Genomic DNA, 57,671 nt, shown 5'->3' on the forward strand with positions numbered 1-57,671 from the left:
GGCAGGTCGATGATCTGCCAGGGCAGGCAAAGAGAAGTGGTTTTATTGAACACGATAATTTCCTTGGCTTGCTTGATGATGAATTTATAACGCCGACACTTTAGCGCAAACGCGCTTAAAACGTTTGTCATAAAAACATAAAAAACGCAGAGGCCGAAGCACTCTGCGTTGTTTGCAAGCTCACACAACTGAAAATTAACCAGCCGGAGCTTGTGCCACCATATTTTTGAGATCTTTATCCACAAAGAACAAACCGTTGCCGGTATTGCTTACCAGCGCCAGTTTATCCAGAACAGATTTGAACAACGTTTCTTCTTCATGCTGCTCTGCAACGTACCATTGCAGGAAGTTGAAGGAAGAATAATCTTTCAGCGTCATGGACAAATCTGCCAGTTCATTGATTTTCTGAGTGATCAGTTGTTCGTGTTCGTAAGTCTGCTTGAACAAATCGGTCAGCGATTCGAAAGACACCGGCGGAGCAGCAATGGCGCCCAGCAGTGGCAGAGCACCTGTATCGCTGACGTATTTGAACAGACGATGCATGTGATCCATTTCTTCCATTGAATGCTGTTTCAGGAATGCGGCAGCACCTTCGTAGCCTTTATCGCTGCACCATGCACTCATCTGCAAATATAAATTGGCAGAATAAAACTCGAGGTTCAGCTGTTCATTAAGCTGATCAATCATTTCTTTTTTAAGCATGGTACGGCTCCGGATTTAAATTACGGCAGGTGGGCTGAATTATTTACCCGCATTATGCCCGCATCAACACAAAATAAAAACACCCGATTCACATTAATATTCACCGAAATAACAAATATATTTAAGGCAATGATTTATAAAGGTATTTTATCTCCATAAATATACAACAATGATAATCATTAACATATAGATGGATATTAAAAAGAATCATTCTTATTCAGGATATTAATTAGCGGATTCTTATTGAAGTTAATTATCACTTCAGATTTGTGAATGGTTCTTATTTACTATTAATATTAACCTGCCAATTCTCTTCTTAGGGATAGTGTAAAAGTAAAATCACAACATTCACGATGGCGTCTGCCTCGGGTACAATGAGGCAAAACGGATCACCAGGAAGCAGCAATGAGTATCAATCTGGCTGAAATCAGCAAAGACGAAATGGATCGCATCAACGTCGATCTTGCCGCCTCAGCGGTGGCTTTCAAAGAACGCTACAACATGCCGGTTGTCGCGGAGATAGCAGAACGCGAGCAGCCTGCGCATTTGCGCACTTATTTTCGTGAACGGGTGATGTTTTATCGCGGGGAATCACATAAGTTCTCCCGCTTACCTTACGAGCCTAAGCAAAAGTAAGCGGGAAAGCTGGAAACGTTAGCGCCGGGCGGCGAAACGCTGGTTGGTGCGGATTAACTGATCGAGAATGCCCGGCTCATCAAAAGAATGCCCTGCACCTTCGATAATGTGCAATTCTGCTTCCGGCCAGGCCTGCGCCAGATCCCAGGCGTTTTGCACCTGACAGGCCATATCGTAGCGGCCGTGAACAATGACTGCCGGAATATGGCGGATGCGTTCCACATTTTTCAGCAACTGGTCATCAGTTTCTAAAAAGCCCATATACGTGAAGTAGTGATTCTCAATGCGGGCAAAAGCCAGCGCGAAATTATCTTCGCCAAATGATGCCGCTCCTTCCGCAGGCATCAACGTCACGGTCTCCCCTTCCCACAAACTCCAGATCTTAGCCGCTTCAAGCTGAACAGCGCGGTCATCGGAGGTCAGACGGGCGCGATAGGAAGCAATTACGTCTTTGCGTTCTTCCTCAGACAGGATCGACAAAATACGCTGCCATTTCTCAGGGAAGAAACGGGAGGCGCCGTCCTGGTAATACCAGGTCAGTTCCTGTTTGCGCAGAGTGAAAATACCCCGCAGTACCATCTCGCTGACGTGCTCAGGGTGAGTCTGGGCGTATGCCAGCGCCAGCGTCGAGCCCCACGAACCACCAAATACCAGCCATTTATCGACACCGGCCATTTTGCGCAAACGTTCAATATCATCGACCAGATGCCAGGTTGTATTATTGTCGAGACTGGCATGAGGTTTAGAGCGTCCGCAGCCACGCTGGTCAAACAGCATGACGTCATAATCTTTAGGATCGAACAACTGACGGTGAACCGATGAACAGCCGCCGCCAGGCCCGCCATGAAGAAATACTGCCGGTTTGCCCGCCGGGTTTCCGCTGCGCTCCCAGTAAATCTGGTGACCATCGCCCGTATCAAGCATGCCACTGGCATAGGCTTCCAGCGGTGGATACAACCCTTTTAATTTTGGCATGACATTTCCTGTTCTATTCGGCCAGTGTATTGATAAATGTGCTTACATCTTAATAACAGCGCATTGGCCCACTTACAACAAGTGGTTATCTCCAAAAACCGTTGTTTTGTATGCCGTTCGCATACTTATCGCGCAATTTGATTGCATCACATGCCAGCTGATGAAATATCACTCCTCTGTAAAGTATTGTGGGAAACGCGAAGGTGCTTGCAACTGACCTGAATTAAGCAGTAAATAGGTGAGCAACCCAATCCACCCGCTTTAAGAGAGGCAATTATGAGTAAAGGAATGGATAGCAAAAAGAATGCGAAGAAAAAGCCATTGAAAACACCGGCCGAAAAAAAGGCTGATAAAAAAGCCAAGAAAGCTTCTGCTTAACAATGTACTTCGTAGATCAAACCCGCCGAGAGCGGGTTTTTTTATGTCCCTGTCATACTTCAAATTGCAGGTGCGTTGGCTGCGTTTACTCACCCGAATCGCTGACCCATGTCAGCTCATCGGGATTGGCTCAGTTGTCGCCTGCCTGCCATTCGAATTATTTAGGGGAAAAGCCTGATACTCAGTTTTTCGTCGCCAGCGCCAGTACAAAAGCGTATTCCAGCGCGATATCTTCATAGGCTTTAAAGCGGCCGGATTTACCACCATGCCCGGAATCCATATCGGTGTGCATCAGCAACTGGTTATCATCGGTTTTAAGCTCGCGTAATTTCGCGACCCATTTTGCCGGCTCCCAGTATTGCACCTGCGAATCATGTAAACCGGTGGTGACCAGCATATGCGGATAGGCCTGTGCGCGAACCTGATCGTACGGGCTGTATTGCAGCATATAGTCATAACTGGCTTTGTCGTTCGGATTGCCCCACTCGTCGTATTCACCGGTTGTCAGCGGAATCGACTCATCGAGCATAGTTGTCACGACATCAACGAACGGAACTTGCGCCACGATGCCGTGATACAACTCCGGCGCCTGATTAATGATTGCGCCCATCAGTAAGCCGCCCGCACTCCCCCCCATAGCATACACCTGTCCGGCATCGCCGTAGCCTTCAGCCACCAGCTCTTTGGTCACATCGATGAAATCATGGAAAGTGTTGAGTTTATTGAACAGCTTACCGTCGTCGTACCATTGCTGCCCCAGCTCTGCCCCGCCGCGAATATGCGCCAGTGCAAAAACAAAACCGCGATCCAGCAAGCTCAGACGACTGCCGCTGAACGCCGGATCCATGCTGCTGCCATAAGAACCGTAGCCGTACACCAGCAGCGGATTTTCATTCGGCTTGAACAACTCACGACGATAAACCAGCGACACCGGCACTTTCACACCATCGCGCGCCGTAACCCAGACACGTTCGCTGCGATAATTGTCTGCATCGAAATCTTTTACTTCCTGCTGTTTAAGCAAGGTACGTTCATGCGTATCGAGATCCAGTTCAAACAACGAGCTCGGCATGGTCATCGAGGAATAGCCATAACGAAGCAAGGACGTATCCGGTTCCGGATTGTATGCCAGCCAGGTGGTATATGTCGGATCGTCGAACGCCAGTGATTTTTCCTCACCGGATTTCCAGTGGATCTGACGCAACTGCGTGAGACCCTGATGACGTTCGTCCACCACCAGCCAGTCACGGAACAGACTGAAGCCTTCCAGCATCACTTCGATGCGCGGTGCAATAAGCGTCTGCCAGTTGGCTTCCACACCATCTTCACTCTTATAAAGTCCGAAGTTTTTGCCGTCTTTATTGGAACGGATGTAGAAATGCCCAAGATAATGATCGAGAGCGTATTCATGATCTTTACGACGTGAAAGAAATACCTGCGGTTTGGCCTGCGGATCATCGGCATCCAGCAGCAGGATCTCGGAAGTCGTGGTGCTGTCGAGGTGGATCAGAATGTATTTTTCAGACGTGGTTTTATCCAGTCCGACGTAAAACGTGTCGTCTTTTTCTTCGTACACCAGCTTGTCGGTTTTCGGATCCGTGCCGACCACGTGGCGATAAACCTGATACGGCAGCAACGTTTTCTTGTGTTTGCGCACGTAATACAACGTCTGAGAATCGTTAGCCCATTCGCTGCTGCCGGAGGTGTTTTTTAACAGATCATCCGTCCAGGTTTCGTCATCGAGTTTTTTGATGCGGATATCGTACTGACGGCGGGAAAGAAAGTCTTCCGCCACGGCCATCAGTTTGTTATCCGGGCTGATATCCAGACCGCCCAGCGTGTAAAACTCACTGTCTTTGGCGCGCTCATTGCCGTCAATCAGCGTGCTCCAGTTTTCATGTCCGGCGGCAGGCTGGCGCAGATAGATGGCGTATTCGTTGCCCGGCTCATAACGGGTCTGATAACGATAACCGTGTTTCACGTAAGGAACGGAATGATCCTGCTGCGCAATGCGCGCCACCATTTCGCCGTACAGCGTTTCACGCAATGCCTGCTGTGGCTGCATGGCCTGTTCTGTAAATTCATTTTCAGCCGTGAGATAGGCCAGAACCTGAGGATCGGCGCGGTCATCGTCACGCAGCCAGTAATAATTATCGACACGGTCATCACCGTGAATACTCAGGGTTTGCGGGCGTTTTTCAGCCTTTGGAGGTGTCATCATCTCGGGATCTCTTTGTCCTCTTTGCGGTGTGACAAGAGTGACAGGTTTAGACAGGGAAACCAAGAGACGTCAATGCGAGGAAATAATGCGTCCGCTAAGGAATTAACGGACGCAGTCGGTGCCTATAACGGCGCGCTGTAGCTGATTTCGCCAATCTGACAGTTAAGGGTCACCTGATAAGTTTTATCGGTGTGATCACCACGCACTTTCAGCGGGATATCCCATTTCGCATTACTGCCGCTGATGCTATCGGTCACCACCCACGCGACCGGCGTGGAAGTGCCGAGCACTTTTTTATCCGCATCCCAGCGCGGAATACGATTTTGCAGGAAATCACGTTTTACCAGCGCGGCAACATCATCTTTGGTGGCCGTGGCGCACGGTGTCACCGTTGCCGTTCTCACTTCAGGTTCATCAGCCTGTGCGACCTGGCTCAGGCTGCTCATTCCTGCAACGGCCATCACAGCGCCCAAGATTACCTTTTTCATCGTTCGTCTTCCCAGTCTTTGTCGTTCATCCAGTTGACCTTGCCGGAGCCGTGGACCTTAAAAACAATAGCCCTACCAATTACAAGGTCATCGCTTGCGTTAGATAATATAATCCCCAACAAGGCAATAACACAACATTAACAATATGACGTTCAATTCAAAGATAAGCCGTTAACGTAAAATTATCAGCGCAAAGCCTTTATCGTAAAATGATGGCCTTACAGTTTTTGCCTTTGATTTTCCCTTCCTGCAAACGCTGCAATGCTTTCTTCGCGCTTTTCTGGCGGATCGCCACATAAGCGTGAACCGGGAACATATCGATTTTACCAACTTCAGCAGCGGTCAGCCCAGCATCGCCGGTCAGCGCACCGAGAATATCACCGGGACGGATTTTGGCTTTGCGGCCGCCATCAATACACAATGTCGCCATTTCAGGATCCAACGCCACCGGCGTTGCGGCCAGCGCCTGAGCAGCAGGCTGCCAGGTGAAACGCTGACGGGTATAATCTTCCAGCGCGGTCACACGCGGCATTTCCTGCGGCGTCACCAGGCTGACGGCCAGACCGCTCGTTCCTGCACGGCCGGTACGACCCACGCGGTGAACGTGAACTTCCGGATCGAAAGACAGCTCATAGTTGATCACCAGTCCCAGCTGTTTAATGTCCAGCCCGCGCGCGGCCACGTCTGTCGCTACCAGCACACGGCAACTGCCGTTGGAGAAACGCACCAGCACGCGATCGCGATCACGCTGTTCGAGATCGCCATTCAGCGCCAGCGCGCTGATGCCTTTCGCTTTCAGGTCATCACAAACATCCTGACAGTCACGCTTGGTATTACAGAACACCACGCAGGACGTTGGCTGATACTGATACAGCACCGCAGCCAGCAGGGATAAACGCTGTTGCTTACCGGCTTCAATGAAGATTTGCTGAATATCGGCAATGTCATCTTCACCTTCGATTTCTACTTTCAGCGGCTGACGCTGGAATTTGGAACTGATGCGCTCAATGCCGTCCGGATAGGTCGCGGAGAACAGCAACGTCTGGCGGTCCTGCGGCGTATAGCTGACGACATCTTCGATATCTTCACTAAAGCCCATGTCCAGCATGCGGTCAGCTTCATCCAGCACCAGCACTTTCAGCTCGTCGAGCTTGAGCGTGCCTTTACGCAGATGTTCCTGAATACGGCCCGGCGTGCCGACCACAATGTGCGGCGGATGGACCAGGGATTCGAGCTGTGGCCCGATCGCCTGGCCGCCACACAGGGTCAGAATTTTGATGTTCTGGGTAAATCGCGCCAGACGGCGTAACTCTTTACTGACCTGATCGGCCAGTTCGCGAGTCGGACACAGCACCAGCGCCTGAGCAACAAACTGTGAAACGGTAATGCTGTTCAGCAAACCAATACCAAAGGCGGCCGTTTTACCGCTGCCGGTTTTGGCTTTAGCGCGAACGTCCTGACCTTGCAGAATGGCAGGCAAAGAGGCTTCCTGAATCGGGGTCATATCGGTGTAACCCAGTTCATTCAGGTTGGAAAGTTGCTCAGCGGGCAATGTCAGGGCAGAAAAGGAATGCGTGCTCAAGGCGATAACTCTTTATGTGAGGCAAAAATCGGGGCAGCGGCAGGAAGCCTGACGCCATGGTTTGGCTAAATAATAACAGAGACGCTCACCGGCTGCCTTAAACAGCAGAAAACAGGCTAAAAAAACCTGTAAAACACGTTTTTTTTGCACAGAGAATTTTACCTGGCGTGCCGCGCAATCGTTTTCGTCGCCATTTATTTCAGATATACTGCGCGCCGAAATTCCTGTTTTCACTCACCACAGATCTGGGTACGAAGCTATGTTAACCATTGGTACTGCACTGCGCACCGGCGCCACCCGCGTCATGTTATTAGGCTCTGGCGAGCTGGGTAAAGAAGTGGCCATCGAATGTCAGCGTCTTGGCCTGGAAGTGATCGCCGTTGACCGCTACGCCGATGCACCGGCGATGCAGGTCGCTCATCGCAGTCATGTGATTAATATGCTTGACGGCGACGCGTTGAAAGCAGTTATCGAAAGTGAACGCCCTGATTTTATCGTGCCTGAAATCGAAGCCATCGCAACCAGCATGCTGGTTGAGCTGGAAAAACAGGGCCACAACGTGGTGCCTTGCGCCGAAGCGACCCGCCTGACCATGAACCGCGAAGGCATTCGCCGTCTGGCCGCTGAAATCCTGAAATTACCGACATCGACGTATCAGTTCGCTGATGATGAAGCGACTTTCCGTCAGGCCGTCGACGCCATCGGTTATCCATGCATTATCAAGCCGGTCATGAGCTCATCCGGTAAAGGCCAGAGCCTGATCCGCAGCGCCGATCAGTTACAGACCGCATGGGATTACGCGCAGCAAGGCGGCCGTGCAGGCGGCGGACGCGTGATTGTTGAAGGACTGGTGAAGTTTGATTTTGAAATCACCTTGCTGACCATCAGCGCCGTTGACGGCATTCATTTCTGCGCGCCAATCGGACACCGTCAGGAAGACGGCGATTACCGCGAATCCTGGCAGCCACAGCAGATGACTGAGCTGGCATTGCAGCGTGCAAAAGACATCGCGGAGAAAGTGGTGAAAGCGCTGGGCGGCAAAGGCCTGTTCGGCGTTGAGCTGTTCGTGTGCGGCGACGAAGTGATTTTTAGCGAAGTCTCCCCTCGCCCGCACGACACCGGTATGGTGACGCTGATTTCTCAGGATCTGTCCGAGTTTGCGCTGCATGTGCGCGCGTTCCTCGGCCTTCCTGTAGGTAAAATCCGCCAGTTCGGCCCTTCTGCATCTGCCGTGATTCTGCCGGAACTGACCAGCAATAACGTCACGTTCAGCGGTCTGGAAAATGCGCTGACGGGCTACAATCAGGTTCGTCTGTTCGGCAAGCCGGAAATCAGTGGCAAACGTCGTCTGGGTGTGGCGATGGCGATTGCAGACAATGTTGAAGACGCCGTGGAACAGGCGAAAAAAGCGGCCGCTGCTGTGGTTGTTAAAGGCTAGACGATTCAGAATGCTGAGACGAAAAAAAACCGGACGCCTGAAAAGGGTCCGGTTTTTCTTTGTCATGACGCAAGCAGTGACGCAAACCGTCAGTCAGTTTTATTCGTCTTCGTCATCAAAAATGACGGTGACGCGGTCGCCTTTATGCGTTTCGCGAATTTCTTCTGCAACGGTCGCAATGGCTTCGCCGCTGCTCATGCCGTTTTCCATTAACTGGCGGATACGATCGGCGGCCTGTTCTTGTTCATGATGTGATAATGAAGGCATACCTGTCAGCATGGGAGTGTCCTGTTGTACTGGTGATAAATAAAGCCCGCGCAAGGCGGGGTTGCACAGTATACGCCTAAATAAGGCAAATCGCCTGCGCTGCTTTCAGCCCCTCAGTTCTGTGTTAGGATCGGCCTAAAATACGTCATCGCGCCAGAGAAGCTTATACCTGCCATGCAAGCCACCCAGTCCGTTGTTTTTCACTCCTTACCTTATCAGCCAGATGCACTGACAGAGCGCTTCACACCGCTTTCCGCCCTGCCCTGGGCGATGCTTTTACACTCAGGTGCAGCACAGCATCAGCATAACCGTTTCGATATTCTGGTGGCGGATCCGCTGATAACATTGACCACCCGTGGCGGGCTAACGCAGATTGAAAAAAATGGCGTGGAACAATGCCGGCAGGACGATCCCTTCGCCTTGCTTGAAGAGCAACTGACTGCTTGCGGATTACACGCAGAAAGCTTGCCTGAATTTCCGTTTCTCGGCGGCGCTCTCGGGTTGTTCGGCTATGATTTAGGCCGTCGCGTTGAGGATCTGCCACAAATCGCGATACGCGATATTGAGTTGCCCGATATGGCTGTCGGGATTTATGACTGGGCGCTGATCGCCGATCATCATTTGCAGCGTTTGACATTGATTTGTCATGGCGATATTTCTGCACGTTTGCGCTGGCTTGATGAGCATCGGAAAATCCGCTCTGCGTCAGCGCCTTTCCGGCTGAATGCGCCGTGGCAGGCGAATATGAGCCGCGAAGAATACGGTCAAAAGTTCAGGCAGATTCAGGAATATATCCGCGACGGCGATTGTTATCAGATCAATCTGGCGCAACGTTTTTCCACGCAGTACGGCGGCGATGAATGGCAGGCTTTTCTGCGTCTGAATCAGGCCAACCGTGCGCCCTTCTCAGCATTTCTGCGTCTGCCGCAAAACACCGTTCTCAGTCTGTCGCCGGAACGTTTTATCTGGCTTAAAGAAAACCAGATTCAGACACGACCGATTAAAGGCACCCTCCCACGCTGTGAAGATCCGACAGAAGATGCGCGACAGGCAGAAAGGCTGGCAGGATCGGAGAAAGATCGTGCCGAGAACCTGATGATTGTCGATTTGCTGCGTAATGATATCGGGCGCGTCGCCGTGCCCGGCAGCGTGCGCGTGCCGGAACTGTTTGTGGTTGAGCCGTTTCCGGCGGTGCATCATCTGGTCAGCACCATCACTGCGCAGTTACCGCAAGAGTGCCATCCTGCGGCCTTGTTACGCGCCTGTTTCCCGGGCGGTTCCATTACCGGCGCACCGAAAGTGCGTGCAATGGAAATCATCGAAGAACTCGAGCCACATCGCCGCAACGGCTATTGCGGCAGCATCGCGTATATCAGCTTTTGCGGCACCATGGACAGCAACATCACCATCCGCACGTTACTCACGTCGCAGGGAAAAATTCATTGCTGGGCAGGCGGCGGGATTGTGGCGGACAGTCAGGAACAGGCAGAATATCAGGAAACTTTTGATAAGATTGCCCGAATTCTGCCTCAGTTAGGAGAAACATCATCGTGACTTTGCTGGAACAACATGCGCCAATTCAGACACTTTCCCCCGCTGTTGAAGATTTCATATTGCGCTTTCAGTTGCAGCAACCTCGCCAGCCCGCACCGGCGCTGCGTGGAACCCGTCACGCTGCGGTGCTGATCCCGATCATTTGCCGCCCCGAACCTACGCTGTTACTGACACGCCGATCAGATCAGCTGCGCAAACACGCGGGACAAGTCGCCTTTCCCGGCGGCGCGGCGGATGCTTCTGATGCGTCGATTATCGCCACGGCCTTGCGTGAAGCGCAGGAAGAAGTCGCCATTCCGCCTGAAGAGGTTTATGTATTAGGCACACTTTCGCCGCAGGATAGCAGCAGCGGTTTTCGGGTCACTCCGGTAGTGGGGCTGTTACCCGTCGATGTGCCGCTGCATCCGGCTGAAGACGAAGTCGCCGAGTTATTTGAAATGCCGCTGAGTGAAGCTTTTGATCTGGCCCGTTATCACCCGCTTGATATTCATCGCCGGGGCATTCATCACCGCGTTTATTTGTCCTGGTATCAGCAGCAATTTGTCTGGGGTCTCACCGCCGCTATCATCCGCCAGCTCGCCGGACAGGTCGAAGTCTGAGCGCTCTGATTACATAGCGATCACACTTTTGCATCAAATAAGTTTATTTCATGCGAAAAATGAAACTTTTGCCTCTCAGCCCTTTTAAACTATAAGTCTATCCATAAGAACAAGAGAGCCGTCCATAAAGACGAAATCTCGCTGTCGTTCATTTATGGAAGCCAGGGATCCCGTTCCCTGCCGCAATCTATTACAGGAGTATTCGACGTGATTAGCGTTTTCGACATGTTCAAGGTCGGGATTGGCCCTTCCAGTTCCCATACTTTGGGCCCGATGAAAGCCGGTAAACAGTTCGCTGATGACCTGCTGGAAAAGGGCATGATGCCTGCCGTTACGCGTGTCGCCGTGGACGTTTTTGGTTCTTTGTCTCTGACAGGCAAAGGCCACCACACAGATATCGCCATTATTTTAGGCCTGGCCGGTAATCAGCCAGACACCGTCGACATTGACGGAATTCCCCATTTTATCCGCGACGTTGAGCAACGTGAGCGTCTGCCGCTGGGGAACACTCAGCATGAAGTAGACTTCCCGCGTGATACCGGCATGGTGTTCCGCGGTGAGAATTTGCCACGCCATGAGAACGCCATGCAAATCCATGCGTTTGCTGGCGATAAAATGATTTACAGCAAAACGTATTATTCCGTCGGCGGCGGTTTTATTGTCGATGACGAACACTTCGGTCAGCCGGTTCTCGACGAAGTCACCGTGCCTTACAGCTTTAATTCGGCCAGTGAAATGCTGGCTAAATGTAAGGAAACCGGCCTGTCATTATCCGGGCTGGTGATGAAGAACGAGTTGGCGCAACACAGTAAGCAGGAGATCGACCAGTATTTCGAGAAGATCTGGCACACCATGCAGGCGTGTATCGATCGCGGTCTGAATACTGAAGGCGTGTTGCCGGGGCCGCTGCGGGTACCGCGCCGTGCGTCTGCTCTGCGCCGGATGCTGGTGTCAAACGATAAGCTTTCCAGTGACCCGATGAACGTGATCGACTGGGTGAATATGTTTGCGCTGGCAGTTAACGAAGAAAATGCCGCAGGCGGACGCGTAGTGACTGCGCCAACCAACGGTGCATGCGGCATTGTGCCGGCGGTACTGGCCTATTATGACCAGTTTATTCAGTCGGTCAGCCCTGACATTTACCTGCGCTATTTCCTGACCTCCGGCGCTATCGGCATTTTGTATAAAATGAATGCGTCGATTTCTGGTGCAGAAGTCGGTTGTCAGGGCGAAGTGGGCGTAGCCTGTTCGATGGCGGCAGCAGGTCTGACGGAATTGCTGGGCGGCAGCCCTGAGCAGGTGTGTGTCGCTGCCGAAATTGGTATGGAACACAACCTCGGTCTGACTTGTGATCCGGTAGCCGGACAGGTTCAGGTGCCGTGCATTGAGCGTAATGCCATTGCTTCGGTGAAAGCGATTAACGCTGCCCGGATGGCACTGCGCCGCACCAGCGAGCCAAGAGTGTCTCTGGATAAAGTGATCGAAACCATGTACGAAACCGGTAAAGATATGAATTCAAAATACCGTGAAACGTCGCGTGGTGGTCTGGCGATTAAGGTTCAGTGCGACTGATTTTACTGTCGCGTTGATAATTTCCTGCGGTTCTTCAGCTGAAGCATTTTCAGCGGGTTTACCGCAGGAAATATTATCCGCACGATAGCTGGCAGCAATAAAACCTTCGTTAATGACAACCTGTTGTATTATCGAAACATAATGGATGTGTCACTTGCATTATACCCTGCAGGTACGGCATGCTGTTTTCCGCCTGATTTCCCCGATCGGTGAGCCTCTTGATACAGAAAAATACAGGCCGGGTTCTTCGGGGAAAATATAAGTGACAACGTCACTTAGGCTGACTTTCTTTAATTTTCACTCAGAAACTGAGTGTATTTTCCGCAACTCAGGCTGAGCATCCGACGATTTACAGCTACTATCAATAAAAACACACTGGCTGTTACGCATCGGTAAACCTTTAAAAAAAATAATTTGAGCCTGCAATTAACACGGGATAAAAAGGATTAGAACGATGCTGTTCTCCCAGACCGGACTTGCGAAGTATCGCTACTATCGCATTGCGCTTGCCTGCGCGATGGGGATATGTACTTTGCTTCTGACGCTTGGCATTCGTATTTACGAACAAGCACAGGTCATTGCAGAAGACCAACAACGTGTCGCGCTGCACACCGTTCAGAAGCTGGAAAAACTACTCGAACCGGCGTCACCTGCCGGAAAATCAGCGCCTCTGGATCAGACGCTTGGCTGCAACGTCCTGCAATCGTTACTTCAGCAAAAAGTCGCCCGGCTGCAGACATTACGCTCTATAAGCCTGGTCAGTGACGGTAAAATCACCTGTTCAAGTCTGGTCGGTGCGCTGGATCTCAGCCTCAACGACATTTTGCCGTCATTTTCTCAGGGCTTAACGCAACTTGAACTGCGGGCTTCGAAATGGAGCCGTGTCGATACCCCGACACTGGTTCTCTGGAATCCCTCAACACCGGATAACCGTAACGGCGAACTGTTTGTTTATAATATTGGCATATTGTCGAATTTCCTGCTCGAACCGCAACCGCCCTATGCCAGCCATATCGTTTTGAACGTTGGTAAGCAATATCTCGAGTATGGCAAAAAGGACATCATCAGCAGCGACGATCTTCCGTACCCTCCTCTGCTGAGTGAGAGATCGCAAAAATATGATTTCTCTGTCTCCATCTTCGGAGAAAAAGCCAGCGAACTGGCCTGGAATGAACTCCCCTCACATTTACCGCTTTCGGTGTTAATCAGTTTACTGACGGCCACCGCGGTTTATCTGCTTTCCGGCAGCCGGATCAGTCTGGCCTATCCGATCAGCCACGGCATTTCACACCGCGAATTTAAGGTCTATTGCCAGCCGATTATTAACAGCGATGACGGCCGCTGTATCGGTGTTGAAACGCTGATGCGCTGGAAAAACCGCAGGCAGGAATGGGTGTCGCCTGATGTATTTATTCCGCTGGCAGAACAGCACGGGTTAATCATCTCGCTTACCCGCTATCTGATTAAAACCGTTGCCGATAATCTGGCGGTTTTCCCGGCGACTCCAGGCTTTTATGTCAGCATTAACGTAGCAGCGCAGCATTTTAATAATATGGAAATTGTGGATGATATCCGCAAGCTTTGGCTTCCGGCTCAGCCTTCTGTTTCCCTGATGCTTGAACTGACCGAGCGCACGCGTCTTCAGGAACTGCGTGCCGCGGAAATTTCGCAGCTCAAGGACATGGGGATTTTGCTGGCTATTGATGATTTTGGTACCGGCCACAGTTCGCTGAGTTATCTCAAAACGCTAAATCCGGATGTGCTGAAGATTGACCAGGCGTTTACAGCATCCATCGGAACCGATGCCATCAACGCGACGGTCACGGACACCATTATTACGCTGGCGCAGCGGCTGAATTTAAAGCTGATTGCTGAAGGGGTAGAAACCCGCGAACAGGTTGATTATCTGCGTAAACGCAGAGTGGATTCTTTGCAGGGCTACTACTTTGCACGCCCGATGCCGGTAGAAGTTTTCCCCGTCTGGCTGGAGCGTTATCAGAAATCGACCCAAAATATGGAACCTCAGGACGTTCAGGGTTCCGTCTGATCCCGAAGTATTCGCACTATTTCAGGCATAAAAACGGCGACCGGAGTCGCCGTTTTACCTTCAGGCACGCCAGCTTTAGTGGCTTTCTTCCCACTGATCTTCTGACTTAATCCGGGTGATGCGGACACGCTCGATGCGATAGTCTGTCACCTCAAGGATCTCAAAGTGCAGCGACGCCATTTCAATCACTTCACCGGCAACCGGCATCTGGCCTGATTTCGACAGCAGCAATCCGGCAAGTGAAGCAAAATCATCATCCGCATTCACCAGATTGTTCACGTCGAGAACTTGCTGAAGTAGGTGCAAGTCAGTCCCGCCTTTCGCAATCCATGACTCACCGTCAGCGATCACATCCGGCATCTCATCTTCGTCAGGGAACTCACCAGCAATGGCTTCCAGCACGTCCAGCGGCGTGACCAGCCCCTGAATCACACCAAACTCATTGTTTACCACCACCAGACGCCCCCTGGCTTTACGTAATACCGCCAGCAGATTGATCACATCCATGGTTTCCGGCACCACAATCGGCGGCGTTTTCTCCGCGAAAGCCACGATGTTTTCGCCGTTCTCCAGCGCCACCAGCAGGTCTTTCGCACGTACTACACCGATGACATCATCCAGAGAATGACGGCAGATCGGGAACAAACTGTGCGGCGTATCCAGTAGCTGGCTGCGGATTTCGGCCGGTGACTTTTCGCAGTCCACCCATGAAATCTCAGTGCGCGGCGTCATGATAGTGCGCAATGTACGCGATGCCAGCGTCAGAACGCCCGTTATCATATGGCGCTCTTCTTCTGCAAAAGCTTCTGATGCAGGCAGTACATCACCGACTGGCTCATCTTCATTCTGATGCTGACGTTTCCCGCCCATCAGGCGCTGAATGGCCTCGGCGGTACGCTCACGCATCGGACGGTTAGACTGGCTTTTCAGGAAGTTACGGCGTGCAATCTGGTTGAACAGTTCAATCAGAATCGAGAAGCCGATCGCCGCGTACAGGTAGCCCTTCGGAATATGGAAGCCAAAACCTTCCGCTATCAGGCTCAGACCAATCATCAGCAGGAAGCTGAGACACAGCACCACTACCGTCGGATGATTGTTCACAAAACGCGTCAGCGATTTAGACGCCAGCAGCATCACACCCATGGCGATCACCACGGCGGTCATCATCACAGCCAGATTATTCACCATACCGACTGCTGTAATCACGGCATCCAGCGAGAAGACGGCGTCGAGCACCACAATCTGCGCCACAACCGACCAAAAACTGGCATAGCCGCGGTTCGGTGTTCCCTGTTCGTCATGCCCTTCCAGCCGCTCATGCAGCTCGGTGGTGGCTTTAAATAACAGGAACAGCCCTCCGACCAGCAGGATCAGATCCCGCCCTGAGAAGCTGAATTGCGCAATGCTGAACAGCGGCGTGGTCAGTTTGACCATCCACGAAATCAGCGACAGCAGGCCCAGACGCATTATCAGCGCCAGCGAAAGGCCGATAATACGGGCTTTATCGCGCTGCTTTGGCGGCAGTTTGTCTGCAAGAATGGCAATAAAAACAAGGTTGTCGATACCCAGAACAATTTCCAGGACAACAAGCGTCAGCAAACCGACCCAAATTGAAGGGTCCATCAAAAATTCCATGTCAGACTCCGCAATGAGTTAAAGAAAAATGACGCAAAGAAACGCGTGACGTCCGGCGGTCAGAAGACATGCCAGAGGCGGTCACGATAAAAATCTCAGATGAAAGCGGTTTCAGTGCGGCAGTAATCAGGCCCAGTGGGGCGTATTTGCCGGTAAGAATGAGGTGATAGTGCGAAGAATAGTGACGTCGGTGACAGTCCATAGGGAGGGCTGAGGCCCGGTACTCCTGTTCAATGATTCGGAAAATCACTCTATCAGGAATGATTATTTGAATAAAGTGTGATTTTTTACGATCCGCATCATTTTGAAACATCTATGCTGTTTTAATGTGCAATGTGAAAACGTATTCACACTACGTCGTTCAATAACGGACAACGGTCACAAAAATTATTTTTTCGCACACTAAAATAAATCACGTCGCACAACCTGTTGAGGTTCTGCAGTTTTACTGTTTTGCAGTCTTATCAGAAATTAAGGAACGTTAGTACGCAGGGAATGCCCTGTCCGCCTCAGGAATAAAAACGGGCGGATATCATCAGCACCATTACTTATGTGCATAACTCTTTTCAAGAGTTAACAGAGGAGGTAGCGAGTGAGTATTGCTATTATCATCGGCACGCACGGGTCAGCAGCTGAGCAGTTGCTGAAAACAGCGGAAATGATTTTAGGTGAACAAGATAATGTCGCCTATATCGATTTCGTTCCGGGCGAGAACGCCGAAACCCTGATCGAAAAGTACACGGCAAAGTTGGGTGGTTTAGACACCAGCAGCGGCGTCCTTTTCCTGGTCGACACCTGGGGGGGCAGCCCGTTCAATGCCGCCAGCCGTATTGTTGTCGATAAAGAAAATTACGAAGTTGTCACCGGTGTTAATATCCCAATGCTGGCAGAGACTTTCATGGCTCGCGATGACAACCCTTCTTTCGCAGAACTGGTTGCCATTGCAGTAGAAACAGGTCGTATCGGCGTGAAAGCGCTGAAAGCCCCTGAACCTGCTGCCCAGGCCCCTGCCGCCGCCCCTGCGCCAAAAGCAGCTGCTCCGGCTAAACCTGCCGGTCCGAACGACCATATGAAGATCGGCCTTGCCCGTATCGATGACCGTTTAATTCATGGCCAGGTCGCGACCCGCTGGACCAAAGAAACCAACGTGACCCGCATTATTGTTGTCAGCGACGAAGTGGCTGCCGATACCGTGCGTAAAACGTTGCTGACTCAGGTTGCTCCTCCTGGTGTTACTGCACACGTTGTTGACGTCGCAAAAGCCATCCGTGTCTGGGATAACCCAAAATACGCTGGCGATCGCGTGATGTTGTTATTCACTAACCCGACTGACGTTCTGCGTTTAGTTGAGGGTGGCGTGAAAATCACTACCGTAAACATCGGTGGTATGGCTTTCCGCCAGGGTAAAACTCAGGTGAATAACGCAGTGTCTGTCGACGAAAAAGATATCGAAGCGTTCAAGAAATTGAATGAAAAAGGTATCGAACTTGAAGTGCGCAAAGTCTCTACTGACTCTCGCCTCAAGATGATGGATCTCATTAATAAGATGAATTAATAAGCACATCACGAATGTGCAGATTCACTCAACGTTATCTGCCTGATGTGCCTGTTTATACTCAGCGTCCTTTGGTCATAGGAGAAGTGCAATGGAGATCACCACACTACAAATTGTGCTGATATTTATTGTTGCATGTATTGCCGGGATGGGTTCGATCCTGGATGAATTTCAGTTTCACCGCCCGTTAGTTGCCTGTACTTTGATCGGTTTTGTTCTTGGTGATGTTAAAACCGGGATCATCATCGGCGGTACGTTGGAAATGATTGCACTTGGCTGGATGAACATCGGTGCGGCTGTTGCGCCGGATGCCGCCCTCGCCTCAATCATCTCTACCATTCTGGTTATCGCAGGCGGACAGTCTGTCGGTGCCGGTATCGCACTGGCTATCCCGCTGGCGGCTGCCGGTCAGGTATTAACCATTATCGTTCGTACTATCACTGTTGCCTTCCAGCACGCAGCGGATAAAGCGGCTGAGAAAGGTAACCTGAACGCCATTACCTGGATCCACGTTTCCGCGCTGATCCTGCAGGCAATGCGTATCGCAATTCCTGCGGTGATTGTTGCTGTGTCTGTGGGTACTGCGATTGTTCATGACCTGCTGGCTTCAATCCCTGAAGTGGTCACCAATGGTCTGAACATTGCTGGTGGTATGATCGTTGTGGTTGGTTACGCCATGGTTATCAACATGATGCGTGCTGGCTACCTGATGCCATTCTTCTACCTTGGTTTCGTTACTGCCGCATTCACCAACTTCAACCTGGTTGCACTGGGTGTGATTGGTGTGGTGATGGCTGTTCTTTACATCCAGTTGAGCCCGAAATACAACAAGTCTGCGCAGGCAGCGGCTGCACCGGGTGTTAACGATCTCGACAACGAATTGGATTAAGGGTGAAGGACATGGTTGATCAAACTGCAGTTAAAAAACTCACGGCCAGCGATATTCGCGGTGTGTTTATGCGCTCCAACCTTTTCCAGGGGTCATGGAACTTCGAACGTATGCAGGCTCTGGGCTTCTGCTTCTGTATGGTGCCTGCCATCCGTCGTCTCTACCCTGAAAATAACGACGATCGCAAAGCGGCTATCAAACGCCACCTGGAATTCTTTAACACCCATCCTTACGTTGCGGCCCCTGTACTGGGTGTTACGCTGGCGATGGAAGAACAGCGTGCCAACGGCGCACCTATCGACGACGCAGCCATCAACGGCCTGAAAGTCGGTCTGATGGGGCCTCTGGCCGGTGTGGGTGACCCGATCTTCTGGGGTACTGTTCGTCCGGTGTTTGCTGCACTGGGTGCGGGTATCGCGATGACCGGTAGCCTGCTGGGGCCGTTGCTGTTCTTCATTCTGTTTAACCTTGTACGTCTGCTGACCCGCTACTACGGTGTGTCTTATGGCTACAAAAAAGGTGTCGATATCGTTAACGATATGGGCGGCGGCTTCCTGCAGAAACTGACCGAGGGGGCGTCAATTCTCGGCCTCTTTGTCATGGGGGCTCTGGTTAACAAATGGACGCACGTTAACATTCCGCTGGTGGTATCAAAAATCACCGACCAGACAGGCCATACCACGGTCACGACTGTCCAGACGATTCTGGATCAGCTGATGCCAGGCCTGGTGCCATTACTGCTGACCTTCGGTTGTATGTGGCTGCTGCGTAAGAAAGTTAATGCCTTGTGGATCATCGTTGGCTTCTTCGCCATCGGTATCTTCGGTTACTGGATTGGCCTGTTAGGTCTCTGATAACCGCTAAACCGGGGGATCATTCCCCCGGTTTTTTTATGACCTGATTTTGCTGTTTTTGATTTGCCTTTTGTGGCCGTAAGCTGGAGTTTTCATGTCTGTTACCGATATTGTCCTCGCGCTCTTCATCCTCCTGTTGCTGGCCTACGCCATCTACGATGAGTTCATCATGGGAACTAAAAATGGTGAAACGCGCCTGCGTGTGAATCTAAGACGCCGCAATAAACTGGATTCCATTATTTTCATCGGTCTGCTGGCGATCCTGCTTTATAACAATATCCATGCTAATGGTACTGTCGTAACGAATTATCTGTTAATTGGTCTTGGCCTTATTGCTTTCTATCTCTCGTTCATCCGCTGGCCAAAAATGCTGTTCAAACCGAAGGGTTTTTATTTTGCCAATACCTTCATTACCTATGACAGGATCCGTAGCATGAACCTTTCAGAAGATGGTGTATTGGTATTTGAATTAGAACAGAAAAAGTTATTAATCCGCGTTTATGAACTTGACGATCTGGAAAGGATATACAAGTTAATGGTTGAAAATCAATAACCTGGAAGTAATCTCAAGACTATCATTTATAGCCATAGGTATATTTATGGCTTTAATGCTTAAGCTTAATGCTAATATTCCCACACTAACCTGATTGTTATTTACCCCTACATTCAAAACCCCTTTTATCTGCAATAACATTAATTTATTCCCGGATATAAAAACCCTTATTTATTTGGTGTTGTCCTGCATAAAAATATCATGATAAGGTTGCGCCGTTCTTTGGGGAGTATACTCGTGAACTTATCCGCAACGCTTATTCTGGCATTTGGCATGTCGATGGACGCCTTTGCCGTATCCATTGGTAAAGGTGCTGCCCTTCATCGCCCTTGCCTGCGTGAAGCCCTCCGTACTGGCCTGATTTTCGGTGTAATAGAAGCAATTACACCGCTAATTGGCTGGTGGCTGGGCTTATTTGCCAGTCAATACATCATGCAATGGAGTCATTGGCTCGCCTTTATTCTGCTGTCCATTCTTGGCACACGAATGATTGTTGAAGGGCTGAAAGATAAACCGGATGATGCTCTTACAACCGCAACACACCATAGTTTCTGGATCCTGGCAGCCACAGCGGTTGGCACAAGTCTGGATGCGCTGGCAATTGGCGTAGGATTAGCGTTACTGGAAGTGAACATCATCCAGACCGCACTCTTTATCGGTATGGCAACCCTGCTGATGTCCACGTTAGGAATTATGGTCGGACGCTTTATCGGCCCGCTTTTAGGCAAGTGGGCCGAAGTTTTAGGGGGCGTGGTGCTGATCGGAACTGGACTGAATATCCTGCTCGAGCATCTGGGCTATTTAAGCTAAGACGCGCTGATGTATTCTGATGAGAAAATCTGTTTCACACTCAAAGGCCGTCTGAGCTTTTAAGTCAGCCATCACTTCCTCTGTTGCCCGCCATGCAAAAGGCGTCATCTGCAACAAATCAAATGCCTGTGCGCCCGAAAGGCTCATGTTGTACGCCAGTGCCTCGGTGCTGATCCGCTCAAAGCCGTCCAGTTGTTCATCCAGATCGGCATGCAATTGTACATCCTGATAAATCAGCCCTTTCAGCTGATATAAGTGACGCGGTCCAGGCGCCACAGTCACCACCAAACCCCCGGGTTTAATGGCCCGGTAAAGCTCCTGAGCCTTACACGGCGCATAAATGCGAATGACCGCATCCAGAGAGCTGTCTGCAAAGGGCAAGCGGTGGCTGGACGCCACGCAAAAAGACACATCGTGATAGCGTTTGCCGGCATAACGGATAGCCACTTTAGCCACATCCAGGCCAAAGACTTTCAGCGTACGACGCTGTATTAATCGTTCTGCGATAGCTGCAGTGTAATACCCTTCCCCGCAGCCGATATCCAGTAATGCCTGGGCATCCTCCGGAATGACTTCATCGAGGATATCCGACAAACGGTCCCGTAAAGGCTGATAATGACCGGCATCAAGAAATGCACGACGGGAAATCATCATTTCCGGACTGTCACCTGGTTGCTTTGAGCGTTTGTGCTGTACGGGCATCAGATTCACGTAACCCTCTTTGGCATGATCAAACTGATGATTGGCCGGGCAATGCCATTGCTGACCTGTCAGCGTAAGCGGCTGGAAACAAAGCGGGCACTGATACGTCATGGAGAAAACCTGCAAGGAAAGTCTGAGGAGGCGAAAGTTCGCAATAGAGGTAAGTCTAAAGAAGGCGCACTGAGGTTGCAACTGCTGGAAAATCCGCATAAAAGGCAGCTACACTGAAGCGATATCATTTTTCTGACCGAGAGACGAGATGAGTGACAGCTCAGTTTTACTCAGCCATATCCCCGGCATTTTACATGGCTTCGGCGATAAAGAATCCTTGCTGCCTGCTCATCTGAAAGCCTTTGAAGCCACACGACCGGAAAAGAAACAGGTTCATGGCACCCGGATTGTGGATGTGGCCCAGCCCGGACAAGATTGTGGCGAAGCGGACGGATTTATCACCTCCGTGCCCGGTATTCTTCTGGCCGTCTTTACCGCGGACTGCCTGCCGGTGATTTTTTGCCGCAAAGATGGCAAGGAAGTGGCCGCGGTTCACGCTGGCTGGCGGGGACTTATCGACGGTATTCTGGAGAAAATGGCGCAACGGATTAATCAGTCGGGTGATACTCGTGACTGGGTTGTGGCCATCGGTCCTGCAGCGCAGGCTTGCTGTTACGAAGTCAGTCAGGAACTTGTGGATACATTTATGCAACAACTCGACTTCCCCCCGGCCCTGATTTCGCCGCGTCATCGTCACCTTGATCTGGCTGCGATTGCAGAGGCTAAACTACAGGCTTTGGGATTTGCAGGAATTGACCACGCTGGCAGTTGCACGATTTGTACAACGGCAGGGAGTGCAACGGAGGGGACAGCATTCAAATACACCAGCTTCCGGCGTAACAGTCATCAGCGGGCAAAAGACCCTTCACATCCGGGCATCAGCGGGCGAAATCAGCAATCTGGCATTATGATCTTGCGGTAAAGTGAGCTGGCAATAACAGCTCAACATGCTGAAAACAGACACAAAAAAACCCGCCTTGGCGGGTTTTTTTACAGCTGACGCTGCTTAGATTGCAGTTACGTTAACTGCTGACGGGCCTTTCTGGCCGTCTTGGATTTCGAACTCTACGTTCTGGCCTTCAGCCAGAGTTTTGAAGCCGTTACCCTGGATTGCAGAGAAGTGTACGAACACATCTTTGCTGCCGTCAGCAGGAGTAATGAAACCGAAACCTTTAGACTCGTTGAACCACTTAACTTGACCTTTGATCTTTGCCATCTTGAGTATTTCCTTTGGATTGTTTAAACCGCCCGTAGGCGTTACATAGACAAACTAGAGTCGTTACTGCTTGAGGCACTAAGATTAAAATCGGCAGAGAAGCGGTATTCAACGTGAACGTCTTTACTCAGAACTTCTATACTGAAAATGCCACACATATACAGAACTGTACCTCGTTTTACCCAGATGCGTTATCACATACTCTGAATTCGATGGCAAGCCATTTTTAATCAGTGATGGACATGTCGCACATATTTGAGCCGGTTAAAGGCACTTCGTGTTCAGTTATGCTGAAATATGTTGATAGACATGCTTTTTTCTGCTTTGCAGTTTCACCTGCATATCAAACAAAACAATAACGACCTGTTTTTGATTATTGATCATTTAATGCAGAACCGTAAGCGTAAAACACACCTTTATTTGAATTTTTATTGTCAAGATCGGCCAAAACCTTTTGCTGATGGCCTGATAAGGCGCGGAAAAGCAACACCCCGGGTCAGGTCACGTTCGGGTGACAGCGGGTCTGTCGGGCCAGGTGCACACTTGTGCAACAGAACGGGCAACCGGTTTAAAACATAGCCAGACAATATGACTGGTTATGCAATAATCAATTACGCCAGGGAAGGATAAAATGGTGCAAAACAAAACGCAGACTACAATAAATGCACCTTAACTGTGCGCCTTAGGCATGTACCCGATAATACATAAAATCACTCACCCCCTTCGGAGATTCAATTCTAAACCCCTCCCCCTCCTAATACAGTTTTCTTGTCATCTCATTTTTGACATTATAATGAATTAAAGTTTGCGAGTTGGTTAAATCGGTATAACACTTGCGCAAACTTTTAAAACTCACTTATTCATATAAAAAATATCGTTATGAAAATATAATATTAAATACCGTGATCGGAATCTCAAATCATCATTATCATGCTCTCGGAAAACGGGCGCGCAATCGTCACTGCGACAGCATGACTGGCGAGGACTTTACGGCAACCTAATCAGCACAATGCACTGTATCTTAAGCAATCTCAGGGATTACACGCCACCAACGGCAGTTTTGCGCTTATCGATACGAATAATTATTTCATCCGCAAAATATCTGACAGTGGGAGCATTATCCTTCCATGGATATTAATTAACAAATCAGTAACCCATTCATTTTGTAAGCCATCATAAAAACATCACGATGATTGATAATACTTCTCATTTAATAACTACCAAATTGCACTTTAAAATCCCTCTGCAACGGGCAAATGATATTCAATCTTTAGAAATGCTTGCGCCGATTTTTAAGGGTTTGAATTCCATTTCTGGCGAGTCACTTTGAGATATCGCCTGCGCTAATTCGTTTAAGGGTTGATCGAGAGAATCATCAGCTAATTCAAAAACCCCCCAGTGAATTGGCACGGCTTTCTGACAACGTAGTTGCGAAAAGACAGTCACAGCCTGCTGCGGATCCATATGCTGCGCGCTCATGAACCATCTTGGTGCATAGGCGCCGATGGGAATGGCGGCTAAATCGAATGGCCCTAGACGCTGACCGATCAGTTCAAACTGATTGCTATAACCACTGTCCCCGGAAAAATAGAAGCGCAAATCAGTGTTTCTGACGACCCAGCCACACCACAGGGACTGATTGCGATCCCAAAATGTCCGCATACTCCAGTGGCGCGCTGGCACGGCTGAAAAAGTCAGATCACCAAACTGATGTTCCTGCCACCAGTCAAGTTCTTCGATATACCGCGCTCCGCGCCGCTCAAGCCACGGTTTCATGCCCAAAGGCACCATAAACTGCACGTCAGGGAAACGTCGCAACAGCTTGCGCACGGTCGCGCGATCAAGATGGTCATAGTGATTATGGGAAAATAACACGACGTCAATAGGTGGCAGTTTTTCAACCGGTGCAGCAACGGGCGTTTTACGTTTAGGCCCGTAGAAACTCAGCGGCGAGGCGCGATCCGATAACGCAGGATCCATAAGAACGTAACGTCCGGCCACGCGCAGCAATAAACAGGCGTGACCTAAAAACCATAAACGATCATCCGTTCCGCTAAAATCAGCTGTCTGCCACCACTGGCTGATGAAATGTTCGTAGCCTTTCTCTGGCGGTGCAGGCAGTCGCTGGGCTTTACGTTCCTTTCTCCAGCGTTTGAAATCCCCCTCCTGGCGGTTCTGCGGTTCAACATTGGTGAAACCGTCAGGCGTATGATGAGATTTTGAAGGATCGTAATAGGGATTTTTACCAGGCATAGGGCTCCAAGGGAAAGCTTTCCTGTTTGAACGAAAATGTGAACACATCATTTTAAGTAGCATATTTGTTAATCACACTACAGAGAGAAAGTGAAAAAATATGTGCCAATTCAGCAGCCATCAACGGTTAAGAAAATCTTAATAACTGTGTGTTTTACTGAGGACATTCAAAAAGGAGAAAATTTATGACCAGGAACACCACTCAACGCCGGCGCTCATTCACTGCGCGACTGACGCATATTATGCAGATTCAGACCCAGTATGGCCGCCTGTGGCTAAGCTCACGTTTTCGCCGTATCAAAGTCCCTGCTTCAGTGAAAGTCATCGCCTTCGCCATTCTGACGCTGATGGTTCTGGCGATCACCGGGACAATGTTGCTGGTGCTTGACCTGATTAGCCTGATTTCAGGGCTGCTGAAGCGCCCTTTCCGCCGGGGAAATGTTTACCGGCGCCAGCTGATGAGAAAGCCTGTATAAAACAAAACCGTGTCGGTTTAACGACACGGTTTGAGATTACGGTGATGTATTCCTGATTTTCAGGCAGGCATACCGCAAAGTTTGGTCAGATTTCTGGCGCCGATCATGAGGGTTGCAACATAGGATTGTCTGCGGGTGACAACTTCGACCGCTACACGCGCATCTTTATACTTAATGAGATAGGTTGAAGGCCAGCCCTGCCGGCGTTTGCCGTAGGCTTTTTCATGACTGTCGATAGCTGCATGAGCAACCACCAGATGGGAAAGAGTTTTATCACCTTTAATGATGCGCTTCATAATGGACTCCGCCTTAGACACAACTGTCAAAATGAGGAAACATTAATCACTTGATACGCATCGCTTTATGCGACGCTTATTCGAATCACTTCTTTGCAAAACTTTGTCACAATCTGAGTATCTCTGCGCTTTTGCTTATGCGCAAGTCTTACTAAGCAGGAAACACACCATAGCGGCACGCAGAGGCCGTTTGCTTTGCGCCTGCCACTGGCCATGAGGACTGCTTATCTCAGCCAGCCAGAGGGGATCGCTCTGCAACTCTTTAAAATTGATGCTGATTTTGTTGGCGCAAATAATCGGCCACGCGTCGGAGGGGTTGTTGCAATAATCTTTGCCCTTCATACCGCCGTAGGGATACCACTTCTCAGGTTCCTCTCCCGTCAGTAAAGCAATGTTGTGGTTTACTTCGCTATCATTTTCTTCCGACCATTTGATCATCAGTTCATCCATCCAGCAGGGCACATGCGTGGAGACTACCGGAAGAATAAGACAGATTTATGAAGGAGTAACAAAAGCAAAAACCCGCCGAAGCGGGTTTACGATGTAAAATTATCGTTCAGGAATAAAACCACGCAGACTGAGAGCAGAATCATCCTCTGCTTCAACAGGGGGCGCTTTGCCTCGTGCCTGTGCAGCGAGAACCTTAAGCAACTCGGTTTGCTGGCGTTGTTGCTCAGCTATCTCGTGCAACAACGCGATGTGTTCATTTGCCCTGACACTGGCCCGGCTGACAAAAAACCATACCAACAAAAATAACAAAGCTGAGAGTGCGAACAGCACCAATGAAGCCAGGCTGTTTTGGCCCATTGCGAAATCAAACATTGACTACCCTACCACTGAATGTTCAGAGCCTTCATCTTACCATCACCGGCTGATCAGGGAAGTCATTCACAAATCCATTAACGAAAAAACAGGCTTTTCTTACTGCCGGGCTGGCGGCAGACAGAATTTCTGGCAGAGATCCCCTAAAAAGGGATAAATGAAGTGATCGCACAAACGCCCAGGTCAAAGTTCCCGCCCTGATCGCAATAGCTGTTAAGCGCAAGCAGGTAAAGACCTATGCAGATGAGCAGGAAAAGGACGAACATCACGATCTTCCTGACATTGAAAACAGGCTTTTTCAATTTGAGGGCAGGTTTCTTTTGGTTTAAACAACGTCTATCAGGGCTCAAGGCGACGTCCAACGGATGAATGAACAGACACACATACTACGATGAAAATCTTAAACAACGATATAACAAAACGTCGGCTTTTAACGGGCAAACATCCTGTAATAATCACATACGTAAATCATAAATTAAAATGCATTCACCTTATCAATATATACCAACCAGACAAGAGTTGACCTGCGTCAAATAAAACCAATTATTCATTCTGCCTTTAAAAACAACACCTCCCTTTCGATTTTCTTAAAAATGAATTTTGCAGACCCTGTAATAATACATTACATAAAGAAATAATAGAAAGCGGATGAAGCCATTAACTTCATGAAAGAACATACCTCAACATCATTCCAATATGATAAATACCGGCCTGACCTAAAAGCACGCATCCTGGCTCGCATCAGACCAGGATTAATCAGCCTGTTCGGCTTACCCATAAAACACATTTATTTAGAAACTATAAAACAACCATTAAAATATTAAAAGAAATGCAAAACTAAAAACACGGCAATTATTAAATATAAATTTTCAAATTTGATGAACTTTCACTGGAACTTCCTTGTTGAATTAAACCATGCATTAAAATATCATCCCGCCGTCGAACAGTTCTTCTGTCTCTTCTGTTATATAAATGAAAGCATAATAGCTGAATTATTTTCAGCTCACTCATGCTGACTATTTTTTGTTGAGGGATTAATAAATGCATGCATGGAATAAAAAGTTCTTCGTTTCTAAAATAGCGCTGGCCTGCGCTGTTGCAGTAACAGCACCTGCGGCGATATCAGCTGATATATCTGGCACCGTATATGACACGTTCTATCATGACTCTGCTCTGGCGGGTCATATCGGCTATCGTGGATATGCAGATGATGACGGTGCAGATAACGGTTACGTTGGCGGAGACATCTACTCTTCAATCAACAACGCTATAGTTAATGGCGTTATTTCCACTCACTATCTGGGCTTTGATAACAACACTAGCAACACGCTGAATATTACCAACACCACTGTCAACGGCATGATCACTTCTGAGTGTATGTCGACCGATTGCGGCGATGCGCGTAATGATTATGATCAGTCACCTTTGCAACTGACCATTGATAATTCCACTATTAACGATTCTTACGAACACTTCGATTACGACGTAACTGATGCCAATAAAGTGCGTGATCATGAAACCCTGAATACCTACGATATGGGTGTTGCGGTGACATTGGATCAGGAAAGTGACATCGTTATTAAGAACAACTCTCACGTTGCTGGCATTGCGCTAACCCAGGGCTACGAGTGGGCTGATACTGACGTTAATAACGGTAATACGTTTGATAATACCCTGACAGTTAATGACTCCTCGCTGACTTCTGGTTCTTACACAGAATTGCAAACCACCGGTTTCTACGGCCAGTCTGATAAGCCAAGTGATTACGGCAATATTAGCGCCGCAGGTACCCAGGCTGATGACGTTGCATTATCTGTTGTTGCAAGTGCAACAGCTGATAACGCAATGAAAACTAATGCCGTATTCAATAATTCAACCATTACCGGTGACGTTGCTTTTGTCAGCACTTTCGACGAGAACTATTACGTCGGTGGTTATGACAGCAATGCCGATGGTGTGCTGGATACCAATGGCTGGGATGACACAGACGAACTGAACCTGACACTGGACAATGGCAGCAAATGGGTTGGCGCAGCCACCTCAGATGTTCAGATGGATTCAGCTCTGTATAACCGCAGCACCAACAGCATCTGGCCGGGTTCTGTTTTCAGCAGCACCAATGGCTACCTGGTTGGCGATGATGTTTATCAAAGCGGTCTGTTCAATGTCGCGCTGAATAACGGTTCAGAGTGGGACACGACCAAATCTTCAAACATTGATGATCTGACCGTCAATAACCGTTCTCAGGTGAATGTTGTTGAGTCAGGATTACTGGCAGATCACATTTCTCTGACCAATGCATCAACCCTGAAAATTGCCGCGCACGGCGATGTTAAAACTGATGTGTTGAGCCTGAACTCAGGCAGTCAGGCATCATTGACCGAAGAAACTGCGTCTCTTTATGCCAACACTATCGTTGTGGGCAACGGTTCCGAGCTGAACTTAGGTTTGGGTCAGGTTGATACGCATAATATGGTTCTGACTGATAACGGTACTTTCGATATCGGTAGCCGTGAATATGTTCTTAACTCTGACATGAACAACGCGCGCGACAAAACTGCCGCCGACTATGTTTATGATCAGGGCACCATCGGTATCAACTCTGACGGTCATCTGTCCGTCAATGGCGTGACTAACGGTAATTATCAGGTACGTATTGATAACGCGACAGGCGAAGGCCAGGTTGCTGATTATGAGAATAAAGAGCTGATCCGCATCTACGGCGGCAATGCGACATTTACTCATGCTAACACCGCTGATCTGGGCGCCTATAAATATCAGGCTGAGCAATATGACGATACTGTAGTGCTGGCTAAACAAGGCATTACCTCTACCGCCAATGCAGCCCTGAGCCTGCCTTCTTCCAATGCAGCAACCTGGCATATGGAACAAGACACCTTAGAAAACCGCATGAACAGTTCACGTCACACCCAGGGCAATGACAAAGGTGGTGTGTGGGTTAACTACTTTGGCGGTCAGCAAAATGGTGACAACGGCGTAATTGATTACGATCAGGACGTTAATGGCATTATGGTTGGTCTGGATAAAGTCACCGAAGGGGGTGGCGAACGCCAGTGGCTGGTCGGTATGGCAGCAAGCTTCGCCAAATCAAGCTTGTCTATGGATGATGCGGATGCGGATACTGACAGCCAGTCAGCACGCGTTTACTCCAGCCTAAACTTCAATAATGGCGCATTCTTTGACTCTTCTCTGAGCTACAGCCATTTCAGCAACTCTACTGACAGCACCATGAGCAACGGTCAGCAAGTATCAGGTGACAGCACTACTGATGCATGGGGCTTTGGTCTGAAACTGGGTTACGACTGGAAATTCGCTCCACAGGCGTATCTGACTCCATACGCAAGCATTACTGGCGTGTTTATTGGCGATGACGATTACAGCATGACCAACAACATGCATGTTAGCGATCAGGCTTATGACAGCATGCGTTATGAGTTGGGCGGGAACCTGGGTTATACCTTCGATCTGGGTGCAGATCAGGCACTCAGTCCTTACGCAACTCTGGCGTATGTGTATGAAGATGCTAACAACGATGCAAACATCAACGGTGATCGTATCGATAACGGCGTTGATGGTTCTGCTGTCCGCCTAGGTTTAGGGGGTCAGTTCGACATGAACAAAAACTTCACCGTTTACACAGGCGTTAACTACCTCGGCGGCAGCGATGTTGATCAGCCTTGGGCAGCAAACCTGGGTATGAAATACCGCTGGTAATTTGACTGTCTGATAAGACTCTTCAGTAGTGCATTGGCCCCTTCTACGGGGCCAATTTTTTTGACATCTTCAGGGCTTTTCTGATTAGGAATCTGCTGCAATGACATTTACTGAAAAATAACTTCTACTAGGCTGATCAATATCCTGAATTGTTCAGGAGCAGATATTTAGGGAGTTTCAGAATGGGTATCGTTAAGACGATTATTGTACTGGCTGTGATTTACGCTATTTTTCTTTTTTCAGGATATGGCGTGACGGTCGGAAGCAGCGAGAATGCAGCGGGATTAGGCCTGAAATGCCAGTACTTAACGGCCAGAGGGATTGTCAGCTCTCAGTACATTCATTCTGACAGCGGAGTCATTGGTGTCGCGAACTGTCCGATTTTCAAAAAAGTCGGCGAAGTGGTCGATAATAAATAAGACACTTTTTTGGCTTGTCATGCCCGTTAGCACGGGCATGACAATAATTCTTAGCTGTCGTGCTTAGTGAATTTCAGTTCAATCAATGAAATCGCTTTTTCAATGGCACGTTTAGTTACCGGATCGGCACCTGCCGGATGCTTGCTGAAATCAATGCTTTTCAGCTGATGGGACATCTTTTCGCGTACTTCTGCTGGCGCAATAATTTCAATCACATCCAGAATTTGCTTAATCACCAGCTGGCATGCAACCAGATCAGATTCGATTTCTTGTTCTCTGTTTAAAGATTCGGACATGAGCTGCTCCTTCCATTACGTCATTCATAAAAATTATGGTCGCGAGGATATCATGCCCTTTATGGAAATTCTCTTTTCTGCCATTTCTGCCCTTACCCCCTCTTTTCCACCGGACAAATATGCAGCAAACGCGCGCTATTACATTTTTTTACGGACACATTAGTTCTATGCTTAATCTGATGACAAAGAAGGAGACGCGCTATGTTCGCTCTAGTTTTGACCATTTGTTATCTGGGCGGAGGATGTGAAGACCTGGTGGTAGATGCCTTTAATACTCAGAAACAATGCACCGTTGCAATGCATCAGCAGGGCTTACGGCAGGCCGGCTGCTATCCTATCGAAGATTTTATTGATGGCTATTGGATCCCGGCGCACGAAAACGCTGATTTCTAATCCACTGTGTTGCCTTTCACAGATTAATAACAAAAGTCTCATAAAGATTGCTAAAGTGACCGAACAAAGGTATGAATACCCTGTTACTCATTGATATTTAACCATATTGACAGGGCAGGAAATGGCAATGACGATACGTAAAACTTATGGAAGCTTTAAAAAAATACCTCTCGCGCTTCTTCTCTCCACCACCTTTATGGCCTCTTACACCACTTACGCTGCGAACGTTCCCGCAGGTGTAGAGCTGGCGGCCAAACAGGAAATTACCCGCAACAATGGCAGTGAACCCGCTTCTCTTGATCCGCATAAAGTGGAAAGCGATGTGGAGTTCAACATCCTCAGCGATTTGTTTGCCGGATTAGTCACTACCGACAGCAAGGGGGATGCACAGCCTTCGCTGGCTGGTAGCTGGGAAACCAAAGATAACAAAACCTGGGTGTTCCATTTACGTCCCGGCATTGTCTGGTCTGATGGCTCACCGATTACCGCGCAGGATGTGGTCTTCAGCTGGCAACGCCTGATCGACCCGAAAACAGCCTCACCTTATGAAAGCTATCTCGGCAGCATGCATGTGCTGAACGCCGCAGATATCATTGACGGCAAAAAGCCCGCCGATCAGTTAGGGATCAAAGCGCTGGATAAACAAACGCTGGAAATTACTCTCGACCAACCGCTTTCGTACTTCCTCGGCATGCTGGCACACCCTTCCCTTTCGCCGATCAGCCAGGCAGATGTTGAAAAATACGGGGATAAGTGGACTCAACCTGGAAATCTGGTCAGCAGCGGTCCTTTCAAGCTCGATACCTGGACGGTCAACGAGCGCATCACCGCCGTACGCAACCCGAACTACTGGGACAACTCGCATACCGTCATTAACAAAGTGACGTATTTGCCGATCGCTTCAGGCACGGCGGATGTTAACCGCTATAAAGCCGGTGAAATCGACATCACCTATACCGTACCTTCTCCGCTGTTTGCCTCGCTGAAAAAAGAGCTGGGCTCGCAGGTTCACGTCAGCCCTTATCTCGCCGTCTATTACTATGCGATGAACACGCAAAAGCCGCCGTTTAACGATGTCCGCGTGCGTAAAGCGCTGAATCTGGCCATTGATAAGTCGATCATTGCCGATAAAGTGTTAGGTCAGGGGCAAACTCCGGCATGGCATTTATCGCCAGATAACACGGGGGGTTTTACTTTCGCTAAACCAAAAGAAGCCAGCCTGACGCAGGAACAGCGTAACGCAGAAGCCAAAAAGCTGCTGACCGAAGCCGGTTTTGGTCCGGACCATCCGCTGAAATTCAATCTGCTGTACAACACTTCTGAATCGCATCAGCGCATTGCGATTGCCGCCGCGTCAATGTGGAAAAAGAATCTCGGTGTGGATGCTGTTTTGCAGAATCAGGAATGGAAAACAATGCTCGATACCATGCATCAGGGGACGTATGAAGTCGTGCGTTATGCCTGGATTGCTGACTATAACGAGCCTTCGACTTTCCTGAATACGCTGCGCACAGGCAACAGCGAGAACACGCCGAAGTTCAGTAATGCAGCCTATGATCAGGCACTGAATGATGCCCTGAAAGCCACGGATAAAGCCGACGTTGGCAAAGCCTATCAGCAGGCAGAGCAGGTACTGACTGAACAATCTCCAGTAATTCCGCTGTATCACTATGTCAGCGCACGTCTGGTTAAACCGTATGTGGGTGGTTTCAACGACAGCCTGCTTAATTACATTTACACCAAAGACTTGTACGTAATTAAGCACTAATGCTGCCTGCCTTTCCTTACGGCGTTTGACTGCGTAAGGAAAGGCACTTCAAATCCCTTGCGCCCTCACCTTCTTTCCGCTAACCCACTTGCCACACGCCACTCAGATGATAGATTGTACGTAAATCACACAAACGGGAGCTGTTATGAAATTCTCGGAAAGTGAGATCCAACCGCTTTGGGACGAAGTTGCACGTATTATCGGTGATGGCGTGATTCAGATGCGCCACAGAGGTGAGCCGTTGAGTGCCGATGCGCTGATTGGGTATCTCGATGAACAACTGGTCACGGCGACCGGCGTCCAGCGCCGTATCTTGCTCGGTGCAGCGATTAATCTGCTTAAAGCTGATCGCCGCTCCTGATCTCAAGACAAACAAAAACCCCGCAACCTTTTCGGGTAACGAGTCGTTTATCCATCATCAGCCTGCCGTTATTTAGATTGCGCCGCTCGCCCCTGAGCAAATAAGAAAATGCGCTGCGTAATGTCATCTGCGCCGAGAATGTTTCCCTTCTGCTCCAGACTGGCTTTGGCATAAGCCATATCATGCGCCTGATCAACCATGCTGATAACACGATCACGAGTGGTTTTGTCCACAATCCCCAGCAAGGTCGTCAGAATGGCCTGATAGGCATTGGAGGCATAAGTCAGTTGTCTTTCACGTTGTTCCAGCGCGTCAATGCGAACCATCAGGGCCTGCAATTGCTCTTGATGCGTCATAGCGGCATCCTTCTTCACGGGTGGAAAATAACCGGAGACAGCGAAGAAGTAGAAAGATCTTCGCCGGTTACTGACGTTAAGTTTAGCAGAGTTAAAGAAAGTAGATGTTGCCCGCTGCAGGCAGGCAATATAAACCGTTGTTCAATGAGCCATTAAACGCCTGCGCAGTTGTAACCGCGGCTTAACTCAAACGACCCGCTGTGCCGGGCTTCTCACCACGTGATGCGTAACAGCGGCAGTACCTGCTTACAGATAGCAAAATGACAGCCGGATACCTGATGTGACATTTTCTGCCACAGCATTATTTGTTCGTTTTGGGAGAGATCAGGTGAAAAATACAGTTCTGGGTGTAGCAATGGCGGGCATGCTTTTGGTCAGTTCACTGGCGCAGGCAGAAGGCTGTCTGAAAGGTGCGGTAGTCGGCGGAGTTGCAGGTCATCTGAAGCATCACGCTGTCATCGGGGCAGTGGCTGGATGCGCCATCGGGCATCATCTGGCGGCTCAGGCAAAGAAACAGCAAGCGGCTACCGGTAAATAACTCGGTCAGGGCAGACAATGCCCTGACTGAGCAAAACGTTATTCAGGTACGACAACCACGCGGTTACGCCCTTCCTGCTTGGCTTTGTATAACGCCTCATCGGCCCGTTTCAGTGACGTCTCCGGTTCGCCCATTTGCTGATTCCAGTAAGAAACACCTAATGAAATCGTAATCGGGCGGATCCCCGGCAGCACCAATATTTCCACATTCTGCCGCAGACGTTCAGCAATCATTTCTGCTTCTGCCAGCGTCGTGTCAGGCAGCAACACCAGAAACTCTTCCCCGCCCACGCGGCACAGAATGTCACTTTCACGGGCATTATGCCGGATTTGCTCGGCCAGTGTTCTGATCACTTCATCACCGGTGTCATGCCCGTAAGAATCATTGATCGTCTTGAAGTGGTCGATATCCAACGTAATAGCAGAAAATTGCTGACGCATTTGCACTACCGATTCCAGAGCTATCGCCAGCCCGCGCCGGTTGAACAGACCCGTCATCGGGTCTGTCTGCGTTTCGAATTTAAGTTTGCCGATTTTCTTCTGCAATAAATTAATGCCAATCAGCAAAGCACGTTTGAGCTGGTTCGACTCGAAATACCAAGAAGGGATTTCACGGATGTTACTGGAAATATCAGGTTTATCCATTTCGTTAGCACTGCGCGCCAGTAACCAGAGCGGGCGGGCTATCATTCTGGAGAACAGCCAGACACAAAGCAGCGTCAACAGCGCCAGCGGCGTCAGATGTTTCAGTACTTTGACCATCAGCCCTTCCAGTGGCTTAAGAGTCGAATTAGTCGGCCGCTGAGTAATAATTTCCCAGCCTGACGAAGGAACAACGGCATAACCGGCCAGCATGTTCTGACCCGCCAGATTAGTGACCATCAGGCTGCCATTGGGTTCTTTTCTGACGGCCTCTGTCAGCGGACGGGGCTTCACCACTTCTCCGATGCGATAGACATCAGGGTGATAGAGAATACGGCGCTCTTTATCCAGTACGGCAATATATGAACCGTCGCGATAATAATGCTCGCCAAGCAGCTCATTCAAAATGCTCTTCTGGCGCAGGTAAATAGTACCTGCGATATACCCGAGGTATTTACCTTCAGCGGTAAAAATCGGTGTCGAAATCACGACTACCAGATTCTGCGCGACCGAGGTATAAGGTTTACTGATCAGCGGCCGGCGTTCTTTCAGTGCTTCAAGCGCACCCGGCGTTTTAAGAATATGGCCGACCAGTTGCAGGCTGTCAGGAGACGTCGCCAGGATTTTGCCTTGTGCATTGGTTAGCACGACAGAATTAAAACTGTCGGTCTGGTATTTCAGACGCGCGGTTTCAGATTGCAGAACGGCAGGATCGTCAAAATTTCTCGCCGCGATCACACTGCTATAGGCAAGCTGTTTCTGCATACTTTTTAGAAACTGTTCGGTGCTGGCGGCCAGTTTCGTCGCGTAAACGCGGTTCTCTTCGAGCGTATTGTCGATAAGTAACTGGCGCTGAACACGATAGCTGGCATAAAAGCTGTTGGCGAGCGTCACAAAGGCGCTCATCACGGCTAAAATCAGGATCAGGCGTCGCAGATCAATACGGAACAGAGAGCTTGAGAGGAGTGAGCGCAACAAAAAGTCATTCCTGTGGTAAAAAGTGGCTCATATGTAACACCGCTGCCCCCGATGCACAATAAGGCCGAAAAAATAAACTATTATCCGTCTGAATCCCCAACAAAAAATTGTACTTAGCATCAACAGACTTAACTCAAATTATTGATATTGAAATTTTTTATGTAAGCATTGCCCTTGTTCAGAGACATTTATCAGTTAATCGCGGACATAAAAAAACGGAGGCATTAAGCCTCCGCTGATTCTTCAACAATATCGCAATTACATATTTGCGATCATGTCGTCGGCGAACTCGCTACATTTACGCAGCTTAGCGCCTTCCATCAGACGTTCGAAATCGTAAGTCACGGTTTTGTTAGCGATAGCGCCTTCCATGCCTTTGACGATCAGGTCTGCGGCTTCGAACCATTCCATATGACGCAGCATCATTTCTGCGGACAGGATGATTGAACCCGGGTTCACTTTGTCCTGACCGGCATATTTCGGTGCAGTACCGTGCGTCGCTTCAAACAGCGCGCAATCAGAACCGATGTTTGCGCCCGGTGCGATACCGATGCCGCCAACCTGCGCCGCCAGGGCGTCGGAGATGTAGTCACCGTTCAGGTTCATACAAGCGATAACGTCGTATTCAGCAGGACGCAGCAGGATTTGTTGCAGGAACGCATCCGCGATCACGTCTTTAATGATGATGTCTTTGCCGTTGTTCGGGTTCTTGATTTTCACCCACGGGCCGCCGTCGATCAGCTCACCGCCGAACTCTTCGCGCGCCAGCTGGTAGCCCCAATCTTTGAAGGCACCTTCGGTGAACTTCATGATGTTGCCTTTATGAACCAGAGTCAGTGAATCACGATCGTTGGTGATAGTGTATTCAATCGCAGCGCGAACCAGACGTTTGGTGCCTTCTTCGGAGCAAGGTTTGATACCGATACCACAATCTTGTGGGAAACGGATTTTCTTCACGCCCATTTCGTCTTGCAGGAACTTGATCACTTTATCTGCTTCAGCAGAACCCGCTTTCCACTCGATACCCGCATAAATATCTTCGGAGTTTTCACGGAAAATAACCATGTCGGTATCTTCAGGACGTTTAACCGGGCTTGGAGTGCCGGTGTAATAACGAACCGGACGCAGACAGATATACAGGTCGAGTTGCTGGCGAAGTGCCACGTTCAGGGAGCGAATGCCGCCGCCAACCGGAGTTGTCAGTGGGCCTTTGATAGCAACACGGTAATCACGGATCAGGTCCAGAGTTTCTTCTGGCAGCCACACGTCCTTGCCGTACAGTTCTACGGATTTCTCGCCGGTGTAGATTTCCATCCAGGAGATTTTACGCTCGCCTTTATAGGCTTTCTGAACAGCCGCATCAACGACTTTGATCATGGCAGGCGTTACGTCAACACCGATGCCATCACCTTCGATAAATGGGATAACAGGATTATTAGGAATGACCAGTTTACCCTGAGCGTCTACTGTAATCTTTTTACCTTCAGCCGGAACAACTACTTTGCTTTCCATTAACCTCTCCTTCGAGCGCATTTTTGTTAAAAATTTGTAAGATGCCGAACGATATTACTCGAATATTTCTCGCTAGCCAATCCGAAACATTTTTCAAGTATAATGCGCTAATTCTCTCCAACTTCAATGCCTATGAACCCGCTATCTTTTAAAAATCACAACGTTAAACGTTTCAGCAAAAGGCCTGCCAAAGAACAATCTTCCCCAAAAGGGCCGGGAAAGGTGATTCTTTTCAATAAACCGTTTGATGTACTGCCACAATTCACTGATGAGGCCGGTCGGGCAACGCTTAAAGATTACATTTCTTTAACAGACGTTTATGCCGCAGGTCGTCTGGATCGCGACAGCGAAGGTTTACTGGTGCTGACTAACGATGGCAAACTGCAGGCTGCGCTGACTCAGCCGGGCAAACGCACCGGCAAAGTTTATTATGTTCAGGTCGAGGGCGAACCGGATGACGCCGCAGTAAAATCACTGCGCGAGGGCATCACACTGAAAGACGGGCCGACATTGCCTGCGGGTGCGGAAATTGTCGATGAGCCGGAATGGCTGTGGGCGCGAAATCCGCCAATCCGCGAGCGCAAATCTATCCCGACTTCGTGGCTGAAAATCACGTTATACGAGGGAAGAAACCGTCAGGTACGCCGTATGACGGCCCATGTGGGATTCCCGACGCTGCGCCTGATCCGCTTCAGTATGGGCGAATTCACCCTCGGCGACTTACAACCCGGCCAATGGAAGGAAATTCCGCATGTTTAAACCGCACGTTACTGTCGCCTGCATCGTTCAGGCACAGGGAAAGTTTCTGGTTGTCGAAGAAACCATTCACGGCAAAGTCACCTGGAATCAGCCTGCCGGTCATCTCGAAGCCGATGAAACCTTAGTCAGCGCCGCAAAACGTGAGCTGTATGAAGAAACCGGGATCCGCGCGGAGCCACAATTTTTCCTGGGTTTGCACCAGTGGCAGGCACCAGATGCCACGCCGTTTCTGCGTTTCGCCTTTGTGATTGACCTGCCAGAAATGTTGGAAACCGCACCGCAGGATGCTGATATTGACCGCTGCCGCTGGGTGACTGCCGAGGAAATTATCGGTTCTGCGCAACTGCGCTCGCCGCTGGTGGCCGAAAGCATTCGCTGTTATCAGCAATCGCCGCGTTATCCTCTGGAAATTCTGCACAATTTCAATCTGCCGGAATAACCCTCCTCTTCCGGTTGTTGCCACGCGGTTAATCAGCGATGCAGCAACCGGCCTGACGTGATAAAATTTTGCGCTTCACGATGTAGCTCGCGTGAAATCTTAGTAAAGCAGTTCCTCTCTGTTCGGTATCTGTGGTGTTCGGTTTTTTGTGATGTTTTGGATGCGCGCGGCCTTCATCCTCGTGAGTCAAGCATCAGAATAAACACCGTCAGTACCGGGCAATTAATTCATGTGTTTCGGGACTATTATGTCTGACAACAGCCAGAAAAAAGTGATCGTCGGGATGTCCGGCGGTGTCGATTCCTCTGTCTCTGCGTACCTTCTGCAACAGCAGGGTTATCAGGTTGAGGGCCTCTTCATGAAAAATTGGGAAGAGGATGACGACGAAGAATATTGTACAGCCGCCACTGACCTTGCGGATGCACAAGCCGTTTGTGACAAGCTGGGTATTGAACTGCACACCGTGAATTTCGCGGCGGAGTACTGGGACAACGTGTTCGAATTATTCCTTGAGGAATATAAAGCCGGACGCACACCAAACCCGGATATCCTGTGCAATAAAGAAATCAAATTCAAAGCCTTCCTGGAATTTGCAGCTGAAGATCTGGGCGCGGATTATATCGCGACCGGTCACTACGTCCGCCGCCAGGATATCGACGGTGTCAGCCATTTGCTACGCGGCGTTGATGGCAACAAAGATCAGAGCTATTTCCTCTACACGCTCGGTCACGAGCAGGTCGCACAAAGCCTGTTCCCGGTCGGTGAGCTGGAAAAACCTGAAGTTCGTCGTATCGCCGAAGAACTGGATTTGATCACTGCGAAGAAAAAAGACTCTACCGGCATTTGCTTTATCGGAGAGCGTAAATTCCGTGACTTCCTTGGCCGCTATTTACCGGCACAACCGGGCGTGATTAAAAGCGTGGACGGCCAGGTGATGGGACAACATCAGGGGCTGATGTATCACACACTCGGCCAGCGGAAAGGTCTGGGCATCGGCGGCCAGAAAGACGGCAGCGAAGAGCCGTGGTACACGGTGGAAAAAGATGTGGAGAACAACATTCTCTACGTCGCACAAGGACACGAACATCCGCGCCTGATGAACGTCGGTCTGATTGCCCAACAACTGCATTGGGTCGATCGCAAAACGCTGACCGCCCCGCTGACCTGCACCGTGAAAACCCGTTACCGCCAGGAAGATATTCCGTGCGTGGTGACGCCACTCGGTGAAGACCGTATCGAAGTGCGTTTCGAGGCACCGGTTGCGGCGGTCACGCCGGGTCAGTCTGCAGTATTTTATCAGGGTGAAATCTGTCTGGGAGGCGGGATCATCGAACAGCGCCTGCCGCTTCAGGCCTGATACGCGGTAAATATATCGTTGAATACGGGACGCTTTCAGGCGTCCCGCTTTATTTCTGTCCGACTGTGATGCCCTGCACTGATTCCGAACTGTGTTTAGAGGCAGTTTTATGGCATGATCTGTCGCCATGAATTTGGGCTATTTCATTGTCACTGCGTCTCATCGTTTCAAAACGCTTACAGGAGTAAACGTGGCTAAAAATTATTACGACATTACGCTGGCTTTGGCGGGGATCTGTCAGGCAGCGCGCCTGGTTCAGCAACTGGCACACGAAGGCCAATGCTCGCAGGAAGAAATGTCAGTGTCACTGCGCAGCCTGCTGGAGATGAATCCGGCGTCAACGCTGGCGGTTTACGGTAATAATGAAGCCAATTTGAAGATGGGACTGGAGACGCTGCTGGGTGTGCTGAACGCTAACCGTCAGGGGCCGGGCGCTGAGTTAACGCGTTACGCATTAAGCCTGATGGTGCTTGAACGCAAGCTGTACGCCAATAAAGCCGCCATGAATCAGCTCGGTGAACGTATCGATCAGCTTGACCGCCAGCTGGCGCATTTTGAGCTGGAATCTGAAACGATGATCAGCTCCCTGGCCTCGATTTATGTCGATGTGGTCAGCCCGGCCGGTCCGCGCATTCAGGTCACCGGTTCACCGGCCATTTTACAAAACCCGCAGGTTCAGGCCAAAGTCCGCGCCATCTTACTGGCCGGTATCCGCTCTGCGGTACTGTGGCACCAGGTGGGCGGTGGCCGCCTGCAACTGATGTTTTCCCGTAATCGCTTGTTTGAACAGGCGAAGAATATTCTCGCTCATTGTTAATAAGATCCCAGGAGTTGCTACCGATGGAATTATCCTCACTGACCGCCGTTTCCCCCGTTGATGGACGCTACGGTGATAAAGTCAGCGCGCTGCGTACTATTTTCAGCGAATTTGGCCTGCTGAAATTCCGTGTGCAGGTTGAAGTACGTTGGCTGCAAAAACTGGCAGCCTGTGCAGAAATCAAGGAAGTTCCTGCTTTTGATGCCGACGCAAACGCTTTCCTCGACCAGATTGTGGCCAATTTTGATGTTAATGACGCTCAGCGCATTAAAGATATCGAAAAAACCACCAACCATGACGTCAAAGCGGTTGAGTACTTCCTGAAAGAAAAAGTGGCAGCCATCCCTGCCCTGCACGCCGTCTCTGAATTCATTCACTTCGCCTGCACCTCCGAAGACATCAATAACCTGTCCCACGCGCTGATGCTGCAAACCGCACGTCAGGATGTTGTACTGCCTTACTGGAAGCAGATTATTGATGCCGTGAAAGGTCTGGCGCACAAGTACCGCGATATTCCGTTGCTGTCCCGTACTCACGGTCAGCCGGCGACGCCATCCACTATCGGTAAAGAGCTGGCTAACGTCGCTTACCGTATGGATCGCCAGTTTAAGCAGCTGCAAAACGTCGAAATCCTCGGCAAAATCAACGGCGCAGTGGGCAACTACAATGCTCACATCGTGGCGTACCCTGAAGTGAACTGGCACCAGTTCAGTGAAGAATTCGTGACGTCTCTGGGCGTGACCTGGAACCCGTACACCACGCAGATCGAGCCGCATGACTACATCGCCGAACTGTTTGACTGTGTGGCGCGTTTCAACACTATCCTGATCGACTTTGACCGCGACATCTGGGGTTACATTGCCCTGAACCACTTCAAACAGCGCACTATCGCGGGCGAGATCGGTTCATCCACCATGCCGCACAAAGTTAATCCGATCGACTTCGAGAACTCCGAAGGCAACCTGGGTCTGTCCAACGCCGTATTGCAACATCTTGCCAGCAAACTGCCAGTTTCCCGCTGGCAGCGTGACCTGACCGACTCCACCGTGCTGCGTAACCTCGGCGTGGGTCTGGGCTATGCGCTGATCGCGTATCAGGCCACCATGAAAGGCGTCAGCAAGCTGGAAGTCAACGAAGCCAATCTGGCGAACGAACTGGATCACAACTGGGAAGTGCTGGCTGAGCCAATCCAGACCGTGATGCGCCGTTACGGTATCGAAAAGCCTTACGAGAAGCTGAAAGAGCTGACCCGCGGCAAGCGTGTTGATGCGGCGGGTATGCAGGCGTTTATCGATTCTCTGGAATTACCGGAAGAAGAGAAAATCCGCCTGAAAGCCATGACACCGGGCAATTACATCGGTCGCGCCACCACCATGGTTGACGAACTGAAGTAAGTTTTTAGGGTGTAGATCATGAGGCGGCCTGCGGGTCGCCTTTTTTATGCGCTTTCTGCCAAAAGCCGTTTATAATTCGTTTATGTTCTGTTGAGGTTTAAACACATGTGCGTTGACCTCAGGTTGATTAAAATGATTCTGAATCAATTACAATTGCACTCAGAATATGTAAACCCTTTTGCGTGCTGTCAGGATAAGGAATCACCATGCGAATTTTAGTCATTGAAGATAATGCACTGCTCCGTCATCACCTTTCAGTTCAGTTGCGGGAAATGGGCCATCAGGTGGATGCGGCGGAAGATGCCAAAGAAGCCGACTATTTTTTGCATGAACATGCGCCGGACATAGCGATTGTCGATCTGGGTTTGCCGGGCGAAGACGGGTTGAGCCTGATCCGCCGCTGGCGCAGCCATCAGACCAATCTGCCCATTCTGGTGCTGACCGCCCGTGAAAGCTGGCAAGATAAAGTCGCCGTGCTGGAAGCCGGTGCCGACGATTACGTTACGAAGCCTTTCCATCTGGAAGAAGTGCTGGCGCGTATGCAGGCACTGATGCGCCGTAACAGCGGCCTCGCCTCTCAGGTCATTACACTTCAACCTTTCCAGATTGATTTGTCCCGCCGCGAGCTGACCGTCAACGAACAGCCGATTAAACTGACGGCGTTCGAATATACGATTATCGAGACGCTGATCCGCAACGCCGGAAAAGTCGTCAGCAAAGATTCCCTGATGCTTCAGCTTTATCCCGATGCCGAACTGCGCGAAAGCCACACCGTGGATGTGCTGATGGGGCGGTTGCGTAAAAAATTACAGGCTGAACATCCGGTTGATGTGATCACGACCGTTCGCGGTCAGGGTTATCGTTTCGACATCCGCCCGTAAGGGTATGTTCCTCACCACGAAAGGACGCGCCATGAAAGGACGCACCAGGAAACCCTTCTCCCTTCGCGTCCGTTTTATGATGGCGACCGCGGCGGTCGTTCTCGCCCTGTCGCTGGCCTACGGGCTGGTGGCAGTCGTCGGATATATGGTGAGTTTCGATAAAACCGCCTACCGTTTGCTGCGCGGCGAAAGTAATCTCTTTTTCAGCCTGGCACAGTGGCGCGACAACAAGCTGAGCATTAACGTTCCTCCTGATCTCGACCTCAACACGCCAACGCTGGTGTTTATTTACGACGCCAACGGAAAACTGCTCTGGGCTGAGCGCCGCATTCCCGAGCTGGAAGCGCATATCGATAAAGCGTGGATGAATAAACCGGGCTTCTACGAGCTGGATACCGACACGCAAATCAGCAGCGAAGTGCTGGGCAATAACCCGAAAGCGCAGGATAAGCTGAAGGATTACGACGAAACCGACGCCAACGCGATGACCCATTCCATTGCGGTCAACACCTATAACGCGACGTCGCGCCTGCCGACACTTAACATTGTTGTGGTGGATACCATACCGCAGGAATTGCAACGTTCAGATCTGGTGTGGGAATGGTTCAGTTATGTGCTGCTGGCAAACCTACTGTTAGTCGTACCGCTGTTATGGCTGGCGGCATACTGGAGTCTGCGCCCAATCAAAGAGGTCATCCATCAGGTCGCCCAGCTGGAATCTCATGAACGGGAATTACTGGATGAAAACCCGCCCCGTGAGCTGCGCGGGCTGGTGCGTAACCTGAATATTTTGCTGCACGGCGAACGTGGCCGCTATGATCGTTATCGCACTACGCTGGCGGATCTGACACACAGCCTGAAAACCCCGCTGGCGGTTTTGCAATCCACCCTGCGCGCTCTGCGTAATGGCAAGCAGATGACCATCGAAGAAGCGGAACCCGTGATGCTTGAGCAAATCAGCCGCATTTCACAGCAAATTGGTTACTACCTGCATCGCGCCACATTACGCTCTGAACAGAACCTGTTGATCCGCGAAGTGCATTCCGTGCCGGCGATCCTCGACGGATTGTGCTCAGCGTTGAACAAAGTTTATCAGCGTAAAGGCGTGGTGATCACCGTCGATATTTCGCCGGAAATCACCTTTGTCGGAGAGAAAAATGACTTCATGGAAGTCATGGGCAACGTGATTGATAACGCCTGCAAGTACTGTCTGGAATTTGTCGAAATCAGCGCTGTACATACCGAGCATGAACTGGTGATTTTGATTGAAGATGATGGCCCGGGTATTCCCGAGAGCAAGCGTGAGGTGATTTTCCAGCGCGGTCAGCGTGCGGATACATTGCGCCCGGGACAAGGTCTGGGACTTTCACTGGCCAACGACATTATCGAGCAATATGACGGCAAAATTATCATCAGCGACAGCCCGCTCGGCGGCGCGAGTATGCGTGTCTGTTTCGGCCTGCAACAAGGCATCGAACTGGAGTAACGTTTACCCGACCATTTTGCCAGCACATTTCGGCGTAATCTTAACCATCATGCGAAATTTGCTGGCAATTGCCCAACTCAGCCGCAACACCTTCCGTTATAATCATTTACAGACAGCCCTCTTCTTTATCCACCCTCCTTTTAATGCAAGGGAAATACTATGGATTACCAACTCGACCTAGACTGGAATGATTTCCTGCAGCGTTACTGGCAAAAACGTCCTGTCGTGCTAAAACGCGGCTTTAAAAATTTTGTGGATCCTATCTCGCCTGACGAACTGGCAGGACTGGCGATGGAAAATGAGGTGGACAGCCGTCTGGTGAGCAATCATGACGGTAAATGGAATGTCAGCCACGGGCCGTTTGAAAGTTACGATCATCTGGGAGAAAACGGCTGGTCGGTGCTGGTTCAGGCCGTCGATCACTGGCACGAACCGTCTTCACATCTGATGACCCCGTTCCGCCATATCCCTGACTGGCGCATGGATGACCTGATGATTTCCTTCTCGGTTCCGGGCGGCGGCGTGGGTCCGCATCTGGATCAGTACGACGTCTTTATTATTCAGGGCACCGGCCGTCGTCGCTGGCGTGTGGGCGAAAAAGTCGCCATGAAACAGCATTGCCCGCATCCGGATTTGCTGCAGGTCGAACCGTTCGACGCGATTATTGATGAAGAACTGGAGCCGGGCGATATCGTTTACATTCCACCAGGTTTTCCGCATGACGGCTATTCGCTGGAAAACTCACTGAATTATTCTGTCGGTTTCCGTGCGCCAAATGCCCGTGAAATGGTCAGTGGCTTTGCGGATTACGTGCTTTCCCGCGAACTCGGCAGTCACCGTTACAGTGATCCGGAACTGGTTGAACGTGAACATCCTGCCGAAGTACAACCGGCTGAGCTGGATAAACTGCGCGGCATGATGCTGGATCTGATCAGTAATCCGGCGCATTTCAACAGCTGGTTTGGTGAATTTATTTCTCAGTCGCGTCATGAGCTGGATCTGGCACCGCCGGAACCGCCTTATCAGGCAGGTGAAATTTATGAGTTGCTGGAATCCGGTGAAACGCTGGAACGACTTGGCGGTCTGCGCGTGCTGCGTGTGGGCGATACCTGTTACGTCAACGGTGAAGCGATGACCACGGAACATATCGGCGCAGTGGATGCCATTGCCCGTCACAAAACCGTGACCAAAGAAATGCTGGGTGATGCGCTGGACGATCCTTCATTCCTTGCGCTGCTGTCTGCGCTGGTGAACAGCGGTTACTGGTACTTTAACGACTGATATTAAGAGCTATTTAATCTGATTATTAATACAGGATGCTCCGGCATTCTGTATTGATTAAAAAAATTAATATTTTAGTTATTAATCGCTGACACGTAACCAATAATTAATTGGTATTAGTCAACAGCCTTTTTTAATCTTATAATTGCGGATTACATTTCATTACTAAACCCAGTTATTAAAGGCCAGATATGTTTTTGACACAGTTGTTCAAGAAAAAAAATGAGTTAACTAAAGCTCATACTTTTTCCCGTCATCCCCTCCAAAAACCTGAAGCAAAAAAAACCGATCTTTACATAAGCCGGAATATCTCATCTGAAATAACCTGTAGATTATACAATACAATTAATCAGAATATAGACCGGGATATCCGCAGGTTTGGCAAATCCGTCATGAATCCGAGTATGCTCGCCGATCTCTCCCGAATGAATTATTTTATTGATAACAAAAAAATATCCGTTCCGGGAAATGAGATTCAATCTAAAATTAACTTTTCCGCTCAGATCATTGAATCCAAAAATCAATGGATTCAGGAGCATATCGGTTCGCTTTCTTCTTTCCTGCATCAGGGCATTTTTCCTGATTTTTTTGGCGCTGTGGATAACTGGAAGGCCAGTGATGGCAGTAAGTTGGAAATCGCTATGGTTTCTCTGGACAGAAATAAGACCAACACCAGCTTTTATATTTCCAGCACCGGTATGATTAAGTTAATTAGTCAGGCGAATATTTCAAATATTATACTCAGAAATAACGATATTATCATGGTGGATAAAGAACGTAGTCAGTTTAACTTACAGCTCTCGTTCCGGGCAGTAGCCATGCCAGACAAATGTTTGATCACTACGCAGGGTAATGGCGCAGATGGCTGCCGGATGACGCTGCACGGAATGGAGCTTTTAAAATAACAAACACAATGCTGTCGGGCTTTCGCGGCCCGACGGGGCTATCGAAGCCGCAACAGGCGTTTCAAAGGATTAAGGTTCAGAGATTTGGCATGCACACTTATTTTCACGGATACGAAATCAAGATATATTTAGGCAGGATATCTTAATAACCAAAGTGAAGGGGTAACGCGCTGATATTAGAGGTTAATCTAACCAGCCTTGTATTGTTACACTTTATAACTCAAAGGCTGACCAGGTTTTATTTAGATCTTTCCGCCGTCAGTTCCGCAATACGCATAATTACGGAGACCGCTTTTTCCATTCCTTCCAGCGTCACAAATTCGTGTTTACCGTGGAAGTTATAGCCGCCGGTGAAGATATTCGGGCATGGCAAACCACGGAACGAAAGTTGCGCGCCATCAGTACCGCCGCGGATAGGCTTCATGATGGGCTCGATGTCGCAATCTTTCATCGCCTGCTGCGCCAGCGCAATAATGTGCGGGTGCTGTGCCACTTTGTCGCGCATGTTGTAGTAGTGATCGTCCAGCGTCACTTCGATATAGCAATCGCGATGCAACCCTTTGCCGACCAGATGCGCGACATCAATAATTTTCTGCTTACGGGCTTCGAACTGGGTTTTGTCGAAATCACGAATGATGTAATGCATTTCCGCGCGCTCAACGTTGCCCTTGATGGTCGTCAGGTGATAGAAACCTTCATAACCTTCTGTGTGCTCAGGGGTTTCATCCGCAGGCAGTTCGTTGTGAAAACGCGTCGCCAGTGACAGCGCATTCACCATCACCCCTTTGGCACTGCCCGGATGCACGTTATTACCGACAATTTTAATTGTTGCCGATGCAGCGTTGAAGTTCTCAAACTCCAGCTCCCCCACTCCGCCACCGTCGACGGTGTAGGCCCACTGCGCGCCGAATGCAGGAATATCAAAACTCTGCGCGCCTTTGCCGATTTCTTCGTCTGGCGTGAAGGCGATACGCACCGGCCCGTGCGGAATATTACTGTCCTTCAGCCGCACCATCGCGGTAATAATTTCTGCGATACCGGATTTATCATCAGACCCGAGCAAGGTTTTGCCGTCGGTGGTAATGATCGTGTGGCCGAGAAGCTGATGTAACACGGGGAACATTACCGGTGATAAAATTTCGTCGCCATTTCCCAGTGCAATATCGCCGCCGCGATAATTTTCCACAATTTGCGGATTAACGTGTTTGGCCGTGAAATCAGGCGCGGTATCCAGATGGGAAATAAAACCAATCACCGGTACCTTCCAGGCCACGTTTCCCGGCAAGGTTGCCATCACGCAGCCTTTATCGCTGAGAGTGACATCTGAAAATCCCAGTTCTTTCAGTTCATTACGCAGGGCTTGCGCCAGCTTGAGTTGCCCGTCGGTGCTGGGCGTATGTCTGACATTGGGTTTAGATTGGGTATCGAAAGAAACATAATGAAGAAAACGATCAAGCAACTTATTCATTTGGGTATCCTCTGGCGGCTGGCTTTTATTATGCGCAGCATGGAAACCGTGAATATTGCGTCAGGTCAGTTTTCGCCAAGTTTAACGAGATATGTCTGCGGGACAGGCGCAATTTTTCGCTTTACGGCCATTAAGTCGAAAAAAAAGCCCGGTCTACGACCAGGCTTCATCTTTCTTCGTCAGAAATTTATGCACAAATTCCGGCACGACCTGACTCGCCAGACCGTAATGCTTCATATCAAACTCGCTTTCTACCTGGCTGGGCTCAAGATTCAGTTCAACCGCACAGGCACCGCCAATACGCGCCTCATGAACAAATCCGGCAGCCGGATAAACATGGCCTGACGTGCCAATCGCCACGAAGAAGTCAGCTTTCGCCAGTGCATCGTAAATCTCGTCCATGCCAAATGGCATTTCACCGAACCAGACAATGTGCGGACGCAGCGGCGCCGGGAACTGGCAGCAATGACAGCGGTCGTCGACACTCAGATCGCCCGGCCACTCCAGCACTTGTCCGGACTGCGTGCAGCGTACTTTCAGCAATTCACCGTGCATATGAATCACACGAGAACTCCCGGCGCGCTCGTGCAGATTGTCGATGTTCTGCGTCACCAGCAGGAAGTTATCGCCGAGCGCTTCTTCCAGCGTGGCCAGCGCATAATGCGCGGCATTCGGTTTGAGATCGTCGGCCTGCAACTGGCGGCGGCGTTCGTTGTAAAAACGCTGCACCAGTTGCGGGTCGCGGCGATAACCCTCCGGCGTCGCCACATCCTCAACACGGTGTTCTTCCCACAAACCGTCTGCAGCGCGGAAGGTACGGATACCGGATTCAGCTGAAATCCCGGCACCGGTCAGCACCACCACAAACGGCTTTTTCAGTGAAGCCGCAGCCATCGAATCACGGTGGAAAATATTCGACCGGAACCGCTGATGGCGAATGCGCTTGTTTTTGCGAAACCGACACAGACGATGACGTGTGCGCATGAAGTGCTCCTTACTCTCTCTGTGTCTGATTAAAACTGCATCAACACTACATTAATAAAAACATTACTGACCGCCGCTGAGTACGCGGGCAGGATCAATACGGCTTGCACGACGCGCCGGATACCAGCTCGCCAGCAGGCTCAGGATCAGGGCGGTGACCAGCACGCCCGCAACATCCAGCCAGTGAACTTCAGATGGCAGGAAGTCGATGAAATAAATATCGCCCGACAGGAACTGATGCCCGGTGAGTTTTTGCAAAAAGTTGACGATGTTGGTCAGCTGGAAAGCCGCAATCACGCCAATCACCACACCCGCCACGCTGCCTACCAGCCCTGCCAGTAAACCGTACCAGATGAAGACCGCGCGGATAAGCCCGTCTTTTGCGCCCAGTGTGCGCAAAATCGCAATATCGCTGCTTTTATCTTTCACTGCCATCACCAGCGTAGACACAATGTTGAAACAGGCTACGCCGATCACCAGCACCATCGCCATATACATGATGGCGCGGACCATCTGGATATCGCGGTACATATAGCCGTATGTGCCGATCCAACTACTAATGTAGACGTAAGCCTGCGTCACTTCACCCGCATCATGGACTAGTTTTTGCGCCGCAAAGACATCATTCACTTTGATATCAATGCCGGTCACGCTGCTGCCCATATCCTGATATTGCTGCGCATCGGCCAGCGGCACCATGCCCAGACTGTGGTCAAGCTGTCCGCTGAGCTGCAAAATCCCGGCGACCTGCAAACGGATGCGTTTTGGCTGCAACAGTTTCATTTCCGGGTCACTGTTAGGGATCATCACCGTCACCCAGTCGCCCTGCTTCACGCCCACGGCATCGGCAACGCCTTTACCGAGGATCAACTGTTGCTGACCGGCTTTAAAGTTCTGCCATGCATTGTTTTGTACAAATTTCGGCGCGGCACTGACACGCGGTTCGCTCTGCGGATCCACACCTTTAAGCTGGATAGCGCGCAGTTTTGCACCGTGCTCGATCAGGCCATTGAACTGGATATACGGCGCGGCGGCCACAATGCCCGGCACTTTTTCCACACGATCCAGAACCCCCTGCCAGTTGTTAAACGGCTGGTTCACCGGACGGATTTCGCCATGGGGAACCACCGCCAGCACTCGCTCTTTCAGCTCACGCTCGAAGCCGTTCATGGCGCTCAGGCCGACGATCAGTACCGCCACACCCAGCGCAATACCTAACGTTGAAATCACCGAAATCAGCGACACCATACCGCTGCGGCGGCGCCCGCGACTAAAGCGCAGACCAATCAATAATGAAAAAGGAATGCCAGACATTACTTCGCTCCCAGCAACATCGATTCCTGCTGCAGCTTGCCGTCACGCATTTCCAGCTGACGCGTCAGACGGTTGGCCAGTTGCAGGTCATGAGTCACCACCAGAAACGCGGTGCCCTGACGCACATTCAGTTCGCCGAGCAGTTCAAAAATGCTGTCTGCGTTGCGCTGGTCGAGGTTACCGGTCGGTTCATCGGCCAGCACCAGCGAAGGGTTATTCACCAGCGCACGGGCAATCGCCACACGCTGACGTTCACCGCCGGAAAGCTCGGAAGGACGGTGATTGCTGCGGTGTTGCAGCCCAACCGCCTCAAGCATCGCCAGCGCGCGCTCCTGCACTTCGGCAGATTTCTTTTTGCCGATCAGCAGCGGCATCGCCACGTTTTCCAGCGCGGTGAAATCAGGCAACAAATGGTGGAACTGATAAATAAAGCCCAGTTCGCGGTTTCGCAGTTCAGATTTGGCAGAAGATGACATGCTGTTCAGCGACTGACCTTTGAAAATCACTTCGCCGGACGTCGGTGAATCCAGTCCGCCCAGCAGATGCAGCAAGGTACTTTTACCGGAACCGGACGTCCCGACGATCGCCATCATCTCACCCGGCTGCATGGCGAAGCTCACGTCACGCAGCACGTCGGTGTGCATCTTGCCTTCCTGATAAGTCTTACAGAGGTTTTCACACTGCAATAATAAAGAATTACTCATAACGTAAAGCCTCTGCGGGATGGGTGGCAGCAGCGCGCCAGGAAGGATAAAGCGTAGATAATAGGGCGATTGCCATGGCGACCAGCGCAATGACAACGACCTGAACCGGTTCGATATCGACCGGCAGCGACGCGCCATCAAGCATCAGCCCGATAGCCGGCATAATGGTATTCAGCTGGGTAGCCAGCACCACGCCGAGCACAGCACCGAGCAACGCGCCGATCACACCGGCACTGGCGCCCTGCACCATAAACAGCGCCATAATCTGGCGGCGGCTTAACCCCTGCGTTTGCAAAATTGCCACTTCGGCTTGTTTCTCCATCACCAGTAAGCCCAGTGACGTAATAATGTTAAACGCGGCGACGGCGACGATCAGACTCAGCAGCAGCCCCATCATATTTTTTTCCATACGCACCGCCTGGAACAACTCACCGCGACGTTCGCGCCAGTCTTTCCAGCTGGCTCCGTCCGGCAGCTTTTGCGTACTCAGGCTGTCGACGTCCAGAGGTTTATCGAGGAACAGACGCCAGCCGGTCACGTTGCCTTTCGGATACAGCATCAGACGTGAGGCGTCCTGAATGTTCACCAGCATCTGGTAACCATCCACTTCACTGTTGGCAGAAAACGTGCCGATCACATTAAACAGACGCTGGCTTGGCACACGACCGACCGGCGTAAACTGGCTGACGCTGGTGACCATCAGACGTAGCTGATCACCGCGACGCACTTTGAGTTGCTGCGCCAGCTGATCGCCCAGAATGATGTTGTACTGACCGGGTTGAAGTTCCTGCTGCGCAACCCCAATTAGGTATTTCGCGAGCGGATCATGCTGAGTGGGATCGACACCGAGCATCACGCCCACGGCAACGCTGCCGGGACTTTGCAGCACGACATCACCGGTGGTGAGCGGCACGGCGCGGTTAACACTTTTCAGCGCTGACACCTGATCATGGGTGATTTTCTGTGGATCAAGCGATCCGGCCGGTGTGGTGATTAACGCCTGAGGCATCAGACCCAGAATGTTACCTTCCAGATCTTTCTCAAAACCGTTCATCACAGACAATACGGTTACCAGCGCCATCACCCCAAGGGTGATACCAATGGTGGATAACCAGGAGACAAACCGCCCGAAGCGGTCCGAAGCACGCCCGCGCATGTAGCGCAGACCTATAAATAACGCGACAGGTTGATACATAACATCCGTTTTAAGTGCTTGGCCGCAAATAAGTGCGTGGCGCAGACTAAAGTGATCAAGGATAATAAAGGCTAGCACCGCTTTATGGAACCACTAACCCAAAGTAATCGGTTTAACTTTGTGACTCTGTTGACGCTTTTATACCGTCAACGGGTTGACCCCGATGACACCAGCGAAGCAAGATACGGTCTGCAAATTGGCCTCCGACAGCCGCCAAAACGAGAACTCAAAACAGCCTATGTCTCAAGATTATCGTTATTCGTTGCCTGAACGTCCGGGCGACACCCGCCTGTTAGGCCAGCTTACGGGCTCCGCCTGCGCGCTGGAATGCGCCCAAATCAGTGAACGCCATACCGGCCCCGTGCTGCTGATCGCACCTGATATGCAGAATGCCCTGCGCCTGCGCGATGAAATCCAGCAGTTTACTGAAAACAAAGTCCTGAGCATTTCCGACTGGGAAACCCTGCCTTACGACAGTTTTTCTCCGCATCAGGAAATCATTTCTTCGCGCCTTTCCAGTTTGTATCAGCTTCCGACTATGGAACGCGGCATCATCATTCTGCCGGTGAATACGCTGATGCAGCGCGTCTGCCCGCACGAGTTCCTGCACGGTCACGCGCTGGTGATGAAAAAAGGCCAGCAACTTTCCCGCGATAAGTTGCGTGCGCAGCTGGAACAAGCCGGTTACCGCAGCGTCGATCAGGTGATGGAACACGGTGAGTTTGCCACCCGTGGCGCCCTGCTCGATTTGTATCCGATGGGCAGCGAAGAACCTTACCGCATTGATTTCTTTGATGATGAAATCGACAGTCTGCGTATCTTTGACGTGGATACCCAGCGCACGCTGACCGAAGTCGATCACATCAATCTGCTGCCCGCACATGAATTCCCGACCGACAAAAATGCCATCGAACTGTTCCGCAGCCAGTGGCGCGAGAAGTTCGAAGTGCGTCGCGACGCTGAGCATGTGTATCAGCAGGTCAGCAAAGGCACCTTCCCGGCCGGTATCGAATACTGGCAGCCGCTGTTTTTCAGCCAGCCGCTGACCACGCTGTTCAGCTATCTGCCGGAAAATACGCTGCTGCTGAATACCGGCGACCTCGAAGCCGCCGCCGACCGTTTCTGGCAGGATGCCTGCCAGCGTTACGAAAGCCGCCGCGTCGATCCGATGCGTCCGCTGCTGGAACCGGAAAATCTGTGGTTGCGCGTTGATTCGTTATTTGCCGAACTCAAAGAGTGGCCACGCGTGCAATTGCGCACCGATTCGCTGCCGAAGAAAGCCGCGAACACTAACCTGAGCTACGAAAAGCTGCCTGATTTATCCGTTCAGCCGCAGAATAAAACGCCGATGGATAACCTGCGTCGCTTCAATGAATCCTTCGCGGGCAGTCTGGTTTTCTCGGTAGAAAGTGAAGGCCGCCGCGAAACGTTGCAGGATTTGCTGGCACGCATCAAGCTGATGCCGACGCTGATTACCCGCATCGAAGAAGCCGATACTGCCGGTCGTTACATCATGATTGGCGCATGTGAACGCGGTTTTCTGGATGCGGATAAACAGCTGGCGCTGATCTGTGAAAGCGACCTGCTTGGTGAACGCGTGGCGCGTCGCCGTCAGGACAGCCGCCGGTCGATTAATACCGATACGCTGATCCGCAACCTCGCCGAACTGCGCCCCGGTCAGCCGGTGGTGCATGTCGAGCACGGCGTCGGTCGTTATCTCGGGCTGACCACGCTGGAAACCGGCGGTATTACTGCCGAATACCTGATCCTGACTTACGCCGGTGAAGACAAACTCTATGTGCCGGTGTCATCCCTGCATCTGATCAGCCGCTATGCCGGTGGTGCCGACGAAAGCGCGCCGCTGCATAAACTGGGTGGTGAAGCCTGGTCGAAAGCACGGCAGAAAGCCGCAGAGAAAGTACGCGACGTTGCCGCCGAACTGCTCGATATCTATGCCCAGCGCGAAGCCAAAAGTGGTTTCGCCTTTAAGCATGACAAAGAACAGTATCAGCTGTTCTGTCAGGCTTTCCCGTTTGAAACCACGCCGGATCAGGCTCAGGCAATTAATGCTGTACTGACCGATATGACGCAACCGCTGGCGATGGATCGTCTGGTCTGTGGCGACGTGGGTTTCGGGAAAACCGAAGTGGCGATGCGCGCAGCTTTCCTTGCCGTTTCCAACAACAAACAGGTGGCCGTTCTGGTGCCGACCACGCTGCTGGCACAGCAGCACTTTGATAACTTCCGCGACCGTTTTGCCAGCTGGCCGGTGCGCATCGAAATGATGTCGCGTTTCCGCAGCGCCAAAGAGCAAAACGTGGTGCTGGAAGATGCCGTCGAAGGCAAAGTCGATATTATTATCGGCACGCACAAACTGCTGCAAAGCGACCTGCGCTGGAAAGATCTCGGTCTGCTGATTGTCGATGAAGAACACCGTTTCGGTGTGCGCCATAAAGAACGAATCAAAGCCATGCGTGCCGATGTGGATATCCTGACCCTGACCGCAACGCCTATCCCGCGTACGCTGAATATGGCGATGAGCGGTATGCGCGATCTGTCGATTATTGCCACACCGCCCGCGCGTCGTATGGCGGTCAAAACCTTTGTGCGCGAGTACGACAGTCTGGTGGTGCGTGAGGCGATACTGCGTGAAATTCTGCGCGGCGGGCAGGTTTATTATCTTTACAACGACGTTGAGAATATCGAAAAAGCCTCGCAGCGTCTGGCCGAACTGGTGCCGGAAGCGCGTATTGCTATCGGTCACGGGCAGATGCGTGAACGCGACCTTGAGCGCGTGATGAATGATTTCCATCATCAGCGTTTTAACGTGCTGGTGTGTACCACCATCATCGAAACGGGTATCGATATTCCGACGGCGAATACCATCATTATCGAACGCGCCGATCACTTTGGTCTGGCGCAGTTACACCAGTTGCGTGGCCGCGTCGGGCGTTCACATCATCAGGCCTATGCCTATCTGCTGACGCCGCCGCCGAAAGCCATGTCTGTTGATGCGCATAAACGTCTGGAAGCCATCGCCTCGCTGGAAGACCTGGGTGCCGGTTTCGCGCTGGCGACGCATGACCTGGAAATTCGTGGTGCAGGTGAGCTGCTCGGTGAAGGCCAGAGCGGTCAGATGACCAGCATCGGTTTCTCGCTGTATATGGAATTGCTGGAAAACGCCGTCGAAGCGCTGAAGGAAGGCCGCGAGCCGTCGCTGGAGGATTTAACCACCAGCCAGACGGAAGTCGAAATGCGCATGCCTGCGCTGCTGCCGGAAGATTTCATTCCTGACGTCAATACCCGCCTGTCATTGTACAAACGCATTGCCAGCGCGAAGACCGAAGGTGAACTGGACGAGTTACGCGTGGAGCTGATCGACCGCTTCGGCACGCTGCCGGATGCCGCGCGCAATCTGTTGCAGATTGCCGTACTGCGCCTGAAGGCTAAAGAGCTGGGCATCCGGCGTATCGAAGGCAACGAGCGCGGTGGCTTTATCGAATTCGGTGATAAGAACCGTGTCGATCCGGGTTTCCTGATCGGTCTGCTGCAAAAACAGCCGCAAGTGTATCGTCTCGACGGCCCGACTAAACTGAAGTTTATGTTGGATCTGACTGACCGCCCAAAACGCCTGAAATTTGTCGGTGACATGCTGAGTGAGTTTACAGAACATCTGATCTGAGTCTGACGAAGCAAAAAGAAAAGCCCGGTGAACTCATCATTCACCGGGCTTTTTTACAGGCTCATCAGGCTGATTAATCAGTGTTTGCGCAACGCTTTCACCTGGTCCGCCGAAATATCCCCCGGCAGGCCGCCGAAGGTCACGCGCAGATAATTCACCATCTCAGCAATTTGCGCATCGTTCAGACGGTCCGCAAAACCAGGCATCGACTGCATGCTTTCACCGTTCGGGAAATCCTGCGCCGGTAAACCATCAAGCACGGAAACGATCAGGTTACGACCATCCGGCTGGCGCAAGGTGGCATTGTTTTGCATCGCCACCGCGACGTGCGGTTTGCCGGAACCATCGGCCATATGGCAACCGGAACACTGATCCAGATAAGTGATACGTCCGGCGTCATTACCGCCCTGTCCGATACTGACCGGCACCGCCGCCGGCGGTTTGTCGCCCAGCAGGTACGTGACGATCGCACGGTGATCGGCGTCGGTCAGATGACGGGTGCTGAGGTCGACAACCTTATGCATCTCGTCAAAGGCAGATCCCTGAGGCGCAATGCCGGTCGCGAGGAAACGGCTCAGATCCGCCGGATTCCAGCCACGTTGCGCCAGCGCCTCCGGGGTGATCGCTGGTGCGGTAATGCGTCCGAGCGTACCGCCTCTCAGGTTACTGTCGGTATCCATCTGCCCCAGTTTGCCGCGAGGTGTATGACATTCGCCGCAATGACCAAGCACATCTGTCAGGTACTGACCGCGCTGCCAGTCGGCAGAATTTCCCTCAGAACTGGCGGGCATCGGATCGCTGGTACGGAATAACAGGTTCCAGCCGATCATCGCCATACGCTGGTTGAACGGGAATGGCATTTCGTTTTCCGGCACCGGCTGATCCACCGCCGGACGCGTCATCAGAAACGCATACATATCGTCAGAGTCTTTGCGGGTGACACCTTTATATGAAGTGTAAGGCATCGCCGGATACAGATGACGTCCGCCCGGCGCCACGCCTTTGGTCAGCGCCAGATAGAAATCGTCTGACGTCCAGCGGCCAATGCCGTCGTCCGCAGAAGGCGTCAGATTGCTGCCAAAGATTTTGCCAAACGGCGTTTCCAGCGGATAGCCACCCGCCAGCGGCGCACCGCCGGAAGCGGTATGACATGCCGCGCAGTCAGACGCCTGCACCAGATAACGACCGCGTTCAATCTGCGCCGTATCCGCAATGACTTTCTGCACCGGCGCATCCAGCGTGCGGTTTTCCCGCCACCAGAGAACGGCGGTCACGATAATGATCACCACCAGCAGCGCGAGGAAAAGACGTTTTTTCATCACGCATGCTCCCGGATCAGGCCTGGGGTTTTCATCACTACATCGCGTACCGCTTCGTAATACCGCACGTAGCCGGTACAGCGGCAGATGTGATTTTCCAGCGCGCCGTTAATCGCCG

General features: G+C 50.8%; 55 protein-coding genes (1 of these 55 running past the window's edge). 29 read left to right on the forward strand and 26 right to left on the reverse strand.

From position 1 onward, the window contains the following. Positions 1-195: 195 nt before the first annotated feature. Positions 196-702: a non-heme ferritin gene (ftnA, locus tag UC15_RS22280; RefSeq protein ID WP_095921401.1), complete on the reverse strand. Its 507-nt coding sequence runs from the start codon at positions 700-702 to the stop codon at positions 196-198. A 405-nt stretch (positions 703-1,107) separates the two neighbouring features. Between ftnA and UC15_RS22285 the strand changes: the two genes are divergently transcribed. Next, the gene (locus UC15_RS22285; RefSeq protein ID WP_112291033.1) at positions 1,108-1,338 is read left to right on the forward strand and encodes a DNA polymerase III subunit theta; all 231 of its coding nucleotides are present in this window, start codon (positions 1,108-1,110) and stop codon (positions 1,336-1,338) included. An 18-nt stretch (positions 1,339-1,356) separates the two neighbouring features. On the opposite strand, the gene pip is transcribed toward UC15_RS22285, so the two are convergent. From pip to dbpA, 4 genes are all read right to left on the reverse strand, one after another. Beyond that, positions 1,357-2,313, reverse strand: a complete 957-nt coding sequence (pip, locus tag UC15_RS22290) for a prolyl aminopeptidase (RefSeq protein WP_112291035.1) — start codon at positions 2,311-2,313, stop codon at positions 1,357-1,359. Positions 2,314-2,872: 559 nt separating this feature from the next. Further along, positions 2,873-4,912: a S9 family peptidase gene (locus UC15_RS22300; RefSeq protein WP_112291038.1), complete on the reverse strand. Its 2,040-nt coding sequence runs from the start codon at positions 4,910-4,912 to the stop codon at positions 2,873-2,875. Between the two features lie 122 nt (positions 4,913-5,034). Then, the gene (gene yebF, locus UC15_RS22305) at positions 5,035-5,400 is read right to left on the reverse strand and encodes a protein YebF (RefSeq protein WP_112291040.1); all 366 of its coding nucleotides are present in this window, start codon (positions 5,398-5,400) and stop codon (positions 5,035-5,037) included. 199 nt (positions 5,401-5,599) lie between these two features. Then, positions 5,600-6,982 (reverse strand): ATP-dependent RNA helicase DbpA, encoded by a 1,383-nt coding sequence (gene dbpA, locus UC15_RS22310; RefSeq protein WP_112291041.1) that lies wholly within the window; start codon positions 6,980-6,982, stop codon positions 5,600-5,602. Positions 6,983-7,241: 259 nt separating this feature from the next. On the opposite strand from dbpA, the gene purT reads away from it, so the two are divergent. Further along, the gene (gene purT / locus UC15_RS22315) at positions 7,242-8,420 is read left to right on the forward strand and encodes a formate-dependent phosphoribosylglycinamide formyltransferase (RefSeq protein WP_112291043.1); all 1,179 of its coding nucleotides are present in this window, start codon (positions 7,242-7,244) and stop codon (positions 8,418-8,420) included. A 99-nt stretch (positions 8,421-8,519) separates the two neighbouring features. On the opposite strand, the gene UC15_RS22320 is transcribed toward purT, so the two are convergent. Beyond that, positions 8,520-8,699: a YoaH family protein gene (locus UC15_RS22320; RefSeq protein ID WP_112291045.1), complete on the reverse strand. Its 180-nt coding sequence runs from the start codon at positions 8,697-8,699 to the stop codon at positions 8,520-8,522. A gap of 162 nt (positions 8,700-8,861) precedes the next feature. Between UC15_RS22320 and pabB the strand changes: the two genes are divergently transcribed. The 4 genes from pabB (at position 8,862) to UC15_RS22340 (ending at position 14,459) form a co-directional block, all read left to right on the forward strand. Next, positions 8,862-10,241, forward strand: coding sequence for an aminodeoxychorismate synthase component 1 (pabB, locus tag UC15_RS22325; protein ID WP_112291047.1), 1,380 nt, complete (start codon positions 8,862-8,864; stop codon positions 10,239-10,241). After that, on the forward strand, positions 10,238-10,840 hold the full coding sequence (locus tag UC15_RS22330) for a CoA pyrophosphatase (protein WP_112291048.1): 603 nt from the start codon (positions 10,238-10,240) through the stop codon (positions 10,838-10,840). The genes pabB and UC15_RS22330 overlap by 4 nt, the downstream gene beginning before the upstream one ends. 207 nt (positions 10,841-11,047) lie before the next feature. After that, a complete protein-coding gene (locus tag UC15_RS22335; RefSeq protein WP_112291050.1) occupies positions 11,048-12,412 on the forward strand; it encodes an L-serine ammonia-lyase in 1,365 nt (454 codons plus the stop codon). 454 nt (positions 12,413-12,866) lie between these two features. Beyond that, positions 12,867-14,459, forward strand: coding sequence for an EAL domain-containing protein (locus UC15_RS22340; protein ID WP_112291052.1), 1,593 nt, complete (start codon positions 12,867-12,869; stop codon positions 14,457-14,459). Positions 14,460-14,534: 75 nt separating this feature from the next. On the opposite strand, the gene UC15_RS22345 is transcribed toward UC15_RS22340, so the two are convergent. After that, positions 14,535-16,094, reverse strand: a complete 1,560-nt coding sequence (locus tag UC15_RS22345) for a TerC family protein (protein WP_112291053.1) — start codon at positions 16,092-16,094, stop codon at positions 14,535-14,537. A gap of 592 nt (positions 16,095-16,686) precedes the next feature. Here UC15_RS22345 and manX point away from each other — a divergent pair. The 5 genes from manX to mntP all read left to right on the forward strand — a co-directional run bounded on the left by manX (position 16,687) and on the right by mntP (position 20,755). After that, the gene (gene manX / locus UC15_RS22355; protein WP_112291057.1) at positions 16,687-17,649 is read left to right on the forward strand and encodes a PTS mannose transporter subunit IIAB; all 963 of its coding nucleotides are present in this window, start codon (positions 16,687-16,689) and stop codon (positions 17,647-17,649) included. Positions 17,650-17,740: 91 nt separating this feature from the next. Beyond that, positions 17,741-18,538, forward strand: a complete 798-nt coding sequence (locus UC15_RS22360; protein ID WP_112291058.1) for a PTS mannose/fructose/sorbose transporter subunit IIC — start codon at positions 17,741-17,743, stop codon at positions 18,536-18,538. 11 nt (positions 18,539-18,549) lie between these two features. After that, a complete protein-coding gene (locus UC15_RS22365) occupies positions 18,550-19,392 on the forward strand; it encodes a PTS mannose transporter subunit IID (protein ID WP_112291060.1) in 843 nt (280 codons plus the stop codon). A 94-nt stretch (positions 19,393-19,486) separates the two neighbouring features. After that, positions 19,487-19,945 (forward strand): DUF986 family protein, encoded by a 459-nt coding sequence (locus UC15_RS22370; RefSeq protein ID WP_112291062.1) that lies wholly within the window; start codon positions 19,487-19,489, stop codon positions 19,943-19,945. 237 nt (positions 19,946-20,182) lie between these two features. After that, a complete protein-coding gene (mntP, locus tag UC15_RS22375; protein WP_112291063.1) occupies positions 20,183-20,755 on the forward strand; it encodes a manganese efflux pump MntP in 573 nt (190 codons plus the stop codon). On the opposite strand, the gene rlmA is transcribed toward mntP, so the two are convergent. Then, on the reverse strand, positions 20,747-21,568 hold the full coding sequence (rlmA, locus tag UC15_RS22380; RefSeq protein WP_112291065.1) for a 23S rRNA (guanine(745)-N(1))-methyltransferase: 822 nt from the start codon (positions 21,566-21,568) through the stop codon (positions 20,747-20,749). The genes mntP and rlmA overlap by 9 nt on opposite strands. A 148-nt stretch (positions 21,569-21,716) precedes the next feature. Here rlmA and pgeF point away from each other — a divergent pair, with 148 nt between their 5' ends. Continuing rightward, the gene (gene pgeF, locus UC15_RS22385; protein ID WP_112291067.1) at positions 21,717-22,430 is read left to right on the forward strand and encodes a peptidoglycan editing factor PgeF; all 714 of its coding nucleotides are present in this window, start codon (positions 21,717-21,719) and stop codon (positions 22,428-22,430) included. Positions 22,431-22,514: 84 nt separating this feature from the next. Here the strand turns inward: pgeF and cspE are convergent, their stop codons facing one another. From cspE to UC15_RS22400, 3 genes are all read right to left on the reverse strand, one after another. Next, positions 22,515-22,724 carry a transcription antiterminator/RNA stability regulator CspE gene (gene cspE, locus UC15_RS22390; RefSeq protein ID WP_002221949.1) on the reverse strand — a complete coding sequence of 70 codons (210 nt, stop codon included), beginning with the start codon at positions 22,722-22,724 and terminating at the stop codon, positions 22,515-22,517. A 41-nt stretch (positions 22,725-22,765) separates the two neighbouring features. Continuing rightward, complete coding sequence (locus tag UC15_RS22395; protein WP_072010221.1) at positions 22,766-22,882, reverse strand: DUF2627 domain-containing protein; 117 nt, start codon at positions 22,880-22,882, stop codon at positions 22,766-22,768. A 1,105-nt stretch (positions 22,883-23,987) separates the two neighbouring features. Beyond that, the gene (locus UC15_RS22400; protein WP_112291069.1) at positions 23,988-24,977 is read right to left on the reverse strand and encodes an MBL fold metallo-hydrolase; all 990 of its coding nucleotides are present in this window, start codon (positions 24,975-24,977) and stop codon (positions 23,988-23,990) included. Between the two features lie 185 nt (positions 24,978-25,162). Between UC15_RS22400 and UC15_RS22405 the strand changes: the two genes are divergently transcribed. Further along, positions 25,163-25,453 (forward strand): hypothetical protein, encoded by a 291-nt coding sequence (locus UC15_RS22405; protein WP_112291070.1) that lies wholly within the window; start codon positions 25,163-25,165, stop codon positions 25,451-25,453. A gap of 59 nt (positions 25,454-25,512) precedes the next feature. Here UC15_RS22405 and UC15_RS22410 read toward each other — a convergent pair whose 3' ends face one another. The 4 genes from UC15_RS22410 to mgrB form a co-directional block, all read right to left on the reverse strand. Beyond that, entirely contained in the window at positions 25,513-25,749 is a 237-nt protein-coding gene (locus tag UC15_RS22410) for a DUF4060 family protein (protein WP_013576199.1), read from the reverse strand. 135 nt (positions 25,750-25,884) lie between these two features. Further along, complete coding sequence (locus tag UC15_RS22415) at positions 25,885-26,187, reverse strand: phage protein NinX family protein (protein WP_112291072.1); 303 nt, start codon at positions 26,185-26,187, stop codon at positions 25,885-25,887. Between the two features lie 111 nt (positions 26,188-26,298). Continuing rightward, positions 26,299-26,571: a YebO family protein gene (locus UC15_RS22420; RefSeq protein WP_112291074.1), complete on the reverse strand. Its 273-nt coding sequence runs from the start codon at positions 26,569-26,571 to the stop codon at positions 26,299-26,301. Positions 26,572-26,714: 143 nt separating this feature from the next. Further along, a complete protein-coding gene (gene mgrB, locus UC15_RS26200; RefSeq protein WP_162940700.1) occupies positions 26,715-26,837 on the reverse strand; it encodes a PhoP/PhoQ regulator MgrB in 123 nt (40 codons plus the stop codon). A gap of 775 nt (positions 26,838-27,612) precedes the next feature. Between mgrB and UC15_RS22430 the strand changes: the two genes are divergently transcribed. Continuing rightward, positions 27,613-30,306, forward strand: a complete 2,694-nt coding sequence (locus UC15_RS22430; RefSeq protein ID WP_112291077.1) for an autotransporter outer membrane beta-barrel domain-containing protein — start codon at positions 27,613-27,615, stop codon at positions 30,304-30,306. Between the two features lie 182 nt (positions 30,307-30,488). After that, positions 30,489-30,725, forward strand: a complete 237-nt coding sequence (locus UC15_RS22435) for a YobH family protein (RefSeq protein WP_112291078.1) — start codon at positions 30,489-30,491, stop codon at positions 30,723-30,725. Between the two features lie 50 nt (positions 30,726-30,775). Here the strand turns inward: UC15_RS22435 and UC15_RS22440 are convergent, their stop codons facing one another. After that, positions 30,776-31,021 carry a DUF2766 family protein gene (locus UC15_RS22440; RefSeq protein WP_015697897.1) on the reverse strand — a complete coding sequence of 82 codons (246 nt, stop codon included), beginning with the start codon at positions 31,019-31,021 and terminating at the stop codon, positions 30,776-30,778. A gap of 201 nt (positions 31,022-31,222) precedes the next feature. Here UC15_RS22440 and UC15_RS22445 point away from each other — a divergent pair, with 201 nt between their 5' ends. From UC15_RS22445 to UC15_RS22455, 3 genes are all read left to right on the forward strand, one after another. Next, positions 31,223-31,414 carry a YebW family protein gene (locus UC15_RS22445; protein WP_095921376.1) on the forward strand — a complete coding sequence of 64 codons (192 nt, stop codon included), beginning with the start codon at positions 31,223-31,225 and terminating at the stop codon, positions 31,412-31,414. A 127-nt stretch (positions 31,415-31,541) separates the two neighbouring features. Beyond that, on the forward strand, positions 31,542-33,182 hold the full coding sequence (locus tag UC15_RS22450) for an ABC transporter substrate-binding protein (protein ID WP_112291080.1): 1,641 nt from the start codon (positions 31,542-31,544) through the stop codon (positions 33,180-33,182). Between the two features lie 145 nt (positions 33,183-33,327). Next, positions 33,328-33,543, forward strand: coding sequence for a hypothetical protein (locus UC15_RS22455; protein ID WP_112291082.1), 216 nt, complete (start codon positions 33,328-33,330; stop codon positions 33,541-33,543). Positions 33,544-33,611: 68 nt separating this feature from the next. Here the strand turns inward: UC15_RS22455 and UC15_RS22460 are convergent, their stop codons facing one another. Further along, the gene (locus tag UC15_RS22460; protein WP_112291083.1) at positions 33,612-33,899 is read right to left on the reverse strand and encodes a hypothetical protein; all 288 of its coding nucleotides are present in this window, start codon (positions 33,897-33,899) and stop codon (positions 33,612-33,614) included. A 328-nt stretch (positions 33,900-34,227) separates the two neighbouring features. Here UC15_RS22460 and UC15_RS22465 point away from each other — a divergent pair, with 328 nt between their 5' ends. Beyond that, positions 34,228-34,437: a hypothetical protein gene (locus UC15_RS22465; RefSeq protein WP_112291229.1), complete on the forward strand. Its 210-nt coding sequence runs from the start codon at positions 34,228-34,230 to the stop codon at positions 34,435-34,437. A gap of 38 nt (positions 34,438-34,475) precedes the next feature. Here the strand turns inward: UC15_RS22465 and UC15_RS22470 are convergent, their stop codons facing one another. Together UC15_RS22470 and icd are read right to left on the reverse strand one after the other, a co-directional pair. Next, on the reverse strand, positions 34,476-36,056 hold the full coding sequence (locus UC15_RS22470) for a sensor domain-containing diguanylate cyclase (protein ID WP_232829967.1): 1,581 nt from the start codon (positions 36,054-36,056) through the stop codon (positions 34,476-34,478). Positions 36,057-36,314: 258 nt separating this feature from the next. Next, the gene (gene icd / locus UC15_RS22475) at positions 36,315-37,568 is read right to left on the reverse strand and encodes an NADP-dependent isocitrate dehydrogenase (RefSeq protein ID WP_112291085.1); all 1,254 of its coding nucleotides are present in this window, start codon (positions 37,566-37,568) and stop codon (positions 36,315-36,317) included. 132 nt (positions 37,569-37,700) lie between these two features. Here icd and rluE point away from each other — a divergent pair, with 132 nt between their 5' ends. From rluE to UC15_RS22520, 9 genes are all read left to right on the forward strand, one after another. Then, a complete protein-coding gene (gene rluE / locus UC15_RS22480; RefSeq protein WP_112291087.1) occupies positions 37,701-38,327 on the forward strand; it encodes a 23S rRNA pseudouridine(2457) synthase RluE in 627 nt (208 codons plus the stop codon). Continuing rightward, the gene (locus UC15_RS22485) at positions 38,320-38,766 is read left to right on the forward strand and encodes an NUDIX hydrolase (protein ID WP_112291088.1); all 447 of its coding nucleotides are present in this window, start codon (positions 38,320-38,322) and stop codon (positions 38,764-38,766) included. The genes rluE and UC15_RS22485 overlap by 8 nt, the downstream gene beginning before the upstream one ends. Before the next feature lie 247 nt (positions 38,767-39,013). Beyond that, positions 39,014-40,123: a tRNA 2-thiouridine(34) synthase MnmA gene (gene mnmA, locus UC15_RS22490; protein WP_112291090.1), complete on the forward strand. Its 1,110-nt coding sequence runs from the start codon at positions 39,014-39,016 to the stop codon at positions 40,121-40,123. Positions 40,124-40,313: 190 nt separating this feature from the next. Further along, positions 40,314-40,940 carry a high frequency lysogenization protein HflD gene (gene hflD, locus UC15_RS22495; RefSeq protein WP_112291091.1) on the forward strand — a complete coding sequence of 209 codons (627 nt, stop codon included), beginning with the start codon at positions 40,314-40,316 and terminating at the stop codon, positions 40,938-40,940. A gap of 23 nt (positions 40,941-40,963) precedes the next feature. Then, positions 40,964-42,334, forward strand: a complete 1,371-nt coding sequence (gene purB / locus UC15_RS22500; protein WP_112291093.1) for an adenylosuccinate lyase — start codon at positions 40,964-40,966, stop codon at positions 42,332-42,334. A gap of 206 nt (positions 42,335-42,540) precedes the next feature. After that, complete coding sequence (gene phoP, locus UC15_RS22505; RefSeq protein WP_095921366.1) at positions 42,541-43,215, forward strand: two-component system response regulator PhoP; 675 nt, start codon at positions 42,541-42,543, stop codon at positions 43,213-43,215. Positions 43,216-43,246: 31 nt separating this feature from the next. Next, entirely contained in the window at positions 43,247-44,701 is a 1,455-nt protein-coding gene (gene phoQ / locus UC15_RS22510) for a two-component system sensor histidine kinase PhoQ (protein ID WP_112291094.1), read from the forward strand. Between the two features lie 159 nt (positions 44,702-44,860). Beyond that, the gene (locus UC15_RS22515) at positions 44,861-45,982 is read left to right on the forward strand and encodes a cupin domain-containing protein (protein WP_112291096.1); all 1,122 of its coding nucleotides are present in this window, start codon (positions 44,861-44,863) and stop codon (positions 45,980-45,982) included. A gap of 191 nt (positions 45,983-46,173) precedes the next feature. Then, entirely contained in the window at positions 46,174-46,887 is a 714-nt protein-coding gene (locus UC15_RS22520; RefSeq protein WP_129638500.1) for a hypothetical protein, read from the forward strand. Between the two features lie 238 nt (positions 46,888-47,125). Here UC15_RS22520 and pepT read toward each other — a convergent pair whose 3' ends face one another. From pepT to lolC, 5 genes are all read right to left on the reverse strand, one after another. Then, complete coding sequence (pepT, locus tag UC15_RS22525; RefSeq protein WP_112291098.1) at positions 47,126-48,355, reverse strand: peptidase T; 1,230 nt, start codon at positions 48,353-48,355, stop codon at positions 47,126-47,128. A gap of 153 nt (positions 48,356-48,508) precedes the next feature. Continuing rightward, the gene (gene cobB, locus UC15_RS22530) at positions 48,509-49,339 is read right to left on the reverse strand and encodes a Sir2 family NAD+-dependent deacetylase (RefSeq protein WP_112291100.1); all 831 of its coding nucleotides are present in this window, start codon (positions 49,337-49,339) and stop codon (positions 48,509-48,511) included. A 63-nt stretch (positions 49,340-49,402) separates the two neighbouring features. Then, entirely contained in the window at positions 49,403-50,653 is a 1,251-nt protein-coding gene (gene lolE, locus UC15_RS22535; protein ID WP_112291102.1) for a lipoprotein-releasing ABC transporter permease subunit LolE, read from the reverse strand. Then, positions 50,653-51,357 carry a lipoprotein-releasing ABC transporter ATP-binding protein LolD gene (gene lolD / locus UC15_RS22540; protein ID WP_112291103.1) on the reverse strand — a complete coding sequence of 235 codons (705 nt, stop codon included), beginning with the start codon at positions 51,355-51,357 and terminating at the stop codon, positions 50,653-50,655. The genes lolE and lolD overlap by 1 nt, the downstream gene beginning before the upstream one ends. Beyond that, entirely contained in the window at positions 51,350-52,552 is a 1,203-nt protein-coding gene (lolC, locus tag UC15_RS22545; protein ID WP_112291105.1) for a lipoprotein-releasing ABC transporter permease subunit LolC, read from the reverse strand. Before lolC ends, lolD begins: the two co-directional genes overlap by 8 nt. A 238-nt stretch (positions 52,553-52,790) precedes the next feature. On the opposite strand from lolC, the gene mfd reads away from it, so the two are divergent. Then, complete coding sequence (mfd, locus tag UC15_RS22550; RefSeq protein ID WP_112291232.1) at positions 52,791-56,234, forward strand: transcription-repair coupling factor; 3,444 nt, start codon at positions 52,791-52,793, stop codon at positions 56,232-56,234. Between the two features lie 77 nt (positions 56,235-56,311). Here mfd and UC15_RS22555 read toward each other — a convergent pair whose 3' ends face one another. Further along, the gene (locus UC15_RS22555; RefSeq protein ID WP_112291106.1) at positions 56,312-57,553 is read right to left on the reverse strand and encodes a cytochrome c; all 1,242 of its coding nucleotides are present in this window, start codon (positions 57,551-57,553) and stop codon (positions 56,312-56,314) included. After that, positions 57,553-57,671, reverse strand: partial view of a (2Fe-2S)-binding protein gene (locus UC15_RS22560; RefSeq protein ID WP_112291108.1) — the final stretch only. It continues 430 nt past the right edge of the window; 119 of the gene's 549 nt are visible here — the last part of the coding sequence; its start codon lies off the right edge, out of view — the gene reads right to left on this strand; the stop codon is at positions 57,553-57,555. Before UC15_RS22560 ends, UC15_RS22555 begins: the two co-directional genes overlap by 1 nt.

The sequence above is a fragment of the Rahnella sp. AN3-3W3 genome (assembly GCF_003263545.1).
Classification (GTDB): domain Bacteria; phylum Pseudomonadota; class Gammaproteobacteria; order Enterobacterales; family Enterobacteriaceae; genus Rahnella; species Rahnella variigena.

Excerpts from the sequence above, each read along its gene's own strand:
- ftnA (WP_095921401.1), bottom strand. The coding sequence starts at position 702 with ATGCTTAAAAAAGAAATGATTGATCAGCTTAATGAACAGCTGAACCTC.
- UC15_RS22285 (WP_112291033.1), top strand. The coding sequence starts at position 1,108 with ATGAGTATCAATCTGGCTGAAATCAGCAAAGACGAAATGGATCGCATC.
- pip (WP_112291035.1), bottom strand. The coding sequence starts at position 2,313 with ATGCCAAAATTAAAAGGGTTGTATCCACCGCTGGAAGCCTATGCCAGT.
- UC15_RS22300 (WP_112291038.1), bottom strand. The coding sequence starts at position 4,912 with ATGATGACACCTCCAAAGGCTGAAAAACGCCCGCAAACCCTGAGTATT.
- yebF (WP_112291040.1), bottom strand. The coding sequence starts at position 5,400 with ATGAAAAAGGTAATCTTGGGCGCTGTGATGGCCGTTGCAGGAATGAGC.
- purT (WP_112291043.1), top strand. The coding sequence starts at position 7,242 with ATGTTAACCATTGGTACTGCACTGCGCACCGGCGCCACCCGCGTCATG.
- UC15_RS22320 (WP_112291045.1), bottom strand. The coding sequence starts at position 8,699 with ATGCTGACAGGTATGCCTTCATTATCACATCATGAACAAGAACAGGCC.
- pabB (WP_112291047.1), top strand. The coding sequence starts at position 8,862 with ATGCAAGCCACCCAGTCCGTTGTTTTTCACTCCTTACCTTATCAGCCA.
- UC15_RS22340 (WP_112291052.1), top strand. The coding sequence starts at position 12,867 with ATGCTGTTCTCCCAGACCGGACTTGCGAAGTATCGCTACTATCGCATT.
- UC15_RS22345 (WP_112291053.1), bottom strand. The coding sequence starts at position 16,094 with ATGGAATTTTTGATGGACCCTTCAATTTGGGTCGGTTTGCTGACGCTT.
- UC15_RS22360 (WP_112291058.1), top strand. The coding sequence starts at position 17,741 with ATGGAGATCACCACACTACAAATTGTGCTGATATTTATTGTTGCATGT.
- UC15_RS22365 (WP_112291060.1), top strand. The coding sequence starts at position 18,550 with ATGGTTGATCAAACTGCAGTTAAAAAACTCACGGCCAGCGATATTCGC.
- UC15_RS22370 (WP_112291062.1), top strand. The coding sequence starts at position 19,487 with ATGTCTGTTACCGATATTGTCCTCGCGCTCTTCATCCTCCTGTTGCTG.
- rlmA (WP_112291065.1), bottom strand. The coding sequence starts at position 21,568 with ATGACGTATCAGTGCCCGCTTTGTTTCCAGCCGCTTACGCTGACAGGT.
- pgeF (WP_112291067.1), top strand. The coding sequence starts at position 21,717 with ATGAGTGACAGCTCAGTTTTACTCAGCCATATCCCCGGCATTTTACAT.
- cspE (WP_002221949.1), bottom strand. The coding sequence starts at position 22,724 with ATGGCAAAGATCAAAGGTCAAGTTAAGTGGTTCAACGAGTCTAAAGGT.
- UC15_RS22395 (WP_072010221.1), bottom strand. The coding sequence starts at position 22,882 with ATGTGTGGCATTTTCAGTATAGAAGTTCTGAGTAAAGACGTTCACGTT.
- UC15_RS22400 (WP_112291069.1), bottom strand. The coding sequence starts at position 24,977 with ATGCCTGGTAAAAATCCCTATTACGATCCTTCAAAATCTCATCATACG.
- UC15_RS22405 (WP_112291070.1), top strand. The coding sequence starts at position 25,163 with ATGACCAGGAACACCACTCAACGCCGGCGCTCATTCACTGCGCGACTG.
- UC15_RS22410 (WP_013576199.1), bottom strand. The coding sequence starts at position 25,749 with ATGAAGCGCATCATTAAAGGTGATAAAACTCTTTCCCATCTGGTGGTT.
- UC15_RS22415 (WP_112291072.1), bottom strand. The coding sequence starts at position 26,187 with ATGATCAAATGGTCGGAAGAAAATGATAGCGAAGTAAACCACAACATT.
- UC15_RS22420 (WP_112291074.1), bottom strand. The coding sequence starts at position 26,571 with ATGTTTGATTTCGCAATGGGCCAAAACAGCCTGGCTTCATTGGTGCTG.
- mgrB (WP_162940700.1), bottom strand. The coding sequence starts at position 26,837 with ATGTTCGTCCTTTTCCTGCTCATCTGCATAGGTCTTTACCTGCTTGCG.
- UC15_RS22430 (WP_112291077.1), top strand. The coding sequence starts at position 27,613 with ATGCATGCATGGAATAAAAAGTTCTTCGTTTCTAAAATAGCGCTGGCC.
- UC15_RS22435 (WP_112291078.1), top strand. The coding sequence starts at position 30,489 with ATGGGTATCGTTAAGACGATTATTGTACTGGCTGTGATTTACGCTATT.
- UC15_RS22440 (WP_015697897.1), bottom strand. The coding sequence starts at position 31,021 with ATGTCCGAATCTTTAAACAGAGAACAAGAAATCGAATCTGATCTGGTT.
- UC15_RS22445 (WP_095921376.1), top strand. The coding sequence starts at position 31,223 with ATGTTCGCTCTAGTTTTGACCATTTGTTATCTGGGCGGAGGATGTGAA.
- UC15_RS22450 (WP_112291080.1), top strand. The coding sequence starts at position 31,542 with ATGACGATACGTAAAACTTATGGAAGCTTTAAAAAAATACCTCTCGCG.
- UC15_RS22455 (WP_112291082.1), top strand. The coding sequence starts at position 33,328 with ATGAAATTCTCGGAAAGTGAGATCCAACCGCTTTGGGACGAAGTTGCA.
- UC15_RS22460 (WP_112291083.1), bottom strand. The coding sequence starts at position 33,899 with ATGACGCATCAAGAGCAATTGCAGGCCCTGATGGTTCGCATTGACGCG.
- icd (WP_112291085.1), bottom strand. The coding sequence starts at position 37,568 with ATGGAAAGCAAAGTAGTTGTTCCGGCTGAAGGTAAAAAGATTACAGTA.
- rluE (WP_112291087.1), top strand. The coding sequence starts at position 37,701 with ATGAACCCGCTATCTTTTAAAAATCACAACGTTAAACGTTTCAGCAAA.
- UC15_RS22485 (WP_112291088.1), top strand. The coding sequence starts at position 38,320 with ATGTTTAAACCGCACGTTACTGTCGCCTGCATCGTTCAGGCACAGGGA.
- mnmA (WP_112291090.1), top strand. The coding sequence starts at position 39,014 with ATGTCTGACAACAGCCAGAAAAAAGTGATCGTCGGGATGTCCGGCGGT.
- purB (WP_112291093.1), top strand. The coding sequence starts at position 40,964 with ATGGAATTATCCTCACTGACCGCCGTTTCCCCCGTTGATGGACGCTAC.
- phoP (WP_095921366.1), top strand. The coding sequence starts at position 42,541 with ATGCGAATTTTAGTCATTGAAGATAATGCACTGCTCCGTCATCACCTT.
- phoQ (WP_112291094.1), top strand. The coding sequence starts at position 43,247 with ATGAAAGGACGCACCAGGAAACCCTTCTCCCTTCGCGTCCGTTTTATG.
- UC15_RS22515 (WP_112291096.1), top strand. The coding sequence starts at position 44,861 with ATGGATTACCAACTCGACCTAGACTGGAATGATTTCCTGCAGCGTTAC.
- UC15_RS22520 (WP_129638500.1), top strand. The coding sequence starts at position 46,174 with ATGTTTTTGACACAGTTGTTCAAGAAAAAAAATGAGTTAACTAAAGCT.
- pepT (WP_112291098.1), bottom strand. The coding sequence starts at position 48,355 with ATGAATAAGTTGCTTGATCGTTTTCTTCATTATGTTTCTTTCGATACC.
- cobB (WP_112291100.1), bottom strand. The coding sequence starts at position 49,339 with ATGCGCACACGTCATCGTCTGTGTCGGTTTCGCAAAAACAAGCGCATT.
- lolE (WP_112291102.1), bottom strand. The coding sequence starts at position 50,653 with ATGTCTGGCATTCCTTTTTCATTATTGATTGGTCTGCGCTTTAGTCGC.
- lolD (WP_112291103.1), bottom strand. The coding sequence starts at position 51,357 with ATGAGTAATTCTTTATTATTGCAGTGTGAAAACCTCTGTAAGACTTAT.
- lolC (WP_112291105.1), bottom strand. The coding sequence starts at position 52,552 with ATGTATCAACCTGTCGCGTTATTTATAGGTCTGCGCTACATGCGCGGG.
- mfd (WP_112291232.1), top strand. The coding sequence starts at position 52,791 with ATGTCTCAAGATTATCGTTATTCGTTGCCTGAACGTCCGGGCGACACC.
- UC15_RS22555 (WP_112291106.1), bottom strand. The coding sequence starts at position 57,553 with ATGAAAAAACGTCTTTTCCTCGCGCTGCTGGTGGTGATCATTATCGTG.